This window comes from Kribbella sp. NPDC051936, assembly GCF_040680955.1.
Lineage (GTDB): Bacteria > Actinomycetota > Actinomycetes > Propionibacteriales > Kribbellaceae > Kribbella.
In genome coordinates this window covers 227,042-284,712 of sequence record NZ_JBFAXS010000002.1, presented here as the reverse complement: position 1 = coordinate 284,712, position 57,671 = coordinate 227,042, and the positions used below count along the sequence as shown (strand labels likewise).

The following is a 57,671-nucleotide window of genomic DNA, read 5'->3' as shown; positions in this document are numbered from 1 at the left end:
CCGGCGTTCTGCTGCTGGCGGTCGGCGTCGGGGCCGGAGCGGTGGTGATGGTGCTCGACGGGTTCGTCGGGCTAGGCATCGGCTGGCAGTGGTACCACGGCATCGTCGGTCTGGTCGTGCTCGGTCTGCTCGCGGCGCTGGCCCACGGCTCTCTCCGCGCCGACGCCGGCCGCGATCACGCAGCCGATGCCGAACGCCTGCAGGAGCGAGGGGGACTGGCCGAGCAGTAGCCAGCCGATCAGCAGCGCCAGGGCCGGTTCGAGGCTCATCAGCGTGCCGAAGACACCGGCGTCGATGCGGCGCAGCGCCAAGTACTCCAGGCTGAACGGGATCACCGGGAGCAGCAGCGCCAGGCCGAAGCCGACGGCGACCAGTTGCCAGGTCATGACCGGGATCGTGGCCGGTCCTGCCACGGCCGTGGCCACGATTGCGGCGACGGGCAGCGAGACGCCCATGCCTTGAAGGCCGGCGACGTGGCTGCCCACGTGCTGGGTGAGGACGATGTACGCCGCCCAGCACGCGGCCGCGCCGAGCGCGAACAGTACGCCGGGGCCGTCGACCGACCCGTGCCACGGCTGGGTCAGCAGCAGCACGCCGGCGAAGGCCAGCGCCGGCCAGACCAGTCGCCCGCGGCTCCGCAGGACGGCGACCGACAGCGGGCCGAGGAACTCGAGCGCACTCGCCGTACCGAGCGGGAGACGTGCCGCGGCAGCCATGAACAGCAGTGTGACGCCGGCCGTGGCGACGCCGAGACCGACCGCGGCCAGGAACGCGTTGCGGTCGAAGGAACTCGGCCGGGGACGGAACAGCACGAGGACGATCAGCCCGGCACACACCAGACGCAACCAGGCCGCACCCTCGGGCCCGACCCGGTCGAACAATCCGACGGAGGCGGCCAGTCCGAGCTGGACCATCGTCATGGACAGCACCGCGAAGGCGATACCGGTCTCACGTGTGCGCATACCGTCCAGTCAAGCTCGGGATTTCGTTCGCGTCCACGTGAGAATCCTGGACATATCGTTCATGATCGATGAATGGACGTCCGCCGGCTCGAACTCCTGCTCGCCCTGTCCCGACTGGGCTCGATGCGCGCCGTCTCCGACGTCCTCGGCGTCACCACCTCGACCGTCTCGCAGCAGATCGCGGCGCTCGCCCACGAGGTCGGCACACCACTGTTGGAGCCCGACGGCCGCCGCGTGCGCCTCACGCCGGCAGGCCGCCGCCTGGCCGACCACGCCGTCCACATCCTCGCCGCCCACGAGGCCGCCCGGGCCGACCTCGACCCGTCCGCCGACCCGGCCGGAACCGTCCGCGTGGCCGCCTTCCACACCGCGATCCGCGACACGCTGCTCCCCGTCGTACCGCAGCTGCCGCCCGCCGTCCGGGTGGCGATCCAGGAACAGGAACCACCCGAGGCGATCGCATTGCTCGAGCGCGACCAGGTCGACCTCGCCGTCACCTACGACTACAACCTCGCGCCCGCCCCGCAGCACGCCGCGCTCCAGGCCGCACCGTTGTGGGAGAACACGTGGAGCCTCGCCGTACCGTCACGGTCTCGCCGTACGTCCGGTACGGCGGTCGACGTCATCGCCGCGTTCGCCGACAGCGACTGGATCGTGAACTCCCGGCACACCGCCGACGAGCGGGTCGTCCGCACCATCGCCGCCCTGGCCGGTTTCGAGCCCCGCGTCACGCAACGTGCCGACAGCCTCCATCTCGTCGAGGAGATGATCACCGCCGGCCTCGGCGTCGCTCTGATGCCCGCCACCTACCCCAGAGCCACCGGCCTGTCCTTACGCCGCCTCCGCGACCCCGAACCCCGCATGCGAGCCCATGTCCTGACCCGCCGAGGCCGCGGCGGCTGGGCCCCACTGGCACTCCTCGTCGACCTGCTCAGCGCTTCACGGCATGCAGGAGCTGCAGGGTCAGGTCACCGTCAGTGAAGAGGGTCCAGGAAAGCAGGATGTCGGCGAGGTCATTCGACGAGCTTGCCGTCGGACGAGACGTGGCGCATGAGCTGCCGCAGCTCGGCGGGGATCGGGGGGATGGGCTCCTTCTCGATCGCGCCGGGGCCGGACCAGACGAGGTTGACCTGGAGGGATTCGTCGAGGTCCAGGTGGTCCGAGCGGTTGTGGCAGCCGCGGGTCTCCCGCCGTACCAGCGCCGCGTCCAGGGTGGCCCGCGCGGCCAGCGCCGACGCCTTCAGGTCGAAGGCGTGGGCCAGGTCCTGGAAGCCGGCGATGTCCGGGTGGACGCCGATCTGCTTGATCCGTTCCTCGACGTCCGAGAGTTCCGCGAGGCCGGCCTGCAGACCCGCCTCGTCGCGGACGACGCCGGCCCGCGCCGTCATCGTGTCGCGCAGGGCGCGTTGCAGGGCGCGGACGTTCTCCGGCCCGTCGTTCGTCAGCAGCTGGTCGACCTCGGCGCGGGCCTCGGCGACGGCGTCCGCGGAGCGCAGTTGGGCCTGCCGGCGGATCGAGTACTTCGCCGCTTCCTCGGCGACGATCCGCCCGAACACGAGCAGCTCGATCAGCGAGTTGCCGCCGAGCCGGTTCGCGCCGTGCAGTCCGCTCGCGGCCTCGCCGATCGCCCACAACCCGTCGACGCCGGTGCCGTGGTCCTCGGGCCGGACCCAGACGCCGCCCATCGAGTAGTGCGCGGTCGGCGCGATCTCGATCGGCTGCTTGGTGATGTCGAGCATCTGCAGCTCGAGCAGCGTCTGGTAGACCCGCGGCAGCCGCCGCATGATCGTCTCGCGGGGCAGGTGCGACACGTCCAGCCAGACGCCGCCGTTCTGCGTCCCGCGGCCCTCCTTGATCTCGGTGTACTCCGCCAGCGCGACCCGGTCCCGCGTCGACAGCTCCATCCGCTCCGCGTCGTACCGGGCCATGAACCGCTCGCCGAGCGCGTTGCGCAGCCGGCCGCCCTCGCCGCGGGCCGCCTCGGACACGAGCGTGCCCGCCGCGTTCTCGGGCTCGATCAGCCCGGACGGGTGGAACTGAACCAGCTCGGGATCGCGCAGCCGCCCGCCCGCGAGCACGGCCAGCCGGAACGCGTCGCCGGTGTTCTCGTCGCGCCGCGACGACGTCCGCCGCCAGATCCGGGTGTGACCGCCCGCGGCCAGGATCACCGCGTCGGCGTGGATCACGTACCGCCGACCGGTCGTCAGGTCGAAACCGTAGGCGCCGAAGACCGTGTTGTCCTTCACCAGGATGCGGGTCACGTAGACCGTGTCCAGGATCGGTACGCCGAGCTGCACCGCGCGGTTGATCAGCGTGCGCTGGATCTCCAGCCCGGTGTAGTCGCCGGCGAACGCGGTCCGGCGGTAGGTGTGCGCGCCGAAGAACCGCTGCGAGATCCGCCCGTCGGCCTCGCGCGCGAACGGCATCCCCCAGCGTTCGAGGTCCTCGATCCCGCGGGCCGCGCCCTGCGCGACGACCTGCACGGTGACCGGGTTCGCGAGTAGGTAGCTTTCCTGGAGGGTGTCGGCCGCGTGCTGCTGCCAGGTGTCGTCCGGGTCCATGGTCGCGAGCGCCGCGTTGATGCCGCCGGCCGCCAGCGAGGTGTGCGCGTCGGAGCGCGAGCGTTTGCCGAGGGCAAGAACCTCGACGCCCTGCTCGGCCAGTTCGATCGCCGCCCGGAGGCCGGCACCACCGGTTCCGATCACCAGGACCGACGTGGCGATCTGCTGTTCGGTGATGCTCATCTGTTCTCCTTTGTGCGCTGCGGATGTCCTCACCCACCAGGACAACGCAGAGTGGCGTTCTGTGACTGTCGCCCCGGTCACAACCCGGCTGTCTGTCCGGTCTCACCCAGTACCCGAGGGAAGAGGAGAACCCCATGAGTGAGAATCCGGTCGTCGTCCTGGTCCACGGCGCGTTCGCCGAGTCGGCCAGCTGGAACGGCGTCGTCGAGCGGCTGCGGGAGCGCTCGATCGAAACGGTCGCGGTGGCCAACCCGCTGCGCAGCCTCGACGGCGACGCGCAGTACGTCCGCGACGTCATCGCCGGGATCGGCAAGCCGGTGGTCCTGGTCGGGCACTCGTACGGCGGCATGGTGATCACCCAGGCCGCCGCCGGGAACGACGCGGTCAAGGCGCTCGTGTACGTCTGCGCGTTCGCACCCGACCACGGCGAGACCGCGTTCCAGCTGTCGTTGATGTTCCCGGGCAGCACGCTCGGCGACGCGCTGAACGCCTACCCGGTGGCCACCGGCGGCAACGAGCTCGCGATCCGCCCGGACGTGTTCCGTCAGCAGTTCTGCGCCGACGTACCCGCCGAGCAGGCCGTGCTGATGGCCGCGACCCAGCGGCCGGCCACCGAGGCCGCCCTGACCGGCCCGCTGCCGACGTCCACGCCGGCGTGGCAGACGATCCCGTCCTGGTTCGTGTTCAGCGACCAGGACATGAACATCCCGGTGGCCCTGCACCGGTTTCTCGCCGACCGCGCCGGTGCGAAGGACACCCGCGAGATCGCCGGCGCCTCGCACGCCCTGAGCGTCTCCGAGCCGGAGGCCGTCACGGCCACGATCCTGAACGCCCTCGAGGCCTGACCACGCAGTTGGCCACGCACTCGACCACGTAATCGGCCACGCAGTCGACCATGGGGTCTCCAGGGCGCGAACCCCGTGGCCGGCGGCCGACGCTGGAAGTGTTCCCCAGCGTCAGGAGGCCGGATCGTGAGTACGGCGGGTTTGGACGAGTTCCTGCAGGCTCGGCCGCGGTTGTTCCGGATCGCGCGCCGGATCGTCGGCAACCAGCACGAGGCCGAGGAGCTCGTGCAGGACGTCTGGTTGCGCTGGCAGCGGACGGATCGGTCCGCGGTGGCCGACCCGCAGGCCTTCCTCGCGACTGCGGTGTCGCGGCTGGCGATCAACCTGGTGCAGTCGGCGCGGCGCCGGCACGAGACGACGGTCGGGCCCTGGCTTCCGGACGAGCGGGTGGCGGCCGGCCCCGATCCGCATGCGTACGCCGAGAACCGGGAGGCGTTCGCGACCGCCGTCCAGCTGTTGAAGGACCGGCTGTCGCCGGCCGAGCGGGCGACGTACGTGCTGCGGGAAGGCTTCGACTACCCGTACCGTGACATCGCCGAGACGCTCCGGATCGGCGCGCCGAACGCGCGCCAGCTCGTCAAGCGCGCCCGCGACCGCTTGGCGCAGGAAGCCGTCTGATCGGCGCTTGCGGTACTGGCGGGTTCTGTACCCGTATCGTTGTTCGCACGTAGCCTCTGACGGGTGGGGTGGCAGCGATTGCGCGGGCGGCGAGCGGAGTCCGCACGCCTCGACCACGTGGTCGCCGGGGTGCGCTCCGGGGACGGACAGGTGCTGGTCATGCGCGGCGAGGCCGGCATCGGCAAGTCGGCGCTGCTCGAGTACGTCGCCGGACGGGCCGACGGCTGCCGGGTCGCGCGCGCGTCCGGGGTCGAGTCGGAGATGGAGGTCCCGTTCGCCGGCCTGCACCAGCTGTGCCTCCCGCTCCTCGGTCTCAGCGATCGCCTGCCCAGTCCGCAGCGCGGCGCCCTGGAGATCGCGTTCGGGCTGAGCGGCGGGGGACCGCCCGACCGGTTCCTGATCGGTGCGGCGACGCTCAGTCTGTTGTCGGCGGCTTCCGATCGGGAGCCGCTGCTGTGTGTCGTCGACGACGCGCAGTGGCTCGATCAGGCCTCGGTCCAGACGCTGACCTTCGTGGGGCGCCGGCTGTTCGCGGACCGGATCGGACTGGTCTTCGCGCTGCGCGAGCCGGTGACCGCACCGGAGTGGAGCGGGTTCCCGGAGCTGCCGGTCGGCGGTCTCACCGACGAGTACGCCGGTTCGCTGCTCGACTCGGTCGTGCCCGGGCGGCTCGACGCGCCGGTCCGCGACCGGATCGTGGCCGAGACCCGGGGCAACCCGCTGGCGCTGATGGAGCTGCCGCGCGGGCTGACCGCGGCCCAGTTGGCCGGCGGGTTCGAGCGACCGGACAACCGGCCGCTGGCGAGCCAGATCGAGCAGAACTTCGCGCTCCGCGTCCAGGCGCTGCCGCAGGACACACAGCGGCTGCTGCTGACCGCGGCTGCCGAACCGGTCGGCGACGTACCGCTGCTGGTCCGCGCTCTCGTGCCGCTCGGCGTGCCGATGAGCGCGGTGGCCCCGGCCGAGGCCGCCGGGTTGATCGATATCGCGGCCCGGGTGCGGTTCCGGCATCCGCTGGTCAGGTCGGCGACGTACCGCGCCGCGGACCCGGCGGACCGGCGTGCCGCGCACCAGGCCCTCGCGGAGGCGATCGACCCGGAGCTCGATCCCGATCGCCGCGCCTGGCATCGCGCCCAGGGCGCCGACGGCCCGGACGAGGACGTCGCGGCCGAGTTGGTGAGCTCGGCCGACCGGGCGCAACGGCGCGGCGGTATGGCGGCCTCGTCCGCGTTCCTCCAGCGCGCGACCGAGCTGACGCCGGACCCGGCGACGCGCTCGATCCGGGCCCTCGCCGCCGCGCAGGCGAGCCTGGCCGCGGGCGCCTTCGAGACCGCGCTGCGACTCCTGAACACCGCCGGCCAGGGGCCGGTCGACGCCTTGCACCAGGCGCGCGTGAACCTGATGCGCGCGCAGGTGACGTTCGCCTCCGGGCACAGCCTGGAAGCGCCGCCGCTGCTGCTCGACGCGGCCCGGCGGCTCGAACCGCTCGACCTCGGCCTGGCGCGGGACACCTACCTGAACGCCCTGGCCGCGGCCCAGTTCGCCGGCCGCTTCGGCGAGAACAGGGGCATCGCGTACGTCGCCCGCGCCGCCAAGGCCGTGCCCCGGCTGGCGGAGCCACGCAAGCGTGACCTGCTGTACGACGCGGTCGCGACCTTGTTCGCGGACGGTTATCCGGCCATGGTCGGGCCGGCGCGGGACGCGACGGCCGCGTTCGAGGCGGAGAACGGGACGCCGGAGAGGGACGACCTGACCTGGATGTGGCTGACCGCGGTGCTGGCCGTCAACCTGTGGGACGACCGGAGCTGGGACCTGCTCACCGCGCGGCACCTCCGGATCGCGCGCGAGGTCGGCGATCTCAACCAGCTGCCGCTCGTCCTGCACCACCGCGTGATGCTGAGCCTGTTCGGTGGCGAGCTCACGGCGGGCGCTGCGCTGCTCGCCGAGGTGAAGACCATCCACGACGCGACCGGTGCGGACCTGGCGTCGTACGGCGAGATCTGCCTGGCTGCCTGGCGTGGACAGACCGACGCCGCGGCGCTGATCGCCGCCAGCCTGGACGACTCGGCGGCGCGCGGCGAGGGCGGTGCCGTGTCCTTCGCGTACATGGCCAACGCCTTGCTGCACAACGCCCAGGCGCAGTATCAGACCGCGCTGACCTCGAGTCTCGCGGCGACGGCGTATCCGGCCGAGCTCGGCGCGGCGAGCTGGGCGCTGCCGGAGCTGATCGAGGCGGCGTCGCGGGCGGGACGTCCCGAGGCCGCGGCGGAAGGGTACGGCCGGCTGAAGGAGCAGGCCGAGGCCACCGGAACGGACTGGGGCCTCGGGGTCCTGGCGCGGGCGACCGGGCTGCGGTCGGACGGTCGCGCGGCCGAGGCGGCGTACCAGGAAGGGATCGAGCGGCTGAGTCGCACGCGGATGCGGATGGACCTGGCGCGGACGCACCTGGTGTACGGCGAGTGGCTGCGGCGGGAGGGCCGCCGGCAGGACGCGCGCGGACAGCTGCGGATGGCCTACAAGCTGTTCTCGGAGGCCGGTGCCGGTGCGTTCGCCGAGCGGGCGGCGCGGGAGCTCGCGGCCACCGGTGAGGTGCTGGACGAACGCCGTACGGCGGACACCTCGGGCCGGGACTCGTTGACGGCGCAGGAGGCGCGGATCGCCGATCTGGCCGGCGCGGGGCTGACGAACGCCGAGATCGGTGCGCAGATGTTCCTCAGCCAGCACACTGTCGAGTGGCACCTGCGCAAGGTCTTCGCGAAGCTGGGCATCACGTCCCGCAAGCAGCTCCGCCCGTAGATGTCACAACCGGCCGCGGCCGGGTGTCTTACTTGTGGGAAGTTCGACGGACGGAGAGTGCGGTGCGCAGGATCCTGGTGGTGGGCGGCGGATATGCCGGGTTCTACACGGCGTGGCGGCTGGAGAAGAAGCTGCGGCGCGGCGAGGCCGAGGTGGTCGTGGTCGACCCGCGGCCGTACATGACCTACCAGCCGTTCCTGCCCGAGGTGGTCGCCGGGTCCGTCGAGGCCCGGCACGCGGCCGTGTCGCTGCGGCGCAACCTGCGGCACACCAAGCTGGTGGCCGGCATGGTCACGAACATCTCGCACGCGGACAGGACCGTGACGATCCACCCCGCGGACGGGCCGGACTACGAGCTGACGTATGACGTGATCGCGGTGACCGCCGGCGCGGTGACGCGGACGTTCGACGTACCGGGCGTGGCCGAACGGGCGATCGGGATGAAGCACGTCGAGGAAGCCGTGGCGATCCGGGACCGGCTGTTCACCGCGTTCGACGAGGCGGCCGGGCTGGAGCCGGGCCCGGCGCGGCGCAAGCTGCTGACGGTCACGTTCGTCGGCGGCGGGTTCTCCGGTGTGGAAGGTTTCGCCGAGCTGCTGTCGCTGGCGCGGGCGCTGCTGAAGAAGTACCCGGAGCTGTCCGCGGACGAGCTCGGGTTCCACCTGGTCGAGGCGACGCCGCGGATCCTGCCGGAGGTGACCGACCGGCCGGGCGACTGGGTCGTGAAGATGCTCGAGAAGCGCGGTGCGGTCGTCCACCTGAACACCACGATGCAGTCGGCCGACGACGGTCACGTGGTGCTGTCGGACGGCACCGAGTTCGACTCGGAGCTGATCGTCTGGACCGCGGGCAACGCCGCGACCCGGCTGCTGCGCAACCACACAGACCTGCCGCACAACGAGCGCGGCCTGGTCCAGGTCCGGGCGGACCTGCGGATCGGCACCGACGCCGAGGTGGTCACCGACGCCTGGGCCGCCGGTGACGACGCGGCGGTGCCCGACCTGACGTCGCCGGTCGAGGGCGCGTACACGGTCCCGAACGCGCAGAACGCCGTACGACAGGGCAAGCTGCTGGCGAAGAACCTGCTGCGGTCGCTGCGCGGGCGGGCGCCGAAGAACTACGTGCACAACAGCCTCGGCGTGATCGCGACGCTCGGCCTCGGGAACGGGATCTTCCAGTACAAGCGGCTCGTCATCAAGGGCCTGCCGGCGTGGCTGATGCACCGCGGGTACCACGTGCTGGCGGTCCCGACCTGGGACCGGAAGATGCGCGTTCTGTCGATCTGGCTGGTGTCGTTCTTCTACGGCCGCGACATCGTGTCGCTGGCCTCGGTCCAGAGTCCGCGCGAGGCGTTCCAGACCGAGGCCAAGGCCCGCAGCCTCAGCGCGAGCCGTCCGGGATGAGCAGGTCGGTCAGCCCGAACGTCTCGCCTTCGGCAGGCAGTGTCGGCTGCCAGCCAGGCTCGAGACTGAGGTAGCCGGCCGGGTCGGCCCGCAGCAGTCCGAGCAGTACCTCGGCGACGATGCGTCCGCCGACAGGCCCGAGGCGGTCGCCGTCGCCGAAGGCCTCGGACTCCTTCAGGACGTAGAACCACAACGGCGTACCGCCCGGCCAGGTGCCCTCGGTCAGCGGCGGTACGCCGAGCAGCTCGGCGACCTCCTCACCGCTCGGCAGACCGGTGGTGTCGCCGCGGAGCAGATCCCGGACCGCGAGGGACTTGTACGCCGCCTCGTCGACGGCGCCGGTGACCTCTTCCGGCAGCCCGATCAGGCTCGCGGGGAGCCGCCCGTCGAGCCGCTTCGCGCGTTGCGCCGGCGGACGACCGGGGACGTCGAAAACCTGCGTGAGATCGAGCCGCTGCCGAGGCGCCCCGAAGCCGACCAGATCGGGGAACAGCGGCACCTCGGGTCCACCCGCGGTCAGGCGGTACGTGTGCCGGATCTGGCCGTGACCGTAGCGGTATGCCGCATCCGCGAACTCGAACGGGATGAACGCCTGCAGCGGTTCCGGCGTGAACCACTTCCCGCCGCCGGTCAGCACCTCGTGCACCAGCGGTCGCCCGACCAGCCGCGGCAGGAAGTCGTGGACCACCACCCACTGGTAATGCCAGGTGAGCGTGATCCGCGCCCGCTCGAACACCTCGTCCTCGGGAACGCCGCTCGCCCGCAGCCGGTCGACGATCCGGTTGTGCGCCCGCAACAACGCCACGTGCAGCGTCAGCGAGAACAGGTGGACGTCGTTGCGCGGGTCGCCGATCAGTGCCACACCCTGCGGGTTCCGCGGTACGTCGTCCCCGTTCAGCAGGAACTTCGCCGGGTCGTGCAGGTCGAACAGGTACGGCGAGCCGATCGGGCCGTCGGCGTACAGCATCTCCAGGTTCAGCCGCGGCGAACGCGCGTTCCGCAACGCGCCGGTCTCGACGCCGCCCGCGATCGGCGAGCGGTCCGCGGTCGTGTCGTGGGCCAGCAGTTGCCCGAAGAACGGCCACCCGGCCGCCTGTTCCGCGTCGTCCCCGCCGCTGCCGGGATCGAGCACCGCGGCGGCGTCACAGATCCCGCCGTCCGCGCCCGCCCGCATCAGCACCTGCGGGTCGGCGCCGAGCGGCTCCAGCCCCGGGAACATCCGCCCGTACCGCGCTCCACCAGTCGGCCGATCCACGCTGCGGACGAGACTCAGACAGTGGTCCCGCGCCGCCGGATGCCTGCTCATGCACTACCTCCCAAGGATTCGAATCCACTGGAGAGACAGCACAAGCACTCCGATTGTGACCGCGCTCAGCTGATGCGGGTAAGGCGGCCGTCCTGCTGGATGCGGATGGTGGTTTTGCGGGTTCCGACGGTCAGGTCGACGAAGAACATGCCGCTGACCGTGCGGGTCTTGTACGTGACGGTCTCGGTGGAGTTGGCCGGGACGATCGCGGAGAGGACGGTCGCGGCGTTGCCGTTGCGGTTGAACTTGACCACGGGGGCCGGCTCGCGGTGGAAGATGTCGGGGTAGTACCAGCCCTGGACCGGATCCTGCCGGCCTTGGACGACGGTGATGCCGTCGGCGGGCGGCTGCTGCTGGTACGGGATCTGCAGCAGGTAGGTCTTCGCCTTGCCGCCGGTGGCGATCGCAGTGGTCGGCGACTGGACCGTCACCTTCTGGTCCGGCGCCAGATGCCAGAGCGTCTCGTACCGCTGGGTGCTCGTCGCCTGTCCGCGGTCGAGCGTGATGACCAGGTCCGGATCCTTGAGGACCAGGACGTCGCGCTTGCGGGTCACGCCCGGCGCGGGCGAGTCGGCGAGCGAGTACGACTCCCAGGTCGGCGTGATCGACGCGCGGACCAGCTGCGTCGGCACGCTCACGGTCTCCGCCGACGGGATCGTCATGACGTTGTGCGCGGCCTGGCTCTTCGACCACGCCTGCCACTTGTCGAGCTTGTACCCGGAGTGTCCCGGATCGATCAGCACGTCGTGGCCGTGCGACGAGTAGGTGATCGACATGTGGTCGTCGTGACCGTGCAGCGTGCGCGCGACGCCGTACCGGATGCTGTACGTCGACTCCTGCCCGAACGGCCGGGTCTCGCCCCATCCGGTCCGGCCGAAGATGTACCCGGCGTCGTAGACCGCGCCCCGCTTGGACGGCTTCGTCCCGCGCTTGCCGAGCGAGGCCACGTAGTCGAGCGCGGTCCCGGCCGCACCGGTCGGCTTCTGCCGGACGGCGTCACCGACCTGTTGCAGCTCGCCCGTCGACTTGGTCGCCAGCGCCAGCCACTCCGACAACGCGGCGCGCCGCTGGGCGATCACCTGCCCGGGGTTGGCGCCGCAGCGCTGCAGGGTCGTCGTCGCCCGGCCCCACAACAGGTAGTTGAACATCGCGTACCCGACCGACTGCTCGTTGGTCGACCCCTGCGGGTCGATCGCTGTCGTGATCGCCTGGGTCAGCCGGTCCACGGCGAGCTTCTTCAGCTCCGGACGTTTCAGCGTGCAGCCCACGCCGAACAGCGCGATGCTCTCGTCCGTCCCGTGGTTGGACGACCCGCTCCAGTTCACGATCATGAACTGCGCGTGGTCCACGAGCGCCTTGTCGAGCCAGGCGTACTGCGTCGGCAGCGAGCTGACCCGCATCCCGGTGAGTACGGCCTGCCGGGCGCACAGCAACACGTTGGTGCGGTGCATCGTGGCCTCCCACGCGCCGACGTCGCCCTTCCACGAGTACGGGTTGTCCTGCACCCAGTCGTGGATGATCGCCAGCACGTGCCGCAGCGCCTTGCGGTCACCGCGCTGCCCGGCCTCGATGCCGTTGCCGAGCCAGCGCAGCGAGTGCAGCCACATGTACCAGCTCGGCTTCTGGTACGGGTTCGAACGCCAGTTGACGTCGCCACTCCCGTTGCCGACCTTGTACGGCGGGTCGTCGCCCCACGCGAACGTGTCCTGCAGCAGCATCGGCAGCGGAACGCCGGACTGGATCCCGCTGAAGCCCGGGCACTCGTAGGTACCGGTGTTCGCGACCGGGGTCGACGGCGGGGGAGTGGCCGGTGTGTCGACACCGGGCAGCGGCTCCTCGCTCGAGGTCGTGTCGGGGACGGACGGCCGTGGACTCGCTGTCGGGCTGGGCGGCGGGCTGCCCGGGGCCGGCGATCCGTCGGCGGACGCGGCGGTGGGGCGGTTGCGGGCGCCCGGCATCAGCACGAAGACCGCGCCGGCGAAGGCGACACCGCAGACCAGGACGCAGGCAAGCGTCAGCGCGACGGTCGTACCCAACCGCCTGTTCGGCTGCGCCACTCGCCCCCCTCTCCACCTGCTAGACGCTCGGTGCCCGCCGATTGGTTGCGCCCGGCCCCCGGTTTGTCCGATTCGTACCCCGGCGAGCAGTTTCCTCCAGCGCGTCGCCGATCACGAATCGGCTGCCGTCGAGGGTACGAGAACCGGGGTCCGGCGGCCGAACGCGGTGACGCCCAGGCCGGCGATGCTCGCGGCGGCGGCGACCAGCGCGCAAGTGACGAAGCCGCGGGCGAGATCGTGCGCGGTGCCCAGCAGTGGGCCGAACGTCGCCACACCGATCGCCCCGCCGATCTGCCGGGACGTGTTGAACGCAGCCGACGCGGCGCCGTGCAGGCCGGACTCGACCGCGGCGATCGACTGTGCGGTCATGGTCGGTACGAGCAGGCCTGAGCTGAACCCGATCGGGACGAGTGCGAGCACCATCGGCCACACCGCCGGCGACGTACTCGCCCAGGCCAGGGCGAGCAGCGCTACGGTGAGCACCGCTTGGCCGATCGCGAGCACGGCCGGTCTGCCGAGGCGGCGGGTGAGCGGCGCGGAGCACAGGTTGGCGATCGAGATCAGGCCGGTCAGCGGCAGGAAGAGCAGCCCGGTGACGAGGGCGCTGAGGTGCCGCCCTTGCTGGAGGAGCAGGCTCATCGTGAACAGCACGCCGTAGAAGGCGAAGTTGAGCAAGGTGCCCTGCAGCGCCGCGGTCGCGAAGCCGCGCTCGGCGTACAGCTTCAACGGCAGCAGCGGCGACCGGACGGATCGCTCGACCAGGACGAAACTCACCAGACCCGCGAGGGTGATCCCGACCGCGCCGATGACGGCCGGGTCCAGCCGGCCGCGCGCCGGAGCTTCGATCAGCGCGAACACCAGGCCGCCGATGAACGCGGTCGCGGTGGCCATCCCGGCGACATCCGGCCGCCGGAACCGCCGCTCGACGGCCGGCATCGAACGCCACGCCCAGAGCGCGGCGGGGATGCCGATCACGACGTTCACCGCGAAGACGGCGCGCCAGTCCGCGAGCGCGACCAGGCCGCCGCCGAGCAACGGCCCGGCCGCCATCCCGGCGCCGCCGGCCGCGGCCCACCAGCTGACCAGGCGGTGGCGTGCGTGCTCGTCGGTCGCGGACGCGGTCGCGAGGACCAGTGCGCTCGGCAGCAGCAGCGCGGACCCCGCGCCCTGGACCAGCCGGGCGAGGTTCAGCATCAGCATCGAACCGGCCGCCGCGCAGACAGCCGACGACAGCGTGAACACGAGCAGCCCGGCGAGGAACGCCCGCTTCGCGCCGAGGGTGTCCGCGATCGCTCCGGCGCCGAGCATCAGCGCCGCGAACGACAAGGTGTAGGCATTCAGCGACCACTCCAGCTCGGCGCGGGACGCGTGCAGGTGGGTGGCGAGCTGGGCGAGGGTGACGTTCACGATCGTGCTGTCGACGAAGACCATGAACGAGGCGATCAGCGCGAGTGCGACGACCGACCGGCGGTGCTCCAAGGGCATACGGCCACCTTACGACCTTGTTCGATGTGCGTCGAACAGTATTTCTCCGGCCGGCACCCGTTGACCTCGACCAAGCCGCTGGCTACGGTGTCGGAAATCGATTTCTCCCGCCTCCGCCCGTGAAGGAGAACCGAATGACCACGCAGGATCTTCCGCCCGGCTGTGCCAGCAGATCCTGTGCCGGTGACTGTCCCCGGGCCCAGCTGAGTCGCCGGACGTTCATCGCTCTCGGCGCCGGCGCGGTCGGTGCGCTCGCCGTTCCCGGTCAGGCGCTCGCCGCCCTGGCCGCGCCGCCGCGCCGTGATCCGGCGGTGTTGTTCGACCGCGGTACGGCGACGTCGTACACCGGTGCCGCGCTGCCGAGGATCGGGATGCCGGTCGGCGGCGGGACGACGGGACAGGTCTACCTGGCCGGCGACGGGCGGCTGTGGGCGTGGGACATCTTCAACCCGACGTCGTTCCCGCTCGGCGGGGCAGACTTCTCCGGGCACAACTACGCCGAGCCGCTGTCGGCCGACCAGCCCGGCGCCGGGCGGTTCGGCCAGGGGTTCGCGCTCCGGACGACCAGGCGCGGCCGGACCACGACCCGCCGCGTCGACGCGACCGGGTTCGCCGACGTCGAGTTCACCGGTTCGTACCCGATCGGCCGGGTCACGTACGGCGACGCGGACAGCCCGGTGTCCGTACGGTTGGAGGCCTTCTCGCCGTTCGTCCCGCTGTCCACGGCGGACTCGACGCTGCCGGCAACGATCATGGCGTTCACCCTGCGGAACACGTCGCCGGATCCGGTCCGGGCGACGCTGCTCGGGTACGCCGAGAACCCGGTCTGCATCGAGAGCCGCTTCCGCCAGCCCACCAGGTTGCGGGCGCGCGGCTTCCGGGGCGGTCTCGAGTTCGGCGCTGTCGACGACGACTCGGTGCAGGACGACATCGTCTTCGAAGACTGGGAGAAGGACACCTACGACGGGTGGACCGTCACCGGCGACGCGTTCGGCACCGGCCCGGTGCGGCCGCTCGACGTACCGAACCTGATGAAGCGCTTCGGCGATCTGAACGTGTCGGGGACGCGCTTCGTCACGTCGTACGACTTCCGCGGCGGCGGGTACGACGGCCCGGTCGGGAAGCTGACGAGCCGCGAGTTCACGATCGAACGCCGCTACGTCGCGGTCGGCGTCAGCGGCGGACGTCATCCCGGCGAGACGTGCGTGAACGTGGTCGTCGACGGGCAGGTGGTGGCCACCGCGACGGGTGCCGAGAGCGAGCCGTTGGTGGCGCAGATGCTGGACGTCGGAGCATACGCGGGACGGACGGCGCGGATCGAGATCGTCGACGCATCGACGGGCGCGTGGGGTCACCTCAGCTGTGACGCGATCGTGTTCACGGACCGGCCGGACATCGTGTTCGAGACCTGGGACCAGCCGACGTACGACAGGTGGACCGTGGCCGGTGAGGCGTTCGGCGCGGGCCCGGTGACCGCCGCCGAGACGCCCGACGGGTTCCGGCGGCCGTTCGGCGTGCGGACCGAGCTGAACGTCAGCGGGCGGTTCGTCACGTCGTACAACTTCCGCGGCACCGGCGACCCGGATCGGTACACAGGCTCGCTCACCAGTCGCGACTTCGTGATCGAGCGGCGGTTCGTCACGGCCTGGGTCGGCGGCGGCCACCACCAGGGCGAGACGTGTCTCAACGTCGTGGTCGACGGGCAGGTCGTGGCCTCGACAGCGGGGACGGACATCGAGCCGCTGACCGCGGTGTCGATGGACGTGGGCGCGTACGCCGGGAAGACGGCGCATCTGGAGATCGTCGACGCCAATACCGGCGGCTGGGGTCATGTGAACGTGGACCGGATCCTGTTCAGCGACCGCCCGATCCGCCGGCAGCCGGTGGCGGACCGTCCCGACGGCGGCACGTTTGCCCTTGCGGCGCTGACGCCGGGCGGGATGGTCCGGCCGTCGATCGCCGAGTGGTCTTCCGTCGACGCGCTCTTCGACTCGGGCGCGGCGCCGGCGGAATCGGACGGGCCGCAGGCCGGGACCGTTGCCGTGACCGTGACGCTGAAACCAGGGGAGTCGCGGACGATCCGGTTCGCCTACGGGTGGTTCTTCCCGAACCCCGAGCGCGAGCTGTTCGCCGAGCTCGTCGGCGCCTCGACGTTCCGCCGGCACTACGCGACCCGGTTCACCTCCGCGCGCGACGTGGTGTCGTACCTGGCTGCACACGCCGAGCGCCTCGAACGCGACACCAAGCTCTGGGTGCAGACCTGGTACGACGATTCGACGCTGCCGCACTGGTTCCTCGAACGGACCCTCGCAACCGCGTCCACGCTCGCGACGAGCACCTGTTACCGCTGGGACGACGGGCGTTTCTACGCGTGGGAGGGGACGTACTGCTGCGCCGGGACGTGCGAGCACGTGTGGAACTACGCGCAGGCGATCGCACGGCTGTTCCCTGCGCTCGAGCGCGACACCCGGGAACGGGTCGACCTCGGGATCGCGTTCCGGCCGACCGGCGAGATCGGCAACCGCGGCGAGGCCGGCGACGCGTCGACGTCGTTCGCGGACGGGCAGACCGGGACGATCCTGCGGATCTACCGCGAGCACCAGATGAGCAAGGACTCGGCGTTCCTGCGCCGGGTCTGGCCGCGGGTGCGGACGGCGGTCGAGTTCCTGGTGACGCACCGGGACGGGCCGGACGAGGACGGCATCTTCCGCGGCAGCCAGTGGAACACGCTCGACACCGAGTGGTTCGGCGAGGTGCCGTGGATCAGCGGGCTGTACGTCGCCGCGCTCCGGGCGGCCGCCGCGATGGCCGGCGAGGTCGGTGACGCGGCGAGCGCTGCCCGGTACACGGCGATCGCCGAGCGCGGGTCGGCGTACCTGTCCACGACACTGTGGAACGACGAGTACGGGTACTACGTGCAGAAGGTCGACCCGGCGCATCCGGCGGCGGAGAACAGCAACCGGGGGTTGTTCGTCGACCAGATGTACGGGCAGACGTACGCGGCACAGCTCGGCCTGCCGCGGGTGTTCCCGGCGGGTCAGGCGCGGACGGCGTTGCGTCGGCTGTACGAGTCCAACTTCCGGGCGGATCCGGGGACGTACCGGCCGCCGGGCATCGGGGTCGGGCGGGTCTACGCGACCGAAGGCGAGAGCGGCGTCATCATGGCGACATGGCCGCGCGGCGGGTCGTCCGAGACGCACGGGCTGATGTACTTCAACGAGGTCTGGACCGGGCAGGAGTACCAGTTCGCCGCGCAGCTGTTCGCCGAGGGCATGACCGAGGAGGCCCTCGCCGTCACCCGGGCGATGTACGAGCGGTATTCGGCCGGGAAACGCAACCCCTACAACGAGATCGAGGCCAGTGACCACTACGCCCGCGCGATGATGGGCTACGGCGTCTACCTGGCCGCCTGCGGCTACGAGTACCACGGCCCCCGCGGCCACCTCGGCTTCGCGCCACGCATCCACCCGGAGAACTTCCGCTGCGCGTTCACCGCCGCGGAGGGCTGGGGCTCGTACAGCCAACGCCGTACACCCGGCACGCTGTCGGCGTCGGTCGAGATCCGCTACGGCCGACTGACCCTCAACACCCTGTCCTTCGAAACCACCAAGCCGGCCCACCACGTCGAGGTCAGACTGGGGCGGGAGCGGGTGGCCGCGCGGGTAGTTGCTGACGGCAACCGGGCGGCCGTCACACTCGGACGGTCGGTGGTTGTCGCACCGGGCGAGGCGCTGGAGGTGACCGTCAGCTGAGAGGGCAGCGAGGAGAGGATCTGCATCAGGTATCAGGCGTGGCGACGTGGCAGGCGGCTTGGTGGTTCTTGCCCAGGGTGCGGAGGACCGGGGTTTCCACGTGGCAGCGATCGACGGCCAGGGGACAGCGCCAGCGGAAGCGGCAGCCGGGGGTGGGGTCGATGACCTTGGGAGGTTCGCCGGTGTCGCCCTCGATGCCGGTCGTCAACGGTGCGCGCGGATCCGGTACGGCGCCCAGCAGGAGATCCGTGTACGGGTGCTTCGGGTTCTGCAGGACCGACTCGGTCGGGCCGGTCTCGACGACGTGCCCGGCGTACATGATCATCAACCGGTCGGCGACGTAGCGGGCGCTCGCGATGTCGTGGGTGATGTAGAGGAACGAGACGCCCTCGGAGCTGCGCAGTTCCGCCATCAGGTTCAGCAGCCCGATCCGGATCGACACGTCGAGCATCGACACCGGCTCGTCGGCGAGGATCAGCTTCGGCTTGTGCGCCAGCGCCTGCGCGAACCCGATCCGTTGCCGTTGGCCACCACTCAACTCGTACGGGTACCGCTGCATGATGTCACCGGCCGGCGACAACCCGACCGCCTCGATGACCCGCTCCGCCTCCTCGAAGCGCTGCGTCCGCGACAACGACCCACGATGCAGCTTGAGCGACCGCAGGACACCGTGCGACACCCGGAACGCCGGGTTCAGCGAGCTGAACGGGTCCTGGAACACCATCGGTACGTCGCCGCGGTACGACAGCTGGTCCTTGCGGGAGCGGTACGTCGACATCGCCCGCCCCTGGTAGAAGATCTCGCCGCCCGTCGGCCGGTACACCCCGGCCAGCAGCCGCGCGATCGTGCTCTTGCCGCTCCCACTCTCGCCGGCGAGCGCGACGATCTCCTGCCGGCCGATCGAGAAGTTCACGTCGTCGACCGCGTGCAGCAGTTGCCGGGAGAACCCGCGGCCGACGCGGAAGTGCCGCGTCAGTCCCTTGGCCTCGAGCAACGGCGCCGCGGCGGTGGAAACGGTCTCCGCCTGGGAGATGTCGGCGGTGGTCACTGCGCCTCCCGTACGAGATCAGGTACGTGCAACAGGCAACGAGCCTGGCCGCCGCCGCCCACCTGGTACAGGTCCGGGGCGATCTTCGGGCAGTCCTCGAACGCCTTCGGGCAGCGCGGCTGGAACCGGCAGCCCGGTGGGGGATCGGCCAGGTTCGGCGGACTGCCCGGGATGCCTGTCAGCGGCACCTTCGGCCCGCGGATCGACGGGAAGGCGTCGAGCAGCCCGGCGCTGTACGGGTGCTGCGGCGCGTCGAACACCGCGCGCGTGTCGCCGAACTCGACGACCTGCCCGGCGTACATCACGACCAGCTTGTCCGAGAAGTGGCTGACCAGCGACATGTCGTGCGTGACGAAGATGACCGCGAACCCGAGCTGCTTCTGCAACTCCTTGATCTGCACCATCAGCGACCGCTGCGCGACCACGTCGAGCGCGGACGTCGGCTCGTCCATGATGATCAGATCGGGCGTGAACAGCAGCGCCATCGCGATCATCGCCCGCTGCCGCATCCCGCCGCTCAGCTGGTGCGGGTAGCTGCGCAGGTGGATCGGGTCGATGCCGACGAGCCGCAGGACCTCGGCCGGGCGGTCGTCGCCGACCGTCTCGTCGTGCGCCATGATCGCGTCGTGGAACTGCGCCCCGATGCTCTTCACCGGGTTCAGGGCGTTCATCGCGCTCTGCATCACGACCGAGAAGTCGCGCCACCGCAACGCGGACAGCTGCTTCTCGGTCATCGTCACCAGGTTCTGCCCCTGGAAGTTCACGCTGCCGCCGGTGATCGCGGCCGGCGACGACAGCAGCTGCGCGATCGCGAACAGCAGCGTCGACTTGCCGCAGCCGGACTCGCCGACGATGCCGACGAACTCGCCGGCATGCACGTCGAGGTCGACCTGATCGACCGCGACGACCGGGCGGTCCCCGGTGTCGTACGAGACGGTCAGGTCCCGGACCTCAAGAAGCTGCCTGCTCTCAGTGTTGACGTGCACGTCGCCTCCGAACCGGCCGCAGCGCGGGGTTGCTGATCTCGTCGAACGCGTAGTTGAGCAGGGCGAAGGACACACCGAGCAGGGCGACCGCCAGGCCCGGCGAGAGCGCCCACGCGGGCAGGCCGTTCACCAGGGCGCCCTGGTTCTGCGCCCAGTAGAGCATCGTGCCCCAGCTCAGCGAGTTGGGATCGCCGAGCCCGAGGAACTGCAGGCCGGCGGCGGTCAGCACCGCGTACAGCGCGGCGCCGAGGAAGTTCGCGACGATCAGCGAGATCATCGTCGGCAGCACCTCGACCACGATGATGTACGAGCGCCGCTCGCCGCGGACCCGCGCCGATTCCAGGAAGTCCCGGTTCCGCAGCGACAGCGCCTGCGCCCGCATCTGCCGGGCGCCGTACGACCACCCGGTCAGGATCAGCACGATGATGATCACGGTCAGGTTGCCCTTGCCGGCGTAGGTCGCCAGCACGATGATCAGCGGGAACGTCGGCAGGACCAGGAAGATGTCGGTCAGCATCGACAGCCCGTCGTCCGCGAACCCGCCCAGGTATGCCGCGGAGACGCCGATCAGCACCGACAGGATCGTGGCGCCGAGGCCGGCGACCACTGCGATCACCAGCGATTCCCGGGTGCTGTAGATCAGCTGGGCGTACACGTCCTGCCCGAGTCCCGTCGTACCGAGCCAATGCTCGGCGGACGGCTTCTGCAGCGGCAGGTCGCCGATCGCCTGTGGATCGTGGTGCGCCCCCGGCACGAACACCGCCGGGAAGGCGGCGAGCAGGATGAACAGGAGCAGCAGACCCGCCCCCACCATGGCCTTGCGGTTGTGCAGGATGGCGCGGAACAGACCACCACGCGGGCGGCGGGCCGCACCCGACACCGGGGCCGACGCACCGGCAACGACTGCGCTCATCGGTTATCCCTTCGTCCGGGCTCGGGGATCGAGCAGGAAGACCGCGAAGTCGCAGAGCAGGACACAGATCAGCACCGCCAGCGTGACCAGGAGGAAAAGGGCCTGCAGCAACGGGTAGTCGGTGCTCACCGTCGCGTTGTAGAACATGTAGCCGAGCCCGGGGTAGTTGAAGACGTACTCGACCAGGATCGTTCCGGAGATCACGAAGCCGAGCGACATCGCGAACCCGGACAGGTTGGGCAGGAACGCGTTCCGCCCGGCGTACCCGAACATGATCCTGCGGTTCGGGATGCCCTTCGCGCGGGCCATCCGGACGTAGTCCTCGGCCAGTGTGGTCACCATGTTGTTCCGCATGGTGAGGATCCAGCCGCCGACCGCGGTGATCAGGATCGTCGCGGCCGGCAGGATGCCGTGCTTGATCACGCTCCAGGCGAACTCCCCGGTGAACGCCGGCGTCAGGCCCTGGTCGTAGTTGAAGTCGTTCGGCAGGATCGGGTTGCTGCCGATCGCGAACAGCGAGATCAGCAGCAGCGCGACCCAGAAGTACGGCAGCGCCGAGGTGACGATGAACACCGGCGGGACGATCCCGTCGATCAGGCCGCCGCGCCGCCAGCCGGCCACGGTGCCGATCAGCGTGCCGATGACGAACGCCAGCACGGTCGCGATACCGACCAGGCCGAGCGTCCACGGCAGCGCGTCGCCGATCAGCGTCGTCACCGGGACGCCGAGGCTGCTGCCGATCGACACGCCCCAGTGCCCGGTGACCATCGACCTCAGGTACTCGCCGTACTGCAAGATGATGTTCTTGTCCGGGTCGAAACCGAACTCGGCCAGGACCGTCCGCAACTGCTCGGGCGTCACCACCGCGCCGCCCTTGCTCAGCCGTTGCCGTAGTGCTTCCTCGGGGCTGCCCGGCATCATCCGCGGGATGAAGAAGTTCAGCGTCATCGCCGCCCACAGCGTGAGCACGAAGAACCCGAGGCGTCGTATCAGGTATCGCACTCCCACCAGCTCCTCGTGCTCACGCTTGTCAGATCCTCACTACTTCTGGGCGGACTTCGAGTACAGGTTGGTCAGCACCTGGCCGACGTCGGGGATGTTGTACGGCGCGGGCTGCGCGTACGGGTTGTCCTGGGTCGGCCAGCCGTCCAGGTCCTTGGTGTTGTACTGGTACCAGTCGACCGACTCGGTCGTCGGGATGAGCGGCACGTCCTTGATCATGTACGACGAGATCTGCTTGATCAGCTTGACCTGAGTGTCCGGGTCCGCGGCGGCGTACTGGTCGAACAGCTTGTCCACCTCGGGCTTCATGTAGCGCGAGTAGTTGCTGTTCGCCTGCTTGCCGATCGGCGCCGAGTTCTTCGAGTACAGCAGCTGCCGCAGCTCGTAGTACGGAGTCGGGCCGCCGGACAGGCTGGAGTACGCGAGGTCGTAGTCACCGGTGTACAGCTTCTGGTTGTACGACTGCTGCTGCAGGTCCTGGATCGTCAGCTCGATCCCGACCTTCGCGAGCTGCTGCTTCACGACCGCCAGCGACGCGTCCCAGTCGGTGTAGCCGGTGACCGTGATGACGCTCAGCTTCAGCGGGTTCGACTCCGAGTACCCGGCGGTCTGCAGCAGCTGCTTCGCCTTGTCCGGGTTCGGCTTGTCGTACCCGGCCGCGGCCAGCGCGTCCTTGTCGAAGTACTTGTCGAAGGTCGGCGTCACCACACCGGTCTGGTTCGCGGCCGGCTGGTACCCGCTCTCACCGATCTTCGAGATCTGCTCGCGGTCGAGCGCGTACGCGATCGCCTGCCGGACCTCGAGCTTGCTGGTCGCCGGGCGGGACGGGTCGTTGTTCGGGACCAGCGCGACGTTCGCGGTCGGCGGGAACCAGTAGTTGTTCTCCGGCGACTTCGCCTTGTAGAAGTTGTCGATGTTCGGGATGTACTGGCCGCCCCACTGCGCCTTGCCGCTGGCCAGGTCGAGGTTGGCCGGGTTGTTGTCCAGGTACGCCGGGTACTGCACCTTCTCGACGTACGGCTTGCCCGGCTGCCAGTAGCTGCCGTTGGCGACGTACGAGATGTTGTTGGGGCTGCACGACTCGACGGTGAACGGCCCGGTGCCGATCGGCTTGGTGTTCGTCCAGGTGGCGGGCTTCGAGGCGGCCTCGCCGGTCGACCAGATGTGCTTCGGCACGATGCCGACCTGGCCGGCGAAGTTGAAGAAGTACGGCTCGGCCGCGGACTTGAACTTCAAGGTGACCTTGTTGCCGGCGGCGGTGACGCTGGTCAGGCCGGCGCCGGTCCACAGCGAGTACAGGTCGAGCGCGGGCTGCTCCTTCATCCGGTTGAAGGTGTAGACGACGTCGTCGGCGCTGAACGGCTGGCCGTCGCTCCACTTCACGCCGTCGCGGATGGTGAAGTCGATCGAGTCCTTCTTCGGCGACCAGGTGAACGCGGTGGCCAGCATCGGCGTGGTGGCGCCGGCCTTCAGCACGTTGACGAACGTCAGCGGCTCGTAGACGAAGCCGAGCGCGACCTGGTTGACCGCCGGGTTGAACGGGTTGAACTGGCACGGCCAGGTCTGCCCGCCGACGTTCGCGATCGTGACGGTGCCGCCCTTCTTGTGCTCGCCGGTGGACCCGCCGCCGCTGCTGCTCGACGACGACGGGTTGGACGACGCCGCGTTCCCGATCGGCTTGTCGCCACCGCCGCATCCGGCGGTCAGTGCGCCGACCGCCAGGGCGGCGACGGCGATGCGTGTGATGCCCCTCATCGTCTTCTGCCTTTCGCTACTGGAATCCTGCTCATGCGAATGCTTCCGCGCCGAGGACGGCGCCTGCTGCCTCGACGCCCAGGGCGAGCGCCCCGATCAGCGGCGCCTCCGTCGGGAACCGTGCCACCGAGAGCTCCGGCGGAAACGGGACGGCCGCGTCGAGGGCGCGACGCAGGCCTGGTTCGAGCTGGTCCCAGGACCGGACCAGCCCGCCGCCGACGACGATCCGGGACGGGTCGACCGCGATGGCCAGGTTGGCCAGGTGCAGGGCCAGCTCCCGGACGAACTCGTCGGTGAGGACGGCGGCCGCCGGCTGGCTGCGCGCCATCGTGAAGACGTCGGCGGCCGTGACCGGTCGCCCGAGCCGGGCGGTGCCGGTGGTCTCGAGCGCCTGGCCGCTGACGACGTGTTCCAGGATCGTGCGCCCGTCGCCGCCGGCGTACACGTCCGCGGCGGAGCGCAGGTTGTAGCCGATCTCGCCGGACGCGCCGTGCGCGCCGGTGATCACGGTGCCGCCGGCAACGATCGCGACCGCCAGACCGGTGCCGAGATTGACGTACAGCGCGGGGTCGCAACCCGCCAGCGCGCCCCACCGCAGCTCGGCCTCCGCGGCTGCCTTCACGTCGGTGGCCAGCCGGACCGGTACGCCGGGGAACGCGTCCCGCACCAGCCGCCCGAAGGGCAGCTCGCCCCAGCCCGGGAAGGTGGGAGCCAGCTCGACGCGGTCGTCGTACGGGATGCCCAGCGTGGCGGCGCCGACCCCGGCCAGCTGCTGGCCGGGGGTGAGCAGCTCGTGCGCCGCGGCGAGGCTCCGGGTGAGCGCCTCGGCGGCGTCACCGGATCCGTTCCGGCTGTCGATGACCGTCCCGCCCAGCCGGCGGCCGGTGAGGTCGCCGACGGCGAGTGCGATCTTCGTCCCGCCGAAGTCCAGCCCGAGGACGACCGGTGTCGAAACCACAGGGTGGCACCTCCTCGCGCCGACCAATAGAATCGATAGGAAACTAACTTAACAACCAGCGGACCACAAGCCTTAACTCCGACTTGGTGGCCGAGTTGTTAGCGAGCGAGGGGGTCGACGTGACAGTTGTCGCCGGCGGGGCGCGACCACAGCTGATTCGCGAGATCAACGAGCAGGTGCTGCTCGACCACATCAGGCGGTCCGGCCCGATCTCGCGCACCGAGCTCGCCGGGCTCACCGGTCTCTCGAAGCCGACGGTGTCCGCCGCGCTGGGTTCGCTGGAACGGACCGGTCTCGTGCACGTCACCGGCCAGCGCACCGGCGTGCCCGGGCCGGCCGCGAGTCTGTACGAGGTGCGGCCCGAGGCCGGGTTCGTGCTCGGACTCGATGTCGGGCGCGAGTACCTGCGCGGCGGTATCGCGGATCTCGCCGGCACCGTGCGCAGCAGGCTGAGCGTGCGGACCAAGGCCGGCGACGCGATGGCGCGCGTTCAGGAGCTCGTCGATCTGACCGCGACGCTGGCTGCCGAGGCGGGGATCGAGGTCGGGCAACTCACGCAGACCGTGCTCGGCAGTCCCGGTGTCTACGATCCGCGGCTCGACGCGTTGACCCTGACCGGCAGGCTGTCGGGCTGGGATTCGCCGGCGACGCTGGCCGCGCTGCGCGAACGCTTCGGTCCGTCGCTGATGATCGAGAACGACGTCGACGCGGCCGCGATCGCGGAACGGGTGCACGGCCACGGCAGGGACGTCGAGAGTTTCGCGTTCGTGAGCGTCGGCACCGGTATCGGCATGGGCCTGGTGCTCGACGGCAAGCTCCGGCACGGGTCGCACGGAGTGGCAGGGGAGATCGGGTACCTGCCGTTCACCGAAGGAAGCGGCAGCGACCCGCGCGACGCGCGCAAGCGGGGCGGGTTCGACGCCTCCGCGTCGGCGGCAGCCGTCGTCCGCGCAGCGCGCCGGGCCGGTGTCCGCGGCGCCGCGACGGCGGAGAAGGTGTTCGCGGCCGCCGCGCGGGGCGACGTACTGGCCGCTGCGGTCGTTGCGGAGGAGGCCTTGCTGGTCGCGAAGGCGGTGTGCACGGTGATCACCGTCGTCGATCCGGACCTGGTCGTGCTCGGCGGCGGTATCGGCCAGGCTCCGGGATTCCTCGAGGCCGTCACCAAGCAGCTGCGCCAGCTCGCGCCGGTGATGCCGGAGGTGAAGGCGAGCGTGCTCGGCACCGAGACCGTGGTGGCGGGCTGTCTTGCCGCCGGCGTCGACCGGGCGTGGCAGACGCTGGTCGGAAACTCGGCCGCCTAACCGGACGCAGACCGTCCGGAACCGCGGCTAGGGTGCGAGCCATGGCTATCGCAATGTATCCAGCGTTCGTCCTGGATTGTCCTGACTCGGCGCGGCTCGCGCAGTTCTACGGCGAACTGCTCGGCTGGAAGGTCGAGTCCCGCGAGGGCTGGGCGGAGATCCGCCCGGAGGACGGCAGCAACTGCATCTCCTTCCAGCAGGTGGCGGACTTCAAACCGCCGACCTGGCCGACCCAGGACGTCCCGCAACAGCTGCACCTCGACGTCATGGTCCGCGACCTCGACGAGGCCGAACCGGAAGTCCTCGCGATCGGCGCCACCAAGCCCGACCACCAGCCCGGCACGTCGTTCCGCGTCTTCCTGGACCCGGCCGGTCATCCGTTCTGCCTCTGTGTTGATTGAGGATAGATTGAGACGGTGACGAGCTGGCGGGAGGAACGACGGCAGGCGGCCGCCGAGCACGGCGCCGCGCTGGAACGCAAGCGGGCCGCCGAGGCCGCGCAGGCGCGTGACCTGCTGGCCGGCTTCGTCGCGACGATGAACGAGCGCGGCGTGCCGCCCGAGCCGCTGCGGGCCCAGGTCGTCGGGTCGAACGCCAGCTACCGCACGGATCTGACCGGGTGGTACCTGCGCCGCAACCGCTCGCTCGCCGTGGACGTCGACGGCAACTTCTACATCCTCGGCGTACCCGCCAGCCTGAAGTCCCGCGTCGCCGGGGTGCGGGTCCGGCCGTCCGACCCGCCGCTCGTCGTCGGTCAGGGCGCCCGCGACGGCGAGTCGATGCCGCTCGCCGAGCTGCTACGCCTCCGGCTCGAGTCCTAGCACGCTCGCGATCAACGCCGTGCCGGGCGCCGTCCGGCCGCCCGGTCCCGGCGACGGCTCGACGTCGCCCATGTCCAGCGCCTCGCCGCACTCCGAGCAGCAGACCGTCGGGGTCGTCAGCTTGCCGCAGGTCGAGTGCGTGAACCGGATCGGCTGACCCGCCGGGGGAGTCGCCCAGCGGTCGCCCCAGGCGGTGAGGGCCATCAGGATCGGCACGAGCTCCCGGCCCGCCTCGGTCAGCTCGTAGCTGTAGCGCACCGGGTTCTGCTGGTACGGCGTCCGTCGGACCAGGCCGCCGTCGACGAGTGTGGCGAGGCGGTCGGTGAGCAGGTTGCGGGAGATGCCGAGGTCGGCGACGAACTGGTCGAAGCGGTTCAGGCCGAGGTAGAGATCGCGCAGGACGAGCGGCGTCCACCAGTCGCCGATCAGCTCCAGGGACTGGGCGAGCGAGCAGTGCATCGAGGCGAAGCTGGTGTTCCGCATGCCCTGAGTGTAGTCAGTTGCGTTATTGAACTCACTGGCCCTACGGTGGGCGCATGGGGATCTACCACCGGATAGTGGCGCGACAGGTGCGGAACGCGTTCGCACAGATCAGCGAGGGCAACTGGGAGGCGATGGTGGCCGGGATGGCGCCGTCGTTCACGTACCGGTTCTACGGAGACCATGCGCTCGGCGGCGAGCGGCGGACCCACGAGGCGCTGCGACGCTGGTGGGAGCGGTGCTTCCGGCTGCTGCCGGGGACGCGGTTCGACGTACAGGACGTGATCGTCAGCGGGTGGCCGTGGAACACGCAGGTCGCGACCGCGGTCACCGTCCACGTCAACGTCGTGGACGGGTCGACGTACGAGAACGTCGTGCACCAGTTCCTGCGGATCAGGTGGGGAAAGATCACCGAGGTCCGCACCCTCGAGGACACGGCCGTCCTGCAACGCACCCTCGACCGCCTCGCCGCGGCCGGCTACCCCGAGGCCCACGCGGAGCCGATCGTCGGCTGACGAGATCTTCCGCCGCCGGGCTCGGGCATCTACCTTGTGGGGGCATTTCCCTGCGAACGATCCGGAGCGAGCCATGCGGTCGAAGACCTGGAGAACATCCGTAGCCCTGACGTCTGCCGCCGTGCTGACCCTGGCGGCGCTGGCGGCCCCCGCCGCGGACGCGAAACCGCCGACGGGCGCCACGACGGCCAAGGCGCTCGTCTTCATCCCGAACCCGGTGCAGTCGAGCGGCGACGAGTCGCTCACCGACCAGAAGGACTCGGCGACGGCCGTGCCGCGGGGCGCCTACTACGAGGTGACGCTGACCGACCTGGACGGCTCGGGGTACCTGAGCGGCACCTGGGCGAACGTGCGCAGTACGACCGGCACCCCGGCGTACACCACGAACGGCACCTACTTCTACGACCGGCACGACGACCAGTTCGAGCAGGTGATGTCGTACTTCTGGGGGACCGAGGCGCAGAAGTACCTGCAGTCGCTCGGCTTCGGCAGCACCCTGCCCGCGGTGAACGCGGAGAGCCAGGACTACAAGGTCGACCAGTACGGCGTGGACAATTCGTTCTCATGGGACAAGCACGACACCATCACGCTCGGCAAGGGCGGCGTGGACGACGCCGAGGACGGTGAGGTGATCGTGCACGAGACCGGTCACGCCGTGCACGACGCGCAGGTGCCGGGCTTCGGCACGTCGCTCGAGGCCGGGTCGATCGGCGAGGCGTTCGGCGACTACTTCGCGGTGAGCGTCGGCTACTGGGTCGCGAAGAAGTCCGGCGTACCGATCCAGGCGGATCTGGCGTGCGTGATGGACTGGGACTCCACGTCCTACACGTCGACCGTCCCGCACTGCCTGCGCCGTCTCGATGCCGGCAAGCACTACCCGGAGAGCGTCGTCGGCGAGGTGCACGCGGACGGCGAGATCTGGTCGCAGGCGCTCTACGACATCCGTCTGGCCCTGGGCCCGACGGTGGCGGACCGGATCATCATCGACGCGCAGTTCGACTTCGACCCGGACACGAGTTTCGCCGCCGCTGCCGCGAAGACGGTCGCGACCGCGCGGTCGCTGTACGGTCCGAGCCAGGCTTCCGCCGTACAGAAGGCCTTCGCGGATCGCGGCATCGTCTGACGTTTTCCGGGCCCGGCCGGAAACTCGGGTGCGTTTTGTCGGTGCGGCCGGTTACGGTCGGTCGAGTGCTGACGTTGCTGCGGTACGGGATTCGTGTTGCGCCTGGAAGCACCCTTCTGACGATGGGTCTGGCCGTTCTCGGCTCGTTGCTGGGGATGGCGGTCACGCTGCTGACCGGCCAGGTCGTGGGGGCGGTGCCGGGTGTCGTCGAGGGACGCCCCGGCGCGATGCCGCTCGGCGAGTTCAGCTTGCTGCTCGGCGCCCTGCTGGCGGTCTTCGTCATCGACAGCCTGTCGCCGGCGCTCCAGCACGTCGCCTCGCTGACGATGGATGCCGGCCTGGTCCGCGCGATCGGCAACCGGATCACCGAGCCGCTGCTCCGGCCGCGCCGGATCGCGCACCTCGAGGACGCCGAGGTGCTGGACGTGCAGGAGCGGGCGAAGGGCAAGGGCGGGTTCCATCTCGCCCAGGGCATGAGTCAGCTGCCATGGCTGCTGGCCAGCCGGGTCACACTGATCGGGTCCGCGGTCATCGTCGGGGCCATGTTCCGCTGGTGGGTGGCCGCGATGCTGGTCGCGGTCACCCTGCTCCTGGAGTGGTACGGCGGTCGCCTGGTCGAGCGTGAGATCGACGTCTGGTGGGGCAACACCGAGGAACAGCGCCGGGCGCAGTACCTGTTCAACCTCGGAATGCGCGACGCCCCGAAGGAGCTGCGGGTCTTCGGCCTGCACCACTGGCTGGTCGAGCGCTATGTGCGCGACTGGACCGCGGGTTACCGCCCGGTGTGGGCCCGTCGTCGCCAGAACGCGAAATGGTCGATGCTGATCGGCGGCGTCCACCTGCTGGCGAACGGCGTCGCGATCCTCGCGGTCGGCCGCGCCGCCATGAACGGTTCGCTGCCGCTCACCCAGGTCGCGACGACGTTGCCCGCGATCCTCGTCATCGGGCAGGCGAACAACGGGTTCGGTGTCGTGCAGGTCCGGCGCGGACTGTCGGCGTACCAGGCGATGCGCGACCTGCCGGACACGATCGCCGAGCGGCACCCGGAACCGGCCGTCACGACGAAGCACCGGATCGAAACCATGCCGGCGCGCGAGATCCGCTTCGAGAAGGTCAGCTTCCGCTACCCCGGTTCCGAGACCGACGTGCTGCGCGAGCTCGACCTGACGATCCACGCGCACGAGGCGCTGGCGCTGGTCGGCGTCAACGGGGCCGGCAAGTCCACGCTGGTCAAACTCCTCGGCGGTGCGTACCAGCCGACGAGCGGCCGGATCCTGGTCGACGGCGTCGATCTCGCCGACCTCGACCTCGCGGCGTGGCAGCGGCGGGTGGCCGCGATCGTGCAGGACTTCCTGCGGTTTCCGCTGCCGGTGACCGACAACGTGGTGTTCGGCGCGGTGGAGCGCGCGGGGGACGAGCTGACCCTGGTCAGGGTCGCGCGCGAGTCCGGTATCGACGAGGTCGTCCGCGGTCTGCCGAAGGGCTGGGACACCGTGCTGGACAAGACGTTCGACGGCGGCGTCGACCTGTCCGGCGGCGAGTGGCAGCGGGTCGCGCTGGCCCGGGCGTTGTTCGCGGTGCACGCGGGCGCGGGCGTGCTGGTGCTCGACGAGCCTGCGGCGGCGCTCGACGTGCGGGCCGAGGCGGAGCTGGTCGAGCGGTACCTCGAGCTCACCTCGGGGGTGGCGTCGCTGATCATCTCGCACCGGTTCTCGGTGGTGCGCAACGCCGACCGGATCTGCGTACTGTCCGACGGGCGGATCGTCGAGGACGGGACGCATGAGGAGTTGCTCGACCGCGACGGTGAGTACGCCGGGATGTTCCGGCTGCAGGCGGAGCGCTACGTGACCGGACCGGAGGCGATCGATGTCTGAGCGGGGACGCACGGCTCGGATCCTGTGGCTGTGGCTGAGCACGTCGTTCCGGGCGGCCCCTGCGCTGATGGCGATCTCGACCGTCCTGGTCGCGGCGCGCGCGATCACCGCACCGGCCCAGACGTACGGCGTGAGCCGGCTCGTCGACGGGATCGCGTCGGACGAGTCGAGCACGATCGCGCTCGGCGTCGGCATCATCGTCGGCGGTCTCGCGGTGTCGTTCCTGGCGGACGGACTCGGCTGGCCGCTGCAGGACACCGCGCAGGAGCGGATGGCCGGTCGCGTGCACGCCGACCTGCTGGACGTGACCGCGGGCATCCCGGGCCTGTCGCATCACGAGCGGCCGGACGTCGCCGACCGCCTCGAGTTGGTGCGGGAGCGGGCGTGGCGGATGGGCGTCGGCGCCGAGGTCCTGCTCTGGGCGTTCGCCACCGTCACGAACACGGCGACCGTGCTCACGCTGCTCGGGTCGGTGCATCCGCTGTTGCTCGTGCTCCCGTTGCTGGGCGGCGCGCGGATCTGGTCGGCGTACCTGAGCAGCACGCGGCAGCAGAAGGCGTGGGAAGATTCGCTGCCGCAGGAGCGCCTCGTGGACAAGCTGATCGAGGTCGCGAAGGACCCGCGGACCGCGCTGGAGCTGCGGGTGTTCGGCCTCGGGAAGGTGCTGCTGGACAAGATCTTCGCGCTGCAGACCGAGCGTTTCGAGCGTCGCGTCGCCGCCGCCCGGTGGGGCGGGAAGGTGGACGGCTCGGTGCGGTTGGTGTTCGGGCTCGCGTACGCCGCGGCGATCGTCTGGGTGGTCGTCCGCGCGCGGAACGGGCAGTCCGACGCGGGTGACGTCACCCTTGTGCTGCTGCTCGCGCCGCAGGTCGACCAGATGACCGGCGGGATCGCGCAGAACGTGTATTGGGTCGGCGAGGTCGTGCGGAGCTTCAGCCGCTACGACTGGCTGCGTGAGTACGCGAAGCAGAACTCGTGGCGCTCGAGCACGACGCCCGCGCCCGAGCGGCTGACCAGCGGGATCGAGTTGCGGGACGTCGGATTCTCCTATCCCGGTTCGGAATCCGCCGTGCTGAGCGGGATCAATCTGAGTGTGCCGGCCGGGTCGGCGGTCGCGCTGGTCGGGGAGAACGGCGCCGGCAAGACGACACTGGTCAAGCTGCTCGCGCGGATGTACGACCCGACGACCGGGCGGATCCTGGTCGACGGCGCGGACCTCGCGACGATCCAGCCGGACGCGTGGCGGTCGCAGCTGTCGGCCGGGTTCCAGGACTTCGTGAAGTTCGAACTCACCGCGCGCGAGGTCGTCGGCATCGGCGACGTACAGCGGGCCGGCGACGACGACGCCGTACGGGCCGCCGTGCTCCGCGGCGACGCGGCGTCGGTCGTCTCCGGGCTGCCGCGCGGGCTGGATTCCCAGCTGGGCAAGAAGTTCACCGACGGCGTCGAACTCTCCGGCGGGCAGTGGCAGCGGCTGGCGCTGGCGCGGGCGTTCATGCGCGAACGCCCGCTGCTGCTCCTGCTGGACGAGCCCACCGCGGCCCTGGACCCTGAGGCCGAGCACCGCCTCTACGAGCAGTACGCCGCAGCCGCCAAGGTAGCCGCCGCCGAAACCGGCGGAATCACCGTCCTCGTCTCCCACCGCTTCTCCACCGTCCGCATGGCCGACCTGATCGTTGTCATGCACAACGGCCGCATCGAGGAGTTCGGCACCCACGAGGACCTCCTGGCCGCCAACGCCCGCTACGCCGAACTCTTCGAACTCCAGGCCCGCGCCTACCGCTGACGCAGCTGGGTGCCCGCCTGGGGTCGGCGGTGCTCCAGGACTACGGAAGCAGTTGGCGACCTTCGAGGAACCATCTGGTTCAGGCCGACCCCGCCGGACCAGCACAACCCGCTGGCGCTCGCCGACTCAGGTGTCGGCATGCTGCACCACCAGGAGAACCGGCCCGAGGGCGGCGACGAAGCAGGTACGCGGGAGCGTGAGCTCGGCTTGAAGCACCTGCCTGGTGCTCGCCCTCACAAAGCGTGAGCAGACACGACCCCTGACACCTCAGCTATTGGCACTCACCCACCGCGGGCTGCAGGCACGCCGGTCGTGAGCCAATCACTCACCTGACATGGGTGCTCGCTGTCGCGAGACGTGGGCCGACGCGACTTCTGACGCGTCGGTTCTTTGGGTACCCATCCCACCGCGGTCTGCCGGCTAAACCGGTCAGGCGCGGCCTGTCCGGTGCCTGCTATCTGCAGACCGCACCTCGGTCGAGTGGGTCGACCCAGTCTCGATTCCTGTTGTGCTGGATCGCGCGAAGATCGCCGAGTTGATCGGCCGGATGCCTTCAGGTCCTTGCATGCCAGCCGAAACTGCGCGTCCACTGCCGTTTGGACCGCCTCCGGGTGCCACCTCCATTGAGGCGGCTCCAGACCGGGTGGCCCTGAGGGATGTCGTCAGTTGCCGAATCATCCTGCCACTCAACCCTGCGGGCCGGTGGCCAGCGGCGATCAGCCAGGACCAGGTGCAGGTGTAGAGCTGTGTTGATGGTGTGAACTGCGCAGCGTACGGAGCAAGTACTGGCGCCCAGCCCCCAGGGTGCGGGGGTGTTTGCTGGTGTGGGCCCCCGAACAGCCCACAAAATAAGGGGATTCCGGCGCGGAAACTGTCGGTGGCGCCGTCTAGAGTCGGTGGTATGGAACTTCTGAGCGAGCGGCCGGCGTGGTCGATGAGTGGCGGCGAACTGCTGTCCACCCTCGACACACTCGAAGCCGAGCTCGCCCGCCTGGAGGCCTACCGGCTGAGCGTGATCGCCGCCATCGAATCCATCGGCTACGCGCAGGAGCTCGGCGCCCGCGACACCGCCGAACTCCTGCGCGTCCGGTACCGCCTGGACCCACCGGCCGCCCGCCGCACCCTCCGCCTCGCCCAGACCGCAACCCACTACCCGGCCGTATCCACCGCCCTGGAACGCACCGCCTCCTCCGCACCCACCGACGCATCCGACGACAACGGATCCGGGGACGGTACTGGTGATGGCTGGCTGCTGCGGCCGGCGCAGGCGGCGGCGATCGTGTTCGGTCTCGACCGGGTGCGGTCGCGGGTCCCGGTGGAGCATCTGGACGCGGCCGCGGAGCAGCTGGTCGGGCTTGCCGGCCACCTGTCGCCCGGCGAACTGCGTACCGCGGCCAAGGAGATCGCCGACCTGCTGGACTCCGACGGCCCCGAACCCGAGGAGCACAAGGCGTATGCCCGCGAGTCCCTGACGCTCTCGGCTGCCGACAACGGCGTGAAGTTCAAGGGCTTCTTGGCCAACGAGAACGCCGAACTCCTGCGCGCGGTCGTGCACGCCGGTGCCCGCCCGCACAAGACCGTCGACGGCGAACACGACCCGCGCCCCCGTGACAAGCGCCAGGCCGACGCCTTGTCCGGCGCACTGAGCATCGCCGCTGCCGCATGGGACACCACGGGACCCACCGCGCCCACCGCGCCCACCGCGCCCACCGCGCCCACCGGACCTGCAGCGGCGACCACAACCGCCGCGGGGAGCGCGAGCAGTGCTGGCAGTGCGGAGAGTGCTGGGAGCGTGGGTAAGGATCGTCGGGTGGCCGGGTATGGCGCGAAGGCGACCATCACGGTCACGATCGACTTCGAAGACCTCAAGGCCGCGACCGCGGACGCGATCGGGCGTACCGTCTACAGCGGTGGGCTGTCGGCGGCCACGATCCGGCGGCTGGCCTGTGACGCGAACATCATCCCGTTGGTGCTGGGCTCGAACTCCGAACCGCTCGACGTCGGGCGCCGCGAACGCCTGGTCACCAAGGCGATGCGCCGCGCCCTGGACGCCCGTGACCGCGGCTGTGTGGTCTGCGGAGCGCCGCCGATCATGTGCGACGCCCATCACCTGATCTCCTGGATCGACGGCGGCGACACCAAAGTCGACAACCTGGCCCTGCTGTGCCGCCGCCACCACACCGACGTCCACCGCGGCCACTGGCATATCCGCATCACCAGCGGCATCGTCCACGTCACCCGCCCGGCCTGGGCCACGGCCCCGCCAGCCGCCCCCGCAGCACGACGATCGGGACCACCGCACACTCAGCCACGCCCTACGGCGCCGGCGGACACTCAGCCACGCCCTACGGCATCGCCGGACACTCAGCCACGCGGGACGGCGGGGCCGACTGCTGTGCCGGATGGTACTGCGGGGCCGGGTGCTGAGGCAGGTCGTACGGCATCGGCGGACGCGGAGCCTGGACGTGAGGCACTGCGGGTCGTCCATCCAGCTGCTGGCGGGGAGGCCGGCGTGGCCCGGTCGCGGTGGCGGGCGGACGATGTCGCTTTGCAGCAAGCGGCTGCCTTCGCGGCAACCGGTTGAGGCCGGGCAGTACAACAACGTCCGGGACGGCACGAGACCAAGGTCAGCAACTTGACTCTCTGCCCTGCCGCCACCACAACGCCGAGCTGCGCAACGGCCACTGGCATACCCACATCGCCAGTGGGGTCGTCCAGTCACCCGCCCGAGCTGGGCCCCGTCGTCGCCCCAGCACGACGCTCGGCGCCGCCGGACGCTCAGCCACGCCGTACGGCACCGCGGGACACTCACGTCGTACGGCACTGCGGGATGCCGAGCCATGCTGTACGGCGCCGCGGGACGCTGACGCCGTAACGCGCCGGACGCCGAGCCACGCTGTACGGCGCGGCGGGGGGCTCAGCCAGGCTTGGTGGGAGCCGGAGGTTAGGCAAGGCCGTGGGGGACTGCCGGACGCCGAGCCGCGCTGGACGGCGCGGCGGGGCGCTCAGCGAGGCTGGTGGGAGTGCGGGAGGTTAGGCAAGGCCGTGGGGACTGCCGGACGCCGGGCCGCGCTGTGGCGCCGCGGGGCGCTCAGCCGGGCCGGGGGAGTACCGGAGGTTAGGCAAGGCCGTGGGGGACTGCCGGACGCGGAGCCACCTCGTACGGCGGGGGGCAGTCAGGCTGGTGGGCGCCGGAGGCTAGGCAAGGCCGTGGGGATTGCCGGACGCCGGGCCACGCCGTATGGCGCCGCGGGGCGTCGAGCCATGCTGTATGGCGCCGCGGGGCGCTCAGCCAGGCCGGGGAGAGTGCCGGAGGCTATGGAGGACTGCTGGAGTGCACCAGCCGGTCCATCCGCCGTGTCGACACACCGAGCAGGTCACACGCCGCCACCATGTTCGTGAGCGCCGCCTCAGTGGGCCGGCGCCGTTCCAGCAGCCAGTGGGGATAGGTCCCTTCGCGCAGTTTGGGGACCGTGACATCCACCGCGCCGACCTGGGTGTCGAGCTCGCGGTGGTGATGGCCGTTGCGGGAGTTCATCCGGCCGGGGTCGCGGGTTCCGAAGGCGGCACCGCACACGCTGTCGGCGTCCGAGGACAGCAATAGGTGCATAAACAGCGCGACCTGCCGGTACAGCCCAAGGCACGGCGCGCGCCCTCCGAGCCCTGCGGCCGGTCGTCGAGAACCTGAAACATCCGGCCGACCAGCTCCGTGACTGAGGCGTCGAGCCCGTAGCTACTGCTGGGCCCGGCGGTTGGCTCGCTGGGTTAGTTCGGCTTCTGGGACCAGGGTGAACATTTCCTGGTGAGGGGCGCACAGCATGGTGACGGTGAACTTCAGCGGGATGTCGGAGCGGTTGTTGCCGTCCTGGTAGTGGATGACGTCGCCGCCCGGTTCCCAGAACGCCTCGCCGGCCTTGATCACGCGGGGTGGTTCGCCTTCGAGTTCGAAGAGCATCTCGCCGGCCACGACGTACCCGAAGGCCGGGCCCGAGTGGCGGTGCGGCGGTGCGCCGGGGTCGCCCGCCGGGTACTCGATGTCGACGGTCATCACGTGGCAGCCTTCGGGGACGTACGGCGGTTCGACCTCCTGCAGCATCGTCAGGGCGGTCTGCCAGGCAGTGGATCGGTGCTCGGTCGTGTCGGTCATCGGAGTTCACCTTCCAGTTGATCGGTCTGTCGTGAGAGACCAGGCAGGAACGCGCGGTGTGACGGTCACAGGGGAGCTGGCTGGGCTGTCTCACCAGGTATGAACCAGCGCATCGAGACAATTGACAGTCTTCACGAGCACCTGCAGTGGGCGATCGAACTCGAGCACGCCACGATCCCGCCGTACCTGTGTGCCCTGTACTCGCTGGACCCGGCGCGGAACCCGGACGCGGTCGAGTTGGTGAGCAGTGTGTTCGTCGAGGAGATGATCCATCTCTCATTGGCGTCCAACCTGCTGAACGCCGTCGGCGGTGAGCCGCGGCTCGATATCCCGGACATGCTGCCCGGCTATCCGCGCCGGCTCCCGCACGGCTCGATCGACCTGTCGCTGTTGCCGTTCGGGCCGGACGCGCTGGAGATGTTCCTGCGCCTGGAGAAACCCGAAGCGCCCGGCTCGCCGGCCGAGAGCGACCACTACGAGACCATCGGCCAGTTCTACGACGCGATCGAGGACGGCCTGCGGTACCTGGCCGGCACGCTCGGCGAGGAGAAGCTGTTCGCCGGCGACCCGGCCCGTCAGGTGACGGCCGGACCGTTCCACCACACCGGCGGCAGCCTGCGGCCGATCACCGGCCTCGCGTCCGCGCTGGCCGCGCTGGACGAGATCGTCGAGCAGGGTGAGGGTACGTCGCGTGGCGAGGTGTGGGACGGCGACCACGACATCTTCCATCCGGATCGCGACGAGGTCGCCCACTACTACCGGTTCGAGGAACTGAAGCTCGGCCGCCGCTACCGGCGCGGAGACACGCCGCAGTCCGGGCCGACCGGGGAACCGGTGACGGTCGACCTGACCGGGGTGTCGCCGATGCAGGCGAACCCGGTCCGCTCCGGCAACGCCCAGATCCGCGCCGCGCAGGAGCAGTTCGACACCACCTACTGCACGGTGTTGTTCCTGCTGGAGCAGGCGTTCACGGGCGAACCCGCCCTGATCCGCGACGCGGTCCGCGCGATGTTCGGGCTGAAATCCGAAGCCCTGAAACTGATGCAGCTGAGCGAGGACGACCGCACCACGGCCGGGCCGACCTTCCACTACATCGATCCGGCGCAGCGCGACTGAGAGGCCGCTGAGAGCGGAGCTGAAAGGAGTTCCTCCCAGTTCGCCAATAGTTAACTTTCGGTCTTCACTTCACCGTACATTGCTTTCTAATGTATTAACCATGGACGCCCCGCCCACTGTCCGTGCCCGCGACCTCGCCAAGTACTTCGGTGAGGTCGTTGCGCTCGACGGTGTAGATCTCGACGTCGCCCCCGGCCAGATCCACGGGCTGGTCGGACCCAACGGAGCCGGAAAGACCACGCTGCTCGGGCTGCTGCTCGGCCTCGCCGTCCCCGACCGCGGCACGCTGGAGATCCTGGGTACGCCGGTCGGCCGCGCCCTCGCCGTTCCCGAGGGCGTCGCCGGCTTCGTCGACGGCCCCGGCCTGTACCCCTCGATGACCGCCCGGCAGAACCTGGCCGCCCTGGCAGCCCTTCGCGGTGACACCACGATGGACATCGACGACGCGATCGACCAAGTCGGGCTGACCGACGTGGCCGACGACCGGGTCCGCGGTTTCTCGCTCGGCATGCGCCAGCGCCTCGGCCTGGCCGCGGCACTGCTCACCAAGCCGCGGCTCCTCATCCTCGACGAGCCGTCGAACGGTCTCGACCCAGCCGGCAAGAAGCATGTGTACGGCGTCCTCACCCGGCTCGCTGCCAACGGAACCGCGGTGATGCTGTCGAGCCACCGCATGGACGACGTCGAGGCGCTCTGCTCCGAGGTGACGATCCTTTCGACCGGACGCGTCGCGTTCTCGGGCCCGATCAGCAAGCTGGCCTCGGAGAACAGCGAACTCGACTACCGGGTCCGCACCTCCGACCCGGCGGCTGCCCGTCGCCATGCCGCCGACGCGCGGGGCATCCGGCTCCGCGACCAGGACGCCGTACAGGACACCGCACAGGACACCGCACAGGACGCCGTACACGACGGCGTCGAGGTGCTGGTGATCTCGGCGTCCGTGCCGGCGCTGGACGAGTTCGTGAAGCGACTGGTCGGCGACGACATCGCGGTCCGCGAGCTCGCGCCGGTGGTGTCGCCCCTCGAGGCCGCGTTCCTCGCCCTCACCGAGCAGCAGGAGACCAACTGATGACAGCCACCGTGGCTGCCCCCGAGACCTCCGCGGTCCGTCGAGTTCCCGTCGTTCGCGGCTACCGGTTCGAGCTGGTCAAACTGCTGACGCAGTGGCGCGTTCGCGTGCTGATCATCGCGTGCTGGCTGGCGCCCGCGCTGTTCGTCGCCGTGGTCAGCCAGCAGGCCTCGCTGCCGGTCGACACGTTGTTCGGTCGCTGGATGCACAGCACCGGATGGGCCGGACCCCTTGTCCTGCTGGGCTTTTCCGGCTCCTGGGCGCTGCCGCTGCTGACGTCGCTGATCGCCGGTGACGTGTTCGCCGCCGAGGACCGGCTCGGCACCTGGCGGCATCTACTGGTCGCGGTCCGCTCGCCGCGCCGGATCTTCGTCGCGAAGGCGCTGTCGAGTCTCACCGTGATCCTCGTGCTCGTGATCGGTCTGGTCGTGTCGAGCACGATCAGCGGTCTGCTGGTCGTCGGCAACCGGCAGCTGACCGGCCTCGACGGCCACCTGCTCTCACCGGGCAGCGCGGCCGGCACCGTCTTCCTCGCCTGGTTGTGCGCGCTCGCGCCGACCCTGGCGCTTGCGGCGATCGGCCTGCTCGGGTCGGTCGCGCTCGGCCGGTCGCCGATGGGTCTGCTGCTCCCGGCCGTCGTCGCGCTCGCCATGCAGATCGTCCAGCAGCTTCCGGTGCCGGTGGCCTTCCGTCTCGCGCTGCCCGGTTACGCGTTCATCAGCTGGAACGGCCTGTTCACCAGCCCGGCGCAGCTCGGCCCGCTGCTGATCGGAGTGATCGTCAGCCTCGCCTGGGCTCTGGTCGCGACCGGTCTCGCGTACTTCCTCTTCGTACGCCGTGATTTCACCAACCCGACGCACGACGGATCGGGCCGGCGCGCGCTGACGGCCGGTCTGCTGCCCCTCGTCGTCCTGCTCGGTGTGACGACGGCGGCGGTCGCTCCGGTGACCGGCTTCGGATCGGGCATCGACCAGGACAAGGTGCAGCGTGCGGTCGCGGTCGAGTTCGCGCACCTCTACCGGTTGCAGACCAAGCAGCTGAACCGCGCCGACGTCAGCGAGGAGCAGCTGCAGGCCGCGGCCGAATGCACCAAGGGCGGCGACCAGGTCGCGGCGCGCGGACCCGGCAACGACTGGCGCTGCGTCGTCAGCTGGCACATCCCCGGAGTGGCCGCGGCCGGCTCGGCGATCTACCAGCTCGACATCAACCCACTCGGTCGGTACGTGGCCGACGGGGACGGACCGAAAGAAGTGAACGGCTTCTTCCTGGTCCGCACCCCGTCCGGGGACGAACCGAACCCCCTGTGGCAGTTCGACGGCAATATCGAACTGCTACCTGTCAACCCGAAGGGATAACCCATGCAGGTAACACGCCGCCGCAGGCGTGACGACAAAGGTTCGTCGAGCCCCCTCCGGCGCAGAGTACCACTGCTGACGGCGGGCACCACGGCCGTCGCGGTGACGCTCGCCGGCACCGCTGTCGCCTCGACGACCGGCTTCGGTCACGACCAGGTCGGGCAGGTGACCGACAAGGGCCAGGTCGTCTCCGCCGACCAGTACATCAAGCCGATCGGCGACCGGCTCGTCCTCCAGAAGGGCAAGATCATGTCGTCCACCGTCAGTCCGGACGGCAGCCACCTGGCTGCCTCCGTGACCGACGGCGGGATGGCGATGGCGATCGTCGACCTGAAGAACTGGAAGGTCCAGCAGTACATCGGCAACAACGCCGCCGCGGACCTGAAGATCCCCGGCAACGACGTCGGCCAGGAGGGACCGACGTACTCGCCGGACGGCTCGCAGGTCTGGCTCGGCCAGGCCGACGGCTACCGGAAGTTCACCGTGAATCCGGACGGCACGCTGGCGAACCCGACGTTCGTCGCGATCCCGGCCGACGGCAGCAAGCGCGCACTGGCCTCCGAGGCGGTGTTCTCGGCGGACAGTTCGACGGTCTACTCCGCGGTGAACGGCCAGAACAAGGTTGTTGCGATCGACACCGCCACCGGTGCGATCAAGCAGACGTGGGCGACCGGCAACGCGCCCCGCGACATGGTGCTGGTCGGCGACAAGCTGTACGTGAGCAACGAGGGCGGGCGCCCGGCCAAGGCCGGTGACACGACGATCAACTCGTACGGCACCCAGGTCGTCTCCAACCGGAACGCGATCACCACCACCGGTACCGTCAGCGTGATCGACCTGGCGAACCCGTCGGCCGCACCGGCCGGCATCGACGTCGGCCTGCACCCGACGGCGATCTACGCCAAGAACGGCGCCGTGTTCGTCACGAACACCGCGACCAACTCGGTGTCGGTGATCGACGCCAAGCGCGGCAAGGTCACCCAGACCATCGCCACGCAGCCGTGGACCGAGGCGTCGATCGGCTACGAGCCGGACGGTGTGACGCTGACCGACGACGGCCACCTGCTGGTGTCGCTCGGCCGTGCGAACGCGGTCGCCGTCTACAAGTACCGCAACCCGCTCGAGCCGGTCAGCTACGTCGGCCTGCTGCCGACCGACTACTTCCCGGCCGAGCTCGCGCAGGTCGGCAAGGACATCGTCGTGTCGAACACCCGCGGTGTGGACGCCCGCCGGGAGACCACGGCCGCCGGCCACAGCACGCACGACACCACCTCGAGCCTGACCAGGTTCCAGCTGCCCGACGACCACGCGATCAAGAAGTCCACGCAGACGGTCTTCGAGCAGAACGGCTGGACGAACGGTTCGGCCCAGGTCGCGACCGACCAGGGGCACCGCAACCCGGTGCCGGTCCCGGCGAAGCTCGGGGACCCGTCGACGATCAAGCACGTGTTCCTGATCGTCAAGGAGAACCGGACGTACGACCAGGTGTACGGCGACATCCCGGAGGGCAACGGCAACCCGGCGCTGGCGCAGTACGGCGAGAACGTCACGCCGAACCAGCACGCGCTCGCCAAGCAGTTCGGGCTGTACGACAACACCTACGACATCGGCACGAACTCCGCCGAGGGTCACAACTGGCTGATGCAGGCCGACAACCCGGAGTACACCGAGTCCTCGGCCGGTGAGTACCTGCGCAGCTACGACACCGAGAACGACGCCCTCGGCCACCAGAAGAGCGGGTTCCTCTGGACCGGCGTGCAGGCGGCCGGCAAGTCGGTGAAGAACTTCGGCGAGTTCCTGTCGATCGAGCAGAAGCCGGCCGACGGCACCTGGCAGAACTACTACTGCGACACCAAGAACATGATCGCGACCGGGGCGGACACCAAGTACCCGATCACGACCGGTTCGGCGATCCCGTCACTGAACGACGTGTCGGTGCAGGGCTTCCCGCAGTTCGACACCAGCGTCCCGGACATCTACAAGGCCGAGATCTGGCGCAAGGACTTCCGCAAGAACGGCCCGGCGAACCTGAACATGTTCTGGCTGTCGAACGACCACACCGGTGGTCCGGCCAACGGTCCGGCGCAGGTCGCGGACAACGACCTGGCCACGGGGCGGATCGTCGACGAGATCACCCACAGCAAGTACTGGAAGGACTCGGCGATCTTCGTCGTCGAGGACGACTCGCAGGCCGGTCTCGACCACGTCGACGGGCACCGGGCGCCGATCCAGATCATCAGCCCGTACGCACAGCACGGTGCGGTGGACAGCCACTACTACACGCAGATCACGATGATCCGCACCATCGAGCAGATCCTCGGGATGAAGCCGATGAACCAGAAGGACACCGCGGCCACCCCGATGTTCGGCGCCTTCACCAGCAAGCCCGACTTCACGCCGTTCAGCGTGCTGCCGAACCGGGTGCCGCTGACCGATGGCCTGAAGACCCCGCCGCCGTGCGGTGTCGACGTGCCGGCGGCGCAGAACCCGACCGTCGCCGCGGCGCCGACGGTGTCCGTGCCGGCCGGCACGGAGTCGATGGCGGCGCAGTGGTCGGCGTGGAAGGACCAGCAGCGCACCACCGGCCCGAACGCCCGGGCCGACTTCGCGAACCCCGCACAGATGAACCACTACAACTGGTACGAGGCGCACAGCTGGTCCCTGCCCTACCCGGGTGAGGCCCAGATCTTCGCGCCGCAGAACGTTCCCGGCGCGGTGATCCCGGCCGCCGAGAACGACGGCTGACACCCTCGGCCGGTAGAAAGAGCGCATGACTGAACGACCGTCGCGGGCGTCGGTCAGGATCGAGCAACCCGCCGATCCGGCCGACGTCCGCGCGGTCGGTTACGGCCCGGACGACGTACCGGTGGTGCCGGACAAGTACGCCCGGCTGCCCGTGCACAAGGAGGAGTCCGGGCACGTCGGCGACTGGAACGGCAGGCTGATGGAGCCCGCGGCGTCGGCCGTGTACATCGTCGACCAGCGCTACCTGTACGTCACCGACGACCACGGCCGGGTGTCGCACGCCGAGGGCTGGCTCGGCTGGCTGCCCACGGCGGAGAACGACGAGCGCCGCAACGTCGAGGCGCAGCGGGAGGCCGGGGTCCCCGACCGGCAGCGGACCGACGACGGTGGGCACCTGTTCGCCACGGTGTTCGACGGGCCGGGGGAGTCGGTCAACCTGACCGCGCAGTCGCAGGAGCAGAACCGCGCCGTCAAGGGCAGCGAGAACTGGCGCCGGATGGAACAGACCTGGCAGGCGATGCGCGTCGCCGGTGTCCAGGTGCATGCCGCGATCGACGTCAAGCACCCGAACGGTACGACGCGCCGCCCGTCCAGCCGGACGGTGGTCGACCGTCATCAGGGTGAACGGTCGCCCCGGCGTATCTTCAGGGAGACCAAGCCGACGGCCCGGGGAGCGGGATGAGCGAGATCGAGATCATCGACACGATCGCCCGCGCGCTCGTCGCGGAGTTGCCCGCCGGGTGGCGCGAGGTCGGCGCGGTCTACCGGACGACCACCTCGTACGCCGAACTCGACGCCGAGGTCGACGGCGCGCAGCTGGATCCGTTGCCGGACGATCTCGAGGACCGGTTCGAGGAGCTGCGGCGCGTGATGTACCAGCCGGGCAAGGGCGCGTGGCTGACCGCGCGGGTGAGCGTGACCGCCGACGGGCATTTCGCCACGGACTTCGACTACGACAACCAGCCGGCCTGGTCGATCCCTGTCGACGAAGGCATCTACCCGGCTGACCTCGCCGAGTTCCCCAGGGCCCCGGAGAACACCCCGCCCTGGATGCGACAAGCCTCCTCGGATTAATCAGTAGCGGCGCTCTGGTGGGGCTGGTAGCGTCGCCGGTCTGTCTTTTCGGGATCGAATCGAACCGGATGGATCTGCTCCGGGGCGGGACCCAGCTCACGATTCGAGGCTCATCGACGATGGTCGAACCGGAATTAGCGGCCGAACGCGCCTATCTCTCCCAAGCTCGCACCGCCCTGCGCGGTATGTACGCCGAAGTCGTGGACCGTGAGGTGCAGGTGATCGGCGGCGAGGACAACGACGAACGCTTCACCAACGAGGCCAACCAGCGGGCGAAGGAGATGCGCACCCACGCGCTCCTCGACCTGCCCGACGTCCCGCTCTTCTTCGGCCGGCTCGACTACGAGCACGGCACGATCGAGGACCTGGACCAGATCTACATCGGCCGCCGCCACGTCCACGACGGCACCGGCGTCCCGCTCGTGATCGACTGGCGCGCGCCGGTCTCGGTGCCCTTCTACCGCGCGACCCAGAGCGACCGGCGGCGGGTGCTGATGCGGCGCCGCTACGGATTCTCCGATCACGCCGAGCTGACCGGCTTCGAGGACGAGCCGCTGACGGGCGTCGTCGAGGTGGATCAGGCCGACGCCTTCCTGCGCGCCGAGATCGAGCGCCCCCGCACCGGTCCGATGCGCGACATCGTGGCCACCATCCAGCCCGAGCAGGACGACCTGGTCCGGGCGCCGCTGCACCCGAGCGTGTGCGTGCAGGGTGCGCCCGGCACCGGGAAGACCGCGGTCGGCCTGCACCGCGTCGCCTACCTGCTCTACACCGAGCGCGACCGGCTCGGCCGCGGCGGTGTCGTGATCGTCGGACCGAACCGGTCGTTCCTGTCGTACATCCGCAAGGTCCTGCCCGCGCTGGGCGAGGTCGACGTCCGGCAGATCACGATCGACGAGCTGCTCACCCGCCCCACCGCCGCGACGGACGAACCGGGCGCCGAGGCCCTGAAGGGCGACGCGCGGATGTCCAGCGTGCTGCGGCGCGCTCTCTGGTCGTACGTCGGTACGCCGACCGAAGGAGTCCTGTACAGCAAGGGATCCCGGCGCTACCGGGTGCACGACTACGAGGTCGTCGACATCGTGTCGGACCTGCGCGAGTCGACCCGGTACGCGCCCGGCCGGAACGCTCTCGCGCAGCGGATCGCGCACGTCGTCCTGGTCCGGATGGAGGAGCGCGCCGAGTCGCCCGACGACCGGGTGCAGAACGCGGTCGCGCGTTCCAAGCCGGTGAAGGACGTCCTCGACGCGGTCTGGCCCCGCGTCGTCCCGGAGCAGATCCTGCACCGCCTCCTCTCGGACGCCGACTTCCTGGCGGCCGCGGCCCCGGACCTGACGGACGAGGAACGGACGGCGTTGTTGTGGGCGAAGCCGCCGCGCTCGTGGAAGTCGGCGAAGTGGTCGTTCGCGGACACTGTCCTGCTCGACGAGCTGGAAGACCTGATCGAGCGGCGGACCGGGTCTCTCGGGCATCTGGTCCTCGACGAGGCGCAGGACCTGTCGGCGATGCAGTTGCGGGCGCTCGGCCGGCGCTGCCGGACGGGATCGGCGACGGTGCTCGGCGATCTCGCGCAGGCGACGACGCCGTGGGCGGCCGGGCCGTGGGACCGGGTGCTCGGTCACCTGGGCAAGAGCGACGGCATGGTGGCCGAGCTCGATCGCGGGTTCCGGGTGCCGGCCCAGATCATCAACTTCGCGGCGAAGCTGCTGCCCCAGATCGCGCCGACGCTCGGCACCCCGAGCGGCGTCCGGACGGTCGCCGACGCGCTGAGCATCGTGACGGCCGACGCGTCGACGTTCGCCGGGCAGGTCGTCGCCGAGTGCCGTGCGGCGCTCGCCGGTGAGGGCTCGGTCGCGCTGATCGCGGCGGACGACCAGGTCGGCGGACTGCGGGACGCCATCGTCGCCGCCGGGCTCGAGACCGCGATGCTCGGTGAGACCGACGACGAGATCGACACCGTGCGACTGGTGTGCGTGCCGGCCACGCTGGCCAAGGGCCTGGAGTTCGACGCGGTCATCGTCGCCGAGCCGGCGCACATCGTCGCAGCCGAGCCCCGCGGCCTGCACCGCCTGTACGTCGTCCTCACGCGGGCCGTCAGCCGCCTGCAGATCGTCCACGCCGAACCGCTGCCGGAGGCCCTGGCCTGATCCCGTCGCGGCGCTGTCGTGCAAGCAGCCGGGACGGATCGGGGGAGTGGAAGTGAGCGGACTGGTCGTCCTGATGGTGATCGCGCTGCTGCTGCTGGTGGTGGCCGCGATCGTCTGGGGGATCGTCGCGCTCGTCCGCCGGCAGCGGTACATCGGGTCGATCCGTCAGCGCGGCTGGAGCTTCGTCGCGTTCCAGCACCACTGGAAGACGTCGCACACCGAGTCGTACACCGACAGCAACGGCAACTCGCAGACCCGGACCGTGGTCGACCACCACTCCGAGCCGATCCTGGGGTTCCAGCTGCCGGTCCGGATGCCGCAGCTGAGCGTCGGGCAGCGCGGGCTCCGCAAGGGCATCGGCTTCGAGAGCAACGCCTTCAACGAGCGGTTCGCGGTGTTCTCGGCGGACACGAAGTTCGCCTACGACGTAGTCCATCCGCGCCAGATGGAGTACCTGATGGCGACGCCGGGCCCTCCCGGACACGCCGTACCCGAACCGCGAGACAACTGCCGGGTAGGGAATGCGGTTCCCGCTCTCGTGGTTGAGTGTGTCCGTGTCAAGTCAACGAACCGTCGTCATCTTCGGTGCCAGCGGCGACCTGAGTTCCCGGTTGCTGCTGCCGGGCCTGGGCAGTCTGCTTGCCGGACCGCGCGCCTCGAGCGTGCGGATCATCGGCACCGGCCGCTCGCCGCTCGCCGCCGACGAGTGGACCGACCGCGTCCGCTCCGCCTTCGGGACCGAGCTGAGTCCCGCCGCGGCCGGCACCCTGGCGACCACGCAGTACGTCGCCGGTGACCCGACCGACGCCGGCCACCTGCGCACCCTGCTGGAGCTCGCCGGTCCGGCCCCGGTGCTGTACTTCTCGCTGCCGCCGGCCGTGACGACCGAGATCGTCGCGAAGCTGCAGGAGGCCGATCTCCCCGAGGGCACCGAGCTGGCGTTCGAGAAGCCGTTCGGCACCGACGCCGCGTCCGCCGCCGCGCTCAACAAGCTCGTCGGCGACCTCGTCCCCGAGGAGAACGTGCACCGCGTCGACCATTTCCTCGGCCGCACCGCCGTGCTGAACCTGATCGGCCTGCGCTTCGCCAACCGGCTGTTCGAGCCGGTGTGGAACGCGGAGCACATCGAGAGCGTCGAGATCGTGTACGACGAGACCCTCGGACTCGAGGGCCGCGCCCAGTACTACGACAACGCGGGCGCGCTCGTGGACATGATCCAGAGCCACCTGCTGCTCGTCCTCGCCCTGCTGGCGATGGACGCCCCGGCCACGATGGACGCCGTCGAGGTGCGCAGCGAGATGGCCCGCGCGCTCCGCAGTACGCATCTGTACGGCGGCTCCGCGCTCGAGGCGAGCCGCCGGGCGCGGTACACCGCGGGTGTCGCGGACGGTCGCGTGGTTCCGTCGTACGCCGACGAAGCGGGCGTCGACCGGGCCCGGGAGACCGAGACGCTGGCCGAGGTGACCGTCGAGGTCGGCACGAACCGGTGGGCCGGCGTCCCGTTCACGCTGCGGTCGGGCAAGGCGCTCGGCGCGGCCCGCAAGGAGATCGTCGTCAAGTTCAAGCCCCTGCGGCATCTGCCGTCGGGTCTGCACGGCGGCCGCGACGGCGAGACGCTGCGGATCGGCCTGAACCCCGGCGAGCTGTCCCTGTCCGTCCCGGCGCTCGGCGTCGACGGCCCGTACACGATGGGCCAGGTCTTCCTGGACGCGACGCTGCCGTCGTCGGCGGTGCTCCCGTACGGCGAGGTGCTGAACGGCATCCTGCGCGCCGACCCGCTGCTGTCGGTGCGCGGTGACGTGGCCGAGCGGTGCTGGGAGATCGTGGAGCCCGTGCTGGCCGCCTGGCGTGCCGGCGAGGTGCCCCTGGAGGAGTACGCGGCCGGCTCCGACGGACCGGCCGACTGGCAGGCGGAGCGGGAGTCCGCCGCCTAGCGGCCCCGGCAGGCACCGGACCAGGGACTTACCCTGGGGCGACGGGTGGGCGTCCGGCCCGAGAGTGAAGGCAGTAGCGATTCACTCTCGAGCAAGGAACGGATCCATGACCACCATCCACTTCAGCGCGGTCACCACGCTGAAGCCTGAGCAGTTCGTCGCGGGGCTGACCGACTTCGGGCCGGGCCGCGCGGAACTCTTCGCCAACAGCCACGACGACTACCTCCGGGTCCACAGCCAGGGACCTGGGTACGCCGATGTCACCGAGGGTGGCGGCGGTGTGTGGGAGCGACTGAGCTACGACTGGTCCGACCCGCGGCACATCGTCCTGACGACGACCGACTCCAGTCACTGGGGTGGGGCGTCGGGCCATACCTACACGCTCACGGAGCGTGCGGACGGCACGACCACGATCGACGCGGTCGTGGTGCGGGACGGCAAGAACCTGAAGGGCCGCCTGGTCGGCGCCCTGTTCGCGCTGGTCGGCCGGCAGGTCCTGGGCAAGGCGTTCACCAACACCCTCCGGGCCATCGAGGCCCGCCACGTTCCGCTCACAGACGGGGTATCCGAAGCATGAGAATCATCCCTTCCCGCCGACCGCGCGTCCTGCTCGCCGCCGCGGCCGCGACGCTGGCGGTCGGCGCCGGTGCACTGACCGCCGCGGGCGCAGCCGACGCCAGCTCCACAGCCGGCACGACGTCCAGCGCCGACACCAGCCCGTTGGTTGCCACCGACAAGGGTCTTGTCCGCGGCCGGTCCGTCGACGGCACGTCCTCGTTCCGCGGCCTGCCGTACGCTGCCGCGCCGACCGGGAACCTGCGGTGGCGCCCGCCGCAGCCGGCGGCCGCGTGGCTCGGCGTCCGCGACGCCACGACGTACGGCGCGAGCTGTCCGCAGGCGCCGAGCGTCGTCGCCCCACCCGGTGCCGCGCTCCTCGAGGACTGCCTGTTCCTGAACGTCACGACGCCGGCGCTGCACCCGGCCGTCAAGAAGCCGGTGCTGGTCTGGATCCACGGCGGCGGCCTGACCGGCGACAGCGGCTCGAACTACGACGGCACGAAGCTCGCGAAGGCCGGTGCGGTCGTCGTGACCGTCAACTACCGGCTCGGCGCCTTGGGCTTCCTCGCCCACCCGGCGCTGGCCTCGCGAGGCGCGGCCGGCAACTACGGACTGATGGACCAGCAGGCGGCGCTGCGCTGGGTGCAGCGCAACATCGGCCGGTTCGGCGGCGACCCGCACAACATCACGATCGCCGGTGAGTCGGCGGGCGGCCTGTCGGTGCTCGCGCACGTCACGTCCAGCAGCTCGAAGGGCCTGTTCCAGCGCGCGATTGTGGAGAGCGGCGCGTTCGCGCTCGAGCAGGAGCCGCTGGCGAAGGCGGAGGCGTCCGGCAAGGAGTTCGCGACGAAGGTCGGCTGCGCGGACCAGTCGGCGGAGTGCCTGCGCAACGTTCCGGTGCAGGCGCTGGTCGACAACGTCGACGCAGCGAGCGCCACGATCCCGGGTGTGGTCGACGGCGCGGTGCTGAAGGAGTCCATCGGTACGGCACTCAGGGCCGGGCGATTCAACAACGTCGCGATCCTGAACGGCAGCAACCACGACGAAGAGGCCTTGTTCACGCTGGGCGGCCGCGTGGTCAGCCGCGGCTACAACGTCGCGTACACCAGCCCCGTCACGGCGGACAACTACGAGTCGAACATCGCCTCCGCACTGCGCGTCTCACCTGCCCAAGCCGCGGCGATCGCCAAGGACTATCCGCTGCCGGCTTACCCGACGCCTGACAAGGCGTTCGGCACCTTGATCGGCGACGCGACCTTCTCCTGCGGCGTCGATCAGGTGAACACCGCGACCGCGAGCCGCGTCCCGACGTACGGCTACGAGTTCAACGACGACACCGCCCCCTTCCTCTTCGCCCCGGCAGGTCTGCTCGACGTGGCCACGCACGGCTCGGAGATGTGGTACCTGTTCGACCTGCCGAACGCGCCCTTCCCGGTCGCGCTGAACGCCGAGCAGACCGCGCTGGCGGACTCGATGCGCGCGGCCTGGGTCAGGTTCGCGTCGACCGGCAACCCGTCGACGCCGTCGGCGCCCTGGCCGTCGTACGCCCACCAGGGCAAGGTCCTGTCGCTGGAGCTCCCGGCAGCACAGGTCTCGACGGACTTCGCGGCCCGTCATCACTGTGCGAGTTTCGCACAGAATCTTGACAAGGTTAAGTAATAGTTCCAATATCCTATCCGATTCGGTTCTCTCAGAGAGGTCACCGCCATGACCATGTCCGTTCGGAGCAGGGTGCTACGTGCCGCGGTTGCGGCGCTCGTGGTCGCCGGGCTGCTGCCGGCAGGTTCGAGTACGTCGACAGCAGCACCGGCCACCACCGCCGCCACCACCGCGACGGTCCTTCCCGGACCCGCGGGGGACAAGGCTGTCCGGCCCTACATGGGCTGGAGCAGTTACAGCATGCAGGTCTACAACCCGAACGGCGGCAGCTGGATCACGGCGGATCAGCTGATCGCCCAGTCCGACGCGATGCACGCGAAGCTGCAGCCGTACGGGTACGAGTACCTCAACATCGACGCCGGCTGGAACGACGGCATCGACGAGTACGGCCGGCCGAAGCCGAGCACCAAGCTCTACCCGAACGGCCTGCAGGCGGTCATCGACCACATCCACGCCAACGGCCAGAAGGTCGGCCTGTACACGATCCCCGGCATCAGCAAGGCCGTCATCGACGCCAAGCTGCCGATCTACAACGCCCCGGGGTGCACGACCGGTGATCTTCCGGTGCTGCCGCTGCAGAAGGGCGACTACTGGGGGATCGGCTACCGCATCGACTTCTCGAAGCCGTGTGCGCAGAAGTACATCGACTCGATCGCCGACCTGTTCGGCTCCTGGGGCCTGGACTTCCTCAAGTTCGACAGCGTGACCCCGGGCTCGGGCATCAGTGACCTGTCCGTGGACGCCCGCGACGACGTGAAGGCGTGGTCGCAGGCGCTGAAGCGGCACAACATCTGGCTCGAGCTGTCCTGGGCGCTGGACATCAACTACGCCGACACCTGGAAGCAGTACGCCAACGGCTGGCGGATCGAGTGGGACGTCGAGTGCTACTGCACGGGAACGGCGCTGACCGCCTGGCCGAACATCAACCGGCTGTTCCCGAAGCTCGCCGAATGGTGGCGGCACGCGGGTCCGGGCGGCTGGAACGACCTCGACTCGCTCGACGTCGGCAACGGCCAGATGGACGGCCTCACCAAGGACGAACGCCGGACGGCGGCCACACTGTGGGCGGTGTCCGCGGCGCCGATGTACATCGGCAACGACATGACCAGGCTGGACTCGTACGGTCTCGAACTGCTGACCAACCGCGAGGTGATCGCGGTCAACCAGGCCGGCCGTCCGGCGCACCCGCTGTCCATGAAGACGAATCGTCAGACGTGGTTCGCGCTCAACCCGGACAGCTCGTACACCGTTGCCCTGTTCAACCTCGGTCAGACCGACGCCGACATGACCGTGAACTTCGCCGACCTCGGCCTGAACGGCGCCGCGAAGGTGCGTGACCTGTGGGCCCGCACGGACCTCAGCACGTTCGCCTCCGGCTACACCGCGAAGGACGTCCCGATCCACGGCGTCCGGCTGCTGAAGGTCACGCCGCAGAAGGGCGCGGCGATCTCCGTCAACGACGACGACGCGCGGGTCACGTACGACGGTGCGTGGCAGCGCAACGGCAACTACGAGGTCCCCGCGGTCTCGCAGGCCCTGACCGTCAATGTGTCGGACTCGTCCGCCGCCGCCCCGCGCGCGGTCGCGCCGGAAGGTGCGCTGGAGAAGAAGCTGGCACCGACGGCCGACTCCGAGTCGCAGGCGACCACCACGGCGGACGTCGGCACCCGGACGGTCGAGATCAACAACAACAACTCGCAGATCGTCTACACCGGCAATTGGAACTACAGCGGCGGTCGTGGACTCGGGGACTACCAGGACGACGTGCAGTGGACGGAGGGGAACGGCGACTCGTTCTCGTACAGCTTCGTCGGCAACGGCGTCGACTACGTCACCGAGACCGATCCGGGACAGGGCGACGTCGACATCTACATCGACGGCGAGTTCAAGCAGACCGTGAGCACGTACCTGGATCCGGCCCAAGGACACAACAAACCCCAGCAGGTCGTGTACAGCATCTCGGACCTGCCGAACGGCAGCCACACGATCCGCGCCGTGAAGAAGTCCGGCCAGTTCATGCTGCTCGACAAGCTGAACATCCGGCAGGAGAGCCTGCTCACCCCGGACACCGCGACGTTCGACAAGTTCGCGCCGGCCGACGTCAGCGTCCAGCTCGGGCGTGACCCGGGCGAACTGGACGGCATCGCGAATGCGGGCAAGGACCTGGTGAAGGGCACCGACTACACGGTCAACGGGAACACGGTGACGATCGGCAAGGCGTACCTGGCGACGCTGCCGGTCGGCAGTGCGGCGCTCGACGTCCGGTTCCGTGGCGACTACCGCGACGACATCCACGCCGCCAAGGCCGACGGTGCGGCGGTCAGCCTGACCTTCACCGGCACCGGAGTGGAGTGGAGTACGGCGCTCGCCCCGGACCAGGGCGACGCGGACGTGTACGTCGACGGCAAGCTGGTCCGCCGGGTGAACCTGCACAACGACGCCCGGGTGACGAACCGGACGGTGTTCACCGCGACCGGTCTGCGGAACGCGCAACACGTCGTCCGCATCGTCAAGGTGAACGGCGACGTGCTCCGCAACGACACGATCCGCTACAGCCTCGCCAAGTAGCTCAGAATAGATTGCCCAGTAATACAACGCCTTCGGCGGGCGGTGGTCCCCTGGACCGCCGCCCGCCGTCGTGTTGCCGGGCTCACAGAACCGGATGATGCTCTGACTGACTGATCAGTCAGTTACTTTGTTAGCCTTGCCTTGGGGGATCACGTTGGCATCCCCGACGGACGAGCGAGGTGCCGCCTTATGTCGTTGAGCGATCTGACCGTTCCGCGCCGGCGAGGTCGCCGGCGGGAGGACTCCCGGCTCGCCGATCACGTCGACCGGCTGGGCGAGGAGCACCCGCCGATTCCGCTCGGCAGCGTGGACTACTCGATGAAGAAGCCCGGCCTGCTGGCCGAGCGGTTCGGGTCCGTGCTGGCCTACATGACCCGGGTCGAGCTCGAGGTCGAGCGTAACGTGCTCGAGCTGAACATCCTGCTTCCCGATCCGCCCGAGGTCGACCAGCACTTCTACGCCGACGTCTGGATGCCGCAGGAGACCCGCCACGGGCAGATCCTCGACAAGCTGCAGGATCTGCTCGGCGTGAACCCGCACGTCCCGAACCTGACCGACGTCTCGTTCAGCCTGAAGTTCCTCGGCGCGCTCGGCCGGGTGCCGGGTGTGCAGGACATCAGCCGGATGCTCTACTACCTGACCGGACTGGCCACCGAGCGGTCCGCGGTCCTTGCCTACAACAAGCTGCACGCCGGGCTCGTCGAGCTCGGCGAGCGGGCCGTCGCGGCCACCGTGATCGCGCCGATCCGCCGCCAGGAGCCGGGGCACTTCGCGTACTACCAGATGGCCGCGCAGCAGCTGTGGGACCAGCTGTCGGGCTGGCAGAAATGGCTGACGCGCGGGCTGCGGAAGCGTACGTTCGAAGTAGTCGGTGCCTACAACAAGCGACAGGTGGCCGATTTCGGAGACGTGATGGACGCGCTGAGGATGACTGACGGCGGCGAGGCGGAGCTGCGGGAGTACGCGCGGCAGGTCGGGCGCGCCGAGCACGAGCTGATGTGGGCACATCGCCGCGGGCTGCGGGTGCCGGACTACGTCTTCAAGTCCCTGAAGCGGGCCGCCGTGCTCGCTGCCGAGCGGAAAGGCGAGGTCTGGCCCGCGGCCCAACCAGCAGGCTCATGACCACGCACGCGCACGCGCGCCACAGCACACGCCACCCGGGCCGCCACCCAGGGCGGCCGTCGAAGCGGCAGCTGATCATCGAGACCGCCGAGCGCCTGTTCGCCGAGCACGGGTACGACGCGACCTCGACGGCCCGGATCGCCGCCGAGGCCGGCATACCGTCGGGGCTGGTGTTCTACCACTTCGCGACCAAGCTCGACCTGCTGCTCGCGGTGGTCCAGGAGCGCCCGGCGCCGAGCGAGGTGCTGCGGTCCGCGGCCCGCGGCCGGACCGTACGGCGGCGCTTGCGTGCGATGGTCGCCGCGATGGCCGAGGAGCTGGAGAACGACCGCGCCGCGCGGATCATCGTGTTCCGTGAGGCGCAGGGGCGGCCGGAGATCGCGTCCCGGGCGGCCGAGCTGTTCGCCGAGGCGACCGACACTATCGCCGACGTCCTGGCCGGTGCCGACGACGTCGTGGCGGACCGGGACCGGGTGCGGACAGCCGCGGAGCTGGTGGTCTCCCGGGTCTTCCTCGACACGGTCGCGCTCGGGCAGGCCGACACGGCCGTCAAGCGGCACGCGGCGATGATCGACCTGATCGCGGAGTCGCTGACCGGGGGCGTGCGCGCCCGGGACTGAGCGCGCACGCCGGCCGGACGGTCAGGCCCAGGGGTCGAACGGGATCCCGGACGGCTTGGAAGCGTTCAGCAGATTGCGGAACCGGTCGTCCTTGTCGGTGATCTTGATCGTCGCCGAGCCGAAGTCGGCGGTCATCAGCGTGTCCCGCAGCGCCGTGCTGGGGTAGCCGTTCCAGTCGACGAGCGGCGGGTACCGCCAGTCGTGGTAGTGGTTCTCCGGCGGTTCGTCGTTGCTGTTGGCGAGCCGGAAGAAGTGCGTGCTGGCGCCGTCCTTGTGGTAAACGACCTTCGGGTGGGAGCCGTCGAACCGGACCTGCGAGCGGCTGTAGGTGACCTGGCTCGAGTGCTGTGTCGTGGTCACGTACTCGACCTGGTTGGTCGACTGGTTCACCCAGGAGATCACGTGCTCCCAGTCGTGCCGGTGCCCGCCGAGGCTGCTGCCGGGGACCGCCTGGTCCTTCTCGAAGTAGCTGGCGTACACGATCGCGCACCAGCCGTTGTTGCACTTCGAGCGGGCGTAGGTCTGCGAGTTGTCGAGGTCGGACTGGTCACGGCAGTTGCCGTTCACCGCGCCGGTCGGGTTGAGGCCGGGGTTGAGGGTGCCGTCGGCGCCGATCGCGGGGACCGCGTAGCAGCCGTCGGTGTCGTAGTCGTACGCCGGTGAGAACGACTGCTCGTAGCCGCCGGCGTTCTGCGGCAGGTGCGGCGGCGGGGCGGCGTAGGCCAGCGCGGCCGAGGTGATCGTCAGCGCGAGGGTGCCGAGGACGACGCCGAGCGTCCTGCGCGCGCCGCGGCGGGGTGGGGCGGAATCCTGCATCGAGTGCTCCTTCGAAACTTAATTCAGGGCGGAAAGGAACGAGACGAGGATGGCAGGAACCGGCCGCTTCCGCCTAGACCTCAGATGGACAGAGCGGGAACGACACCTGCCGCGGTGGGGCGTGTACGCCGCCGGGCGCCGGGTACCGGCGGGGCATGCGCCTGACGGAAACCGCCGACGTCTGGTGGAAGAACGCGGTGATCTACTGCCTCGACGTCGAGACCTTCTTCGACACCGACGGCGACGGGCGGGGTGACCTGCGCGGGGTGTGCCAACGGATCGACCACCTGGCCGAACTCGGGGTCACCTGCCTGTGGCTGATGCCGTTCTACCCGACGCCGGATCGCGACGACGGCTACGACATCAGCGACTTCTACGGCGTCGACCAGCGGCTCGGAACCCACGGCGACCTGGTCGAGCTGATCACGCTGGCGCAGGACCGCGGCATCCGGGTGATCGCCGATCTGGTCGTCAACCACACCTCGGACCAGCACCCGTGGTTCCGCAGCGCGCGGGCGTCGCGCGAGTCGCCGTACCGCGGCTGGTACGTGTGGCGCGACGAGCCGCCGCCGGACGCGGACAAGGGCATCGTGTTCCCCGGCCAGGAGACCAGCCTCTGGCAGTACGACGAGGAGGCGGGACAGTACTACCTGCACCAGTTCCGGAAGTTCCAGCCGGATCTCGACATCGCGAATCGCGAGGTGCGCGAGGAGATCGAGCGGGTGGTCGGCTTCTGGTCGGAGCTGGGGCTGTCCGGGTTCCGGGTGGACGCGGTGCCGTTCCTGCTCGACACAGCCGGTGCCGAGGACGCGGCCGGGTTGCCCGATCCGCACGACTTCCTCCGGGACCTGTGCGCGTTCCTGCATCGCCGACGCGGGCAGGCGATGCTGCTCGGCGAGGTCAACCTGTCGTATCCCGACGTACGGCGGTTCTTCGGCGACGAGGACGGCGACGAGCTGACCATGTGTTTCGACTTCATCGGGATGCAGCGGCTCTACCTGTCGCTGGCCCGCAACGACCCGGCCGAGCTGGTGAAGGCGCTGCGGGAGCGGCCCGATCCGCCGGAGGAAGCGCAGTGGGGGACGTTCGTCCGCAATCACGACGAGCTGACCCTCGACAAGCTGTCCGACGCCGAGCGGCAGGAAGTGTTCGACGCGTTCGGCCCGGACGAGAACATGCAGCTCTACGGCCGCGGGCTGCGGCGCCGGCTGCCGCCGATGCTGGACAACGACCAGGACCGGCTCCGGATGGTCTACAGCCTGTTGTTCTCGCTACCTGGTACGCCGGTGCTGTTCTACGGCGAGGAGATCGGCATGGGGGAGAACCTCGCCGCCGAGGACCGGCACGCGGTCCGGACGCCGATGCAGTGGACGGCCGATGCCAACGGCGGGTTCTCGACCGCCGACCCGTCGCAGTTGCCGGCGCCGATGGTCGAGGGCGAGCTGGGCCCGGACAAGGTGAACGTCGCGGCCCAGCGGCGCGATCCCGACTCGCTGTTCAGCTGGATGAAGCTCCTGATCCAGCGGTACCGCGAGTCTCCCGAGTTGTCCTGGGGCACGTGCACGATCCTCGACAGCGGCGTGCGGTCGGTGTTCGCCCACCGCTCGGACCACGAGGACGGCACGATCGTTGCCGTGCACAACTTCGCGCCGGACGCCGCCCGGGTCGACCTGGCCGTCGCGGGCAACGGCCTGGGCCTGCGGGCGGTCGACCTGCTCGCCACCGGTACGCAGAGCGTCGGTGACGACGGCGTGTTGTCGCTCGACCTCGCCCCGTACGGGTGCCGCTGGCTGCGGATCGTGCGCCCGGGGGATCGGTATCTCGTGTGATTCGCGGGGGTACGGCGCGGGTACCGGCTGCTGGTACGCAAGGAAGGGGAGACGACGATGGGCAACAAGGACAAGCTCGAGAACGCGGCCGAGGCCGCCAAGGGCAAGGCGAAGGAAGCGACCGGCGACGCCACCGACAACCGCGACCTGCAGGCCAAAGGGCAGGCCGAGAAGTCGAAGGCGAATCTGAAGCAGGCCGGCGAGAAGGTCAAGGACGCCTTCAAGGACTGACGGTCAGCTCTCCTCGCGGTTGCCGAGGGCGATGAAGGCGACGATCGCCAGGGCGGTCAGGCAGGCCGGGATGAAGAACACGTGCGGCAGGCCGATCGCGGCCACGCCGACGCCGCCGATGGTCCCGCCGATCGCGGAGCCGAGGGGGATC

At 70.0% G+C, this 57,671-nt stretch carries 45 protein-coding genes and 1 pseudogene (1 of these 46 cut by a window edge); 29 read left to right on the top strand and 17 right to left on the bottom strand.

The features are described 5' to 3' along the window. Positions 1-71 precede the first annotated feature (71 nt). A complete protein-coding gene (locus AB0L64_RS06965; RefSeq protein WP_363708590.1) occupies positions 72-962 on the bottom strand; it encodes an EamA family transporter in 891 nt (296 codons plus the stop codon). A 72-nt stretch (positions 963-1,034) separates the two neighbouring features. On the opposite strand from AB0L64_RS06965, the gene AB0L64_RS06960 reads away from it, so the two are divergent. After that, complete coding sequence (locus tag AB0L64_RS06960) at positions 1,035-1,943, top strand: LysR family transcriptional regulator (protein WP_363708588.1); 909 nt, start codon at positions 1,035-1,037, stop codon at positions 1,941-1,943. A gap of 32 nt (positions 1,944-1,975) precedes the next feature. On the opposite strand, the gene AB0L64_RS06955 is transcribed toward AB0L64_RS06960, so the two are convergent. Next, positions 1,976-3,706, bottom strand: coding sequence for an FAD-dependent oxidoreductase (locus tag AB0L64_RS06955; protein WP_363708585.1), 1,731 nt, complete (start codon positions 3,704-3,706; stop codon positions 1,976-1,978). A gap of 134 nt (positions 3,707-3,840) precedes the next feature. Here AB0L64_RS06955 and AB0L64_RS06950 point away from each other — a divergent pair, with 134 nt between their 5' ends. The 4 genes from AB0L64_RS06950 (at position 3,841) to AB0L64_RS06935 (ending at position 9,368) form a co-directional block, all read left to right on the top strand. Next, positions 3,841-4,551, top strand: coding sequence for an alpha/beta hydrolase (locus AB0L64_RS06950; protein ID WP_363708583.1), 711 nt, complete (start codon positions 3,841-3,843; stop codon positions 4,549-4,551). Between the two features lie 126 nt (positions 4,552-4,677). Then, the gene (locus AB0L64_RS06945) at positions 4,678-5,169 is read left to right on the top strand and encodes a sigma-70 family RNA polymerase sigma factor (RefSeq protein ID WP_363708581.1); all 492 of its coding nucleotides are present in this window, start codon (positions 4,678-4,680) and stop codon (positions 5,167-5,169) included. Between the two features lie 63 nt (positions 5,170-5,232). Then, positions 5,233-7,965, top strand: a complete 2,733-nt coding sequence (locus AB0L64_RS06940) for an AAA family ATPase (protein ID WP_363708579.1) — start codon at positions 5,233-5,235, stop codon at positions 7,963-7,965. Between the two features lie 62 nt (positions 7,966-8,027). Further along, positions 8,028-9,368, top strand: a complete 1,341-nt coding sequence (locus AB0L64_RS06935) for an FAD-dependent oxidoreductase (RefSeq protein ID WP_363708577.1) — start codon at positions 8,028-8,030, stop codon at positions 9,366-9,368. Here AB0L64_RS06935 and AB0L64_RS06930 read toward each other — a convergent pair. The 3 genes from AB0L64_RS06930 to AB0L64_RS06920 form a co-directional block, all read right to left on the bottom strand. Continuing rightward, on the bottom strand, positions 9,346-10,674 hold the full coding sequence (locus AB0L64_RS06930; protein WP_363708575.1) for a peroxidase family protein: 1,329 nt from the start codon (positions 10,672-10,674) through the stop codon (positions 9,346-9,348). The genes AB0L64_RS06935 and AB0L64_RS06930 overlap by 23 nt on opposite strands. Before the next feature lie 65 nt (positions 10,675-10,739). Further along, a complete protein-coding gene (locus AB0L64_RS06925; protein WP_363708573.1) occupies positions 10,740-12,731 on the bottom strand; it encodes a heparinase II/III family protein in 1,992 nt (663 codons plus the stop codon). A 111-nt stretch (positions 12,732-12,842) separates the two neighbouring features. Next, positions 12,843-14,216: an MFS transporter gene (locus AB0L64_RS06920; protein WP_363708571.1), complete on the bottom strand. Its 1,374-nt coding sequence runs from the start codon at positions 14,214-14,216 to the stop codon at positions 12,843-12,845. 134 nt (positions 14,217-14,350) lie between these two features. Between AB0L64_RS06920 and AB0L64_RS06915 the strand changes: the two genes are divergently transcribed. Further along, a complete protein-coding gene (locus tag AB0L64_RS06915; RefSeq protein WP_363708569.1) occupies positions 14,351-17,968 on the top strand; it encodes a GH116 family glycosyl hydrolase in 3,618 nt (1,205 codons plus the stop codon). Positions 17,969-17,993: 25 nt separating this feature from the next. On the opposite strand, the gene AB0L64_RS06910 is transcribed toward AB0L64_RS06915, so the two are convergent. From AB0L64_RS06910 to AB0L64_RS06885, 6 genes are read right to left on the bottom strand one after another with little or no spacing between them, the layout of a single operon-like run. Beyond that, a complete protein-coding gene (locus AB0L64_RS06910) occupies positions 17,994-19,016 on the bottom strand; it encodes an ABC transporter ATP-binding protein (protein WP_363708567.1) in 1,023 nt (340 codons plus the stop codon). After that, a complete protein-coding gene (locus AB0L64_RS06905) occupies positions 19,013-20,002 on the bottom strand; it encodes an ABC transporter ATP-binding protein (RefSeq protein WP_363708565.1) in 990 nt (329 codons plus the stop codon). The genes AB0L64_RS06910 and AB0L64_RS06905 overlap by 4 nt, the downstream gene beginning before the upstream one ends. Then, positions 19,986-20,915, bottom strand: a complete 930-nt coding sequence (locus tag AB0L64_RS06900) for an ABC transporter permease (RefSeq protein WP_363708563.1) — start codon at positions 20,913-20,915, stop codon at positions 19,986-19,988. The genes AB0L64_RS06905 and AB0L64_RS06900 overlap by 17 nt, the downstream gene beginning before the upstream one ends. 3 nt (positions 20,916-20,918) lie before the next feature. Further along, positions 20,919-21,923, bottom strand: coding sequence for an ABC transporter permease (locus AB0L64_RS06895; protein ID WP_355692103.1), 1,005 nt, complete (start codon positions 21,921-21,923; stop codon positions 20,919-20,921). Positions 21,924-21,956: 33 nt separating this feature from the next. After that, the gene (locus AB0L64_RS06890; protein WP_363708561.1) at positions 21,957-23,672 is read right to left on the bottom strand and encodes an ABC transporter substrate-binding protein; all 1,716 of its coding nucleotides are present in this window, start codon (positions 23,670-23,672) and stop codon (positions 21,957-21,959) included. Positions 23,673-23,703: 31 nt separating this feature from the next. Then, positions 23,704-24,630: an ROK family protein gene (locus AB0L64_RS06885; protein WP_363708559.1), complete on the bottom strand. Its 927-nt coding sequence runs from the start codon at positions 24,628-24,630 to the stop codon at positions 23,704-23,706. A gap of 119 nt (positions 24,631-24,749) precedes the next feature. On the opposite strand from AB0L64_RS06885, the gene AB0L64_RS06880 reads away from it, so the two are divergent. Genes AB0L64_RS06880 through AB0L64_RS06870 form a run of 3 tightly spaced genes read left to right on the top strand, consistent with a single transcriptional unit; the run spans position 24,750 to position 26,752 of the window. Continuing rightward, positions 24,750-25,931: an ROK family transcriptional regulator gene (locus AB0L64_RS06880; RefSeq protein WP_363708557.1), complete on the top strand. Its 1,182-nt coding sequence runs from the start codon at positions 24,750-24,752 to the stop codon at positions 25,929-25,931. A gap of 41 nt (positions 25,932-25,972) precedes the next feature. After that, positions 25,973-26,332, top strand: a complete 360-nt coding sequence (locus AB0L64_RS06875) for a VOC family protein (RefSeq protein WP_363708555.1) — start codon at positions 25,973-25,975, stop codon at positions 26,330-26,332. Between the two features lie 15 nt (positions 26,333-26,347). After that, the gene (locus tag AB0L64_RS06870) at positions 26,348-26,752 is read left to right on the top strand and encodes a hypothetical protein (protein ID WP_363708553.1); all 405 of its coding nucleotides are present in this window, start codon (positions 26,348-26,350) and stop codon (positions 26,750-26,752) included. Here the strand turns inward: AB0L64_RS06870 and AB0L64_RS06865 are convergent. Then, entirely contained in the window at positions 26,729-27,235 is a 507-nt protein-coding gene (locus tag AB0L64_RS06865; RefSeq protein WP_355692115.1) for a helix-turn-helix domain-containing protein, read from the bottom strand. The two genes, AB0L64_RS06870 and AB0L64_RS06865, sit on opposite strands and share 24 nt — an antisense overlap. Before the next feature lie 53 nt (positions 27,236-27,288). Here AB0L64_RS06865 and AB0L64_RS06860 point away from each other — a divergent pair, with 53 nt between their 5' ends. The 5 genes from AB0L64_RS06860 to AB0L64_RS06840 all read left to right on the top strand — a co-directional run bounded on the left by AB0L64_RS06860 (position 27,289) and on the right by AB0L64_RS06840 (position 35,114). Continuing rightward, positions 27,289-27,747, top strand: coding sequence for a nuclear transport factor 2 family protein (locus AB0L64_RS06860; protein ID WP_363708551.1), 459 nt, complete (start codon positions 27,289-27,291; stop codon positions 27,745-27,747). A gap of 73 nt (positions 27,748-27,820) precedes the next feature. Beyond that, the gene (locus AB0L64_RS06855; protein ID WP_363708549.1) at positions 27,821-28,870 is read left to right on the top strand and encodes a M4 family metallopeptidase; all 1,050 of its coding nucleotides are present in this window, start codon (positions 27,821-27,823) and stop codon (positions 28,868-28,870) included. A 122-nt stretch (positions 28,871-28,992) separates the two neighbouring features. After that, positions 28,993-30,744, top strand: a complete 1,752-nt coding sequence (locus AB0L64_RS06850) for an ABC transporter ATP-binding protein (protein ID WP_363708547.1) — start codon at positions 28,993-28,995, stop codon at positions 30,742-30,744. Beyond that, positions 30,737-32,530, top strand: a complete 1,794-nt coding sequence (locus tag AB0L64_RS06845) for an ABC transporter ATP-binding protein (RefSeq protein WP_363708545.1) — start codon at positions 30,737-30,739, stop codon at positions 32,528-32,530. Before AB0L64_RS06850 ends, AB0L64_RS06845 begins: the two co-directional genes overlap by 8 nt. A gap of 901 nt (positions 32,531-33,431) precedes the next feature. Next, a complete protein-coding gene (locus AB0L64_RS06840; RefSeq protein WP_363708543.1) occupies positions 33,432-35,114 on the top strand; it encodes a DUF222 domain-containing protein in 1,683 nt (560 codons plus the stop codon). A gap of 747 nt (positions 35,115-35,861) precedes the next feature. Here AB0L64_RS06840 and AB0L64_RS06835 read toward each other — a convergent pair. Together AB0L64_RS06835 and AB0L64_RS06830 are read right to left on the bottom strand one after the other, a co-directional pair. After that, positions 35,862-36,140: pseudogene (locus tag AB0L64_RS06835) on the bottom strand (transposase); the annotation flags it as partial. Positions 36,141-36,263: 123 nt separating this feature from the next. Beyond that, a complete protein-coding gene (locus tag AB0L64_RS06830) occupies positions 36,264-36,677 on the bottom strand; it encodes a cupin domain-containing protein (protein ID WP_363708540.1) in 414 nt (137 codons plus the stop codon). Between the two features lie 99 nt (positions 36,678-36,776). Here AB0L64_RS06830 and AB0L64_RS06825 point away from each other — a divergent pair, with 99 nt between their 5' ends. The 7 genes from AB0L64_RS06825 (at position 36,777) to AB0L64_RS06795 (ending at position 46,183) form a co-directional block, all read left to right on the top strand. Then, positions 36,777-37,793 (top strand): ferritin-like protein, encoded by a 1,017-nt coding sequence (locus AB0L64_RS06825; RefSeq protein ID WP_363708538.1) that lies wholly within the window; start codon positions 36,777-36,779, stop codon positions 37,791-37,793. Between the two features lie 100 nt (positions 37,794-37,893). Beyond that, positions 37,894-38,862, top strand: a complete 969-nt coding sequence (locus tag AB0L64_RS06820) for an ABC transporter ATP-binding protein (protein ID WP_363708536.1) — start codon at positions 37,894-37,896, stop codon at positions 38,860-38,862. Further along, positions 38,862-40,217: an ABC transporter permease gene (locus tag AB0L64_RS06815; protein ID WP_363708534.1), complete on the top strand. Its 1,356-nt coding sequence runs from the start codon at positions 38,862-38,864 to the stop codon at positions 40,215-40,217. Before AB0L64_RS06820 ends, AB0L64_RS06815 begins: the two co-directional genes overlap by 1 nt. Positions 40,218-40,220: 3 nt before the next feature. Further along, positions 40,221-42,962 carry an alkaline phosphatase family protein gene (locus tag AB0L64_RS06810; RefSeq protein WP_363708532.1) on the top strand — a complete coding sequence of 914 codons (2,742 nt, stop codon included), beginning with the start codon at positions 40,221-40,223 and terminating at the stop codon, positions 42,960-42,962. A gap of 25 nt (positions 42,963-42,987) precedes the next feature. Further along, positions 42,988-43,644 carry a DNA/RNA non-specific endonuclease gene (locus AB0L64_RS06805; protein WP_363708530.1) on the top strand — a complete coding sequence of 219 codons (657 nt, stop codon included), beginning with the start codon at positions 42,988-42,990 and terminating at the stop codon, positions 43,642-43,644. After that, positions 43,641-44,036 carry an immunity protein YezG family protein gene (locus AB0L64_RS06800; protein ID WP_363708528.1) on the top strand — a complete coding sequence of 132 codons (396 nt, stop codon included), beginning with the start codon at positions 43,641-43,643 and terminating at the stop codon, positions 44,034-44,036. The genes AB0L64_RS06805 and AB0L64_RS06800 overlap by 4 nt, the downstream gene beginning before the upstream one ends. 119 nt (positions 44,037-44,155) lie before the next feature. Next, positions 44,156-46,183: an AAA family ATPase gene (locus AB0L64_RS06795; RefSeq protein WP_363708526.1), complete on the top strand. Its 2,028-nt coding sequence runs from the start codon at positions 44,156-44,158 to the stop codon at positions 46,181-46,183. 165 nt (positions 46,184-46,348) lie between these two features. On the opposite strand, the gene AB0L64_RS06790 is transcribed toward AB0L64_RS06795, so the two are convergent. After that, entirely contained in the window at positions 46,349-46,594 is a 246-nt protein-coding gene (locus AB0L64_RS06790) for a hypothetical protein (protein ID WP_363708524.1), read from the bottom strand. A gap of 143 nt (positions 46,595-46,737) precedes the next feature. Here AB0L64_RS06790 and AB0L64_RS06785 point away from each other — a divergent pair, with 143 nt between their 5' ends. The 6 genes from AB0L64_RS06785 to AB0L64_RS06760 all read left to right on the top strand — a co-directional run bounded on the left by AB0L64_RS06785 (position 46,738) and on the right by AB0L64_RS06760 (position 54,644). Continuing rightward, the gene (locus AB0L64_RS06785; protein WP_363708522.1) at positions 46,738-48,117 is read left to right on the top strand and encodes a glucose-6-phosphate dehydrogenase; all 1,380 of its coding nucleotides are present in this window, start codon (positions 46,738-46,740) and stop codon (positions 48,115-48,117) included. A 106-nt stretch (positions 48,118-48,223) separates the two neighbouring features. Next, positions 48,224-48,694, top strand: a complete 471-nt coding sequence (locus AB0L64_RS06780; protein ID WP_363708520.1) for a hypothetical protein — start codon at positions 48,224-48,226, stop codon at positions 48,692-48,694. Continuing rightward, positions 48,691-50,334, top strand: a complete 1,644-nt coding sequence (locus AB0L64_RS06775) for a carboxylesterase family protein (RefSeq protein WP_363708518.1) — start codon at positions 48,691-48,693, stop codon at positions 50,332-50,334. Before AB0L64_RS06780 ends, AB0L64_RS06775 begins: the two co-directional genes overlap by 4 nt. Positions 50,335-50,382: 48 nt before the next feature. Next, complete coding sequence (locus AB0L64_RS06770; protein WP_363708516.1) at positions 50,383-52,902, top strand: X2-like carbohydrate binding domain-containing protein; 2,520 nt, start codon at positions 50,383-50,385, stop codon at positions 52,900-52,902. 189 nt (positions 52,903-53,091) lie between these two features. After that, complete coding sequence (locus tag AB0L64_RS06765; protein WP_363708514.1) at positions 53,092-54,024, top strand: GTP-binding protein LepA; 933 nt, start codon at positions 53,092-53,094, stop codon at positions 54,022-54,024. Beyond that, positions 54,021-54,644, top strand: a complete 624-nt coding sequence (locus AB0L64_RS06760) for a helix-turn-helix domain-containing protein (protein ID WP_363708511.1) — start codon at positions 54,021-54,023, stop codon at positions 54,642-54,644. The genes AB0L64_RS06765 and AB0L64_RS06760 overlap by 4 nt, the downstream gene beginning before the upstream one ends. A gap of 21 nt (positions 54,645-54,665) precedes the next feature. Here the strand turns inward: AB0L64_RS06760 and AB0L64_RS06755 are convergent, their stop codons facing one another. Next, positions 54,666-55,460: an NPP1 family protein gene (locus AB0L64_RS06755; protein ID WP_363708509.1), complete on the bottom strand. Its 795-nt coding sequence runs from the start codon at positions 55,458-55,460 to the stop codon at positions 54,666-54,668. Positions 55,461-55,615: 155 nt separating this feature from the next. On the opposite strand from AB0L64_RS06755, the gene AB0L64_RS06750 reads away from it, so the two are divergent. Beyond that, the gene (locus AB0L64_RS06750; RefSeq protein ID WP_363708507.1) at positions 55,616-57,289 is read left to right on the top strand and encodes an alpha-amylase family protein; all 1,674 of its coding nucleotides are present in this window, start codon (positions 55,616-55,618) and stop codon (positions 57,287-57,289) included. A gap of 57 nt (positions 57,290-57,346) precedes the next feature. Next, entirely contained in the window at positions 57,347-57,520 is a 174-nt protein-coding gene (locus tag AB0L64_RS06745) for a CsbD family protein (RefSeq protein WP_363708505.1), read from the top strand. 3 nt (positions 57,521-57,523) lie between these two features. Here AB0L64_RS06745 and AB0L64_RS06740 read toward each other — a convergent pair whose 3' ends face one another. After that, positions 57,524-57,671, bottom strand: partial view of an MFS transporter gene (locus AB0L64_RS06740; RefSeq protein ID WP_363708503.1) — the final stretch only. 1,046 nt of this gene lie beyond the right edge of the window; 148 of the gene's 1,194 nt are visible here — the last part of the coding sequence; its start codon lies off the right edge, out of view; it ends in the stop codon at positions 57,524-57,526.

Coding starts and splice junctions, on each gene's coding strand:
- AB0L64_RS06965 (WP_363708590.1), bottom strand. CDS start 962: ATGCGCACACGTGAGACCGGTATCGCCTTCGCGGTGCTGTCCATGACG.
- AB0L64_RS06960 (WP_363708588.1), top strand. CDS start 1,035: ATGGACGTCCGCCGGCTCGAACTCCTGCTCGCCCTGTCCCGACTGGGC.
- AB0L64_RS06955 (WP_363708585.1), bottom strand. CDS start 3,706: ATGAGCATCACCGAACAGCAGATCGCCACGTCGGTCCTGGTGATCGGA.
- AB0L64_RS06950 (WP_363708583.1), top strand. CDS start 3,841: ATGAGTGAGAATCCGGTCGTCGTCCTGGTCCACGGCGCGTTCGCCGAG.
- AB0L64_RS06930 (WP_363708575.1), bottom strand. CDS start 10,674: ATGAGCAGGCATCCGGCGGCGCGGGACCACTGTCTGAGTCTCGTCCGC.
- AB0L64_RS06920 (WP_363708571.1), bottom strand. CDS start 14,216: ATGCCCTTGGAGCACCGCCGGTCGGTCGTCGCACTCGCGCTGATCGCC.
- AB0L64_RS06915 (WP_363708569.1), top strand. CDS start 14,351: ATGACCACGCAGGATCTTCCGCCCGGCTGTGCCAGCAGATCCTGTGCC.
- AB0L64_RS06900 (WP_363708563.1), bottom strand. CDS start 20,915: ATGAGCGCAGTCGTTGCCGGTGCGTCGGCCCCGGTGTCGGGTGCGGCC.
- AB0L64_RS06890 (WP_363708561.1), bottom strand. CDS start 23,672: ATGAGGGGCATCACACGCATCGCCGTCGCCGCCCTGGCGGTCGGCGCA.
- AB0L64_RS06875 (WP_363708555.1), top strand. CDS start 25,973: ATGGCTATCGCAATGTATCCAGCGTTCGTCCTGGATTGTCCTGACTCG.
- AB0L64_RS06865 (WP_355692115.1), bottom strand. CDS start 27,235: ATGCGGAACACCAGCTTCGCCTCGATGCACTGCTCGCTCGCCCAGTCC.
- AB0L64_RS06860 (WP_363708551.1), top strand. CDS start 27,289: ATGGGGATCTACCACCGGATAGTGGCGCGACAGGTGCGGAACGCGTTC.
- AB0L64_RS06855 (WP_363708549.1), top strand. CDS start 27,821: ATGCGGTCGAAGACCTGGAGAACATCCGTAGCCCTGACGTCTGCCGCC.
- AB0L64_RS06850 (WP_363708547.1), top strand. CDS start 28,993: ATGGGTCTGGCCGTTCTCGGCTCGTTGCTGGGGATGGCGGTCACGCTG.
- AB0L64_RS06845 (WP_363708545.1), top strand. CDS start 30,737: ATGTCTGAGCGGGGACGCACGGCTCGGATCCTGTGGCTGTGGCTGAGC.
- AB0L64_RS06840 (WP_363708543.1), top strand. CDS start 33,432: ATGGAACTTCTGAGCGAGCGGCCGGCGTGGTCGATGAGTGGCGGCGAA.
- AB0L64_RS06830 (WP_363708540.1), bottom strand. CDS start 36,677: ATGACCGACACGACCGAGCACCGATCCACTGCCTGGCAGACCGCCCTG.
- AB0L64_RS06825 (WP_363708538.1), top strand. CDS start 36,777: ATGAACCAGCGCATCGAGACAATTGACAGTCTTCACGAGCACCTGCAG.
- AB0L64_RS06820 (WP_363708536.1), top strand. CDS start 37,894: ATGGACGCCCCGCCCACTGTCCGTGCCCGCGACCTCGCCAAGTACTTC.
- AB0L64_RS06815 (WP_363708534.1), top strand. CDS start 38,862: ATGACAGCCACCGTGGCTGCCCCCGAGACCTCCGCGGTCCGTCGAGTT.
- AB0L64_RS06810 (WP_363708532.1), top strand. CDS start 40,221: ATGCAGGTAACACGCCGCCGCAGGCGTGACGACAAAGGTTCGTCGAGC.
- AB0L64_RS06805 (WP_363708530.1), top strand. CDS start 42,988: ATGACTGAACGACCGTCGCGGGCGTCGGTCAGGATCGAGCAACCCGCC.
- AB0L64_RS06800 (WP_363708528.1), top strand. CDS start 43,641: ATGAGCGAGATCGAGATCATCGACACGATCGCCCGCGCGCTCGTCGCG.
- AB0L64_RS06795 (WP_363708526.1), top strand. CDS start 44,156: ATGGTCGAACCGGAATTAGCGGCCGAACGCGCCTATCTCTCCCAAGCT.
- AB0L64_RS06780 (WP_363708520.1), top strand. CDS start 48,224: ATGACCACCATCCACTTCAGCGCGGTCACCACGCTGAAGCCTGAGCAG.
- AB0L64_RS06775 (WP_363708518.1), top strand. CDS start 48,691: ATGAGAATCATCCCTTCCCGCCGACCGCGCGTCCTGCTCGCCGCCGCG.
- AB0L64_RS06770 (WP_363708516.1), top strand. CDS start 50,383: ATGACCATGTCCGTTCGGAGCAGGGTGCTACGTGCCGCGGTTGCGGCG.
- AB0L64_RS06765 (WP_363708514.1), top strand. CDS start 53,092: ATGTCGTTGAGCGATCTGACCGTTCCGCGCCGGCGAGGTCGCCGGCGG.
- AB0L64_RS06760 (WP_363708511.1), top strand. CDS start 54,021: ATGACCACGCACGCGCACGCGCGCCACAGCACACGCCACCCGGGCCGC.
- AB0L64_RS06755 (WP_363708509.1), bottom strand. CDS start 55,460: ATGCAGGATTCCGCCCCACCCCGCCGCGGCGCGCGCAGGACGCTCGGC.
- AB0L64_RS06750 (WP_363708507.1), top strand. CDS start 55,616: ATGCGCCTGACGGAAACCGCCGACGTCTGGTGGAAGAACGCGGTGATC.
- AB0L64_RS06745 (WP_363708505.1), top strand. CDS start 57,347: ATGGGCAACAAGGACAAGCTCGAGAACGCGGCCGAGGCCGCCAAGGGC.